Below are 57,671 nucleotides of genomic sequence, written 5' to 3' on the forward strand. Positions count from 1 at the left end.
TATTACCCAGAGGTACGGCATATTCCGTAGTTCCTACCATGAATGAAGCAGCACCTTCGGTTTTAGTATCTACCACATCAATTGCCGAGAGATTACACATCTTCATGATAACCGGATTGAATTCTGCAATCGGATTTTCGCCTACAACCTGCAATTCCAACGTTTCCTTTTGAGCTATGTTTTTCTGCAAACGGATAGAACGAACATTACTGATCACTTCTTTCACTACTTCGAATTGCCGAACTGTCTCGCCGTCCACATAGGTATTTATTGTCAAAGGACATACCATAAGACTTTCACCTTCTTCGCGCTCATACATCTGTTGCCAAAGTTCTTCGGTAATGAACGGCATGAACGGATGAAGTAAATGAAGCAGATTATCGAAGTAACCAATTGTAGCAGCATGAATTGAACTGTTGATACCTTGTCCGTAAGCCGGCTTAATAATTTCGAGATACCAGGAAGAGAATTCATCCCAGAACAATTTATAAACAGCCATAAGAGCTTCGCTCAAACGGTATTTACTAAACAAGTCAGCTACTTCGGCAGCAACCTCATTCTGCTTGGATTCAAACCAGAAGGATGCCAGTCTTGCAGCTTCCGGTACAGGCTGACTGTCATCAATTGTCCAGCCACTTACCAAGCGGTAAGCATTCCATATCTTGTTACAGAAGTTACGTCCCTGTTCGCAAAGAGCATCATCGAACAAGATGTCATTTCCGGCAGGAGCTGCAAGCATCATACCCATACGCACACCGTCGGCACCAAACTTCTCAATCAGTTCCAACGGGTCGGGAGAATTACCGAGGGACTTGGACATCTTACGTCCCAACTTATCGCGAACGATACCCGTAAAGTACACATTCTTGAACGGCATCTTTCCTTCATATTCATAACCTGCCATAATCATGCGGGCTACCCAGAAGAAAATGATATCAGGACCGGTTACCAGGTCACTTGTCGGATAGTAATAATCGATTTCCTCATTACCCGGATTGTTGATACCATCAAACAAAGAGATGGGCCACAACCAAGAAGAGAACCAAGTATCCAGACAGTCTTCATCCTGACGAAGATCTTCCATAGTCAGGGCAGGATTGCCGGTCTTCTCTTTTGCCAGCTTCAGAGCTTCTTCTTCAGTAGCGGCTACCACATATCCACCTTCCGGTAGGAAGTATGCCGGAATGCGATGTCCCCACCACAACTGACGGCTGATACACCAGTCCTTGATGTTCTCCATCCAGTGACGATACGTATTTTTATACTTGGCAGGATAGAATTTCAGATCGTCATTCATTACAGGAGGCAATGCCATATCTGCAAAATGCTGCATCTTGAGGAACCACTGCATAGAAAGCTTCGGCTCTATAACTACATTGGTACGCTCGGAATAACCTACCTTATTGGTATAGGCTTCCACCTTATCCAACAGGCCGGCAGCATCCAGATCTTTCTCAATCTGCTTACGAACATCAAAGCGATCCATACCGATATAAAGACCGGCAGCCTCGCTCAATGTACCATTATCGTTGAAGATATCGATGCTTGGCAAGTTATACTTTTCACCCAGCATATAGTCGTTCACATCATGTGCGGGAGTTACTTTCAGGCACCCTGTACCGAACTCAATATCCACATAATCATCTTCGATTACCGGAATAACGCGATTTACCAAAGGAACGATCACTTTCTTACCTTTCAGCCATTCGTTCTTCGGGTCGTTCGGATTGATACACATAGCGGTATCACCCATGATCGTTTCAGGACGGGTGGTAGCTACCACAGCATAGCGTCCTTCCGCATCACCTTCCACTTTATAGCGCAGATAATACAGTTTGCCATGCTCTTCCTTGTAGATAACTTCTTCATCAGAAAGGGCGGTCAAAGCCTTCGGGTCCCAGTTTACCATACGTACACCACGGTAAATCAAGCCCTTATTGTAGAGGTCTACAAATACTTTCAATACACTTTCGCTACGCTTTTCGTCCATAGTGAAAGCGGTGCGGTCCCAATCACAGGAAGCACCGAGTTTACGCAGCTGCTTCAGGATGATGCCACCATGTTCATCTGTCCACTCCCAAGCATGCTTCAGGAATTCGTCACGGGTAAGATCCGTCTTCTTGATGCCTTGTGCAGCCAGCTTATTTACAACTTTCGCTTCCGTAGCGATAGAAGCGTGGTCAGTACCCGGTACCCAGCAGGCATTTTTGCCTTCCATACGGGCACGGCGTACCAGAATATCTTGAATGGTATTATTAAGCATGTGTCCCATGTGGAGCACGCCGGTGACGTTAGGGGGCGGGATGACGATGGTGTAAGGCTCACGACCATCGGGTTTTGAACTGAATAATTTGTGGTCCAACCAATACTGGTACCACTTTCCCTCTACGTCAGCAGGGTTGTACTTACTTGCTAATTCCATATCTTTTAAATCTGTATATAATTTATTTTATCGCGAATAACGGGCGCAAAATTACTAAATTTAATTCAAATCTTGCCACCCTCCGGCGCTTTCTGTGCAGAGAACGACAATTTATAACCTTCATAAAGAGCAATTCCATAAAATACGATTGTCATGGAAGCCATATTTTCTATTACCACAGACATCACTTCACTATAACTGGTATCGAAAAGAACGTCCATAAAAGAGACTTCATATTCTTTGGCCACCAGACCTACGATAGAGAAGAAATCTCCCATCACACAGCTTATCAACGCCAAAGCAGCACCAATAATGCCGAATATCGGGCGTATTCCTTTCCCTTGGCGCATCGCAAATCCTACCAGGAAACCGACACCAATAGCCATATATCCTATCTGATATCCGGTAGAAATAGAGATCAAAGCCCAAGCCACAGCACCTACGATGCATGCCAACACTCCGAATAATACAGCTTTCGGTAAATTCTCCTCAGCCAACAGCTTTTCCCTGTCCACATATCCCGAATAATCTTCAGGTTTAGGAGTAGGAGCCATTTTCTCCAGTTCTTCATCCTTTTGGTAGCTTTCACATTCACCTACAAATGCAGGGATAGCCCCGGTACGCTTGCAAACCAGTCCTCTGCCATTCACGAAATCGCGTGAAACGCAATTGCGGCAATAGCGTTCAATGTCATTTTGATCAGTCATAATTACAGTGTCTAATGTCGTTACTTAAATTGCTTATTAATAGTTTTTTTGCAAATATAAAGCTAATTTCCTACGTGACATTTAATAAATGTATATTTTTGCCTTTCAAATAAATTTGCGATGAAATATAAGCTGAAGATTCGTTATATCGTGCTATGTACGCTCTTGTTAGTAGTCTGGGCCACACAGTTCATTCCGGCTATGGGAAAAATTTATGCACACAGCGTATATCCTGTCATAGCCTATATTCTTTCGTCTTTCTCCCGCCTCATTCCCTTTGCCATAGGCGACTTATTCATAGCCCTCAGCATTGCGGGCGTGCTCCTCTACCCTGTCTATGCCCGCCGCTTTCAGAAGAAAAAGTGGAAACGCATCTTGCTGAATGATATTGAATATCTGTTATGGATATACGTCTGGTTTTACCTGGCTTGGGGACTTAATTATTCACAGCCCAACTTCTACCAGCGAACAGGGATTCCTTACACTGCATACACTCCCGAAAACTTCCGGAACTTTGTTAATGATTACGTTGACAAACTGAATGGTTCGTATGTAGATGTAACCACTATCAATAAGGACCTCATCCGCCGGGAAACGGTTTGCGGGTACAATCAGATCAGTGATACGCTGGGCGTACATCATCCTTTCCATAAATCACCACGGGTAAAGACTATGCTTTTCACTCCGCTGATTTCCATGGTGGGCGTCACCGGCAGCATGGGACCTTTCTTCTGTGAATTCACCTTGAATGGAGATCTGCTCCCTTCACAGTACCCTGCCACGTATGCTCACGAACTGGCACATTTATTGGGCATCTCCAGCGAAGCGGAAGCCAACTTCTACGCTTATCAGGTCTGTACCCGTTCGCAAGCGCGAGGTATCCGTTTCTGCGGCTACTTTTCAGTGCTGGGACACGTACTTGTCAATGCCCGCCGACTGATGGATGAAGAAGAGTACAAAGAGCTCTTCAACCGGATACGCCCCGAAATCATTGAACTGGCTAAAAGTAATCAGGAATACTGGACAGAGAAATACAGTCCGCTCATCGGTGATATACAAGACTGGATATACGACCTGTACCTGAAAGGAAACAAGATCCAAAGTGGCCGCAAGAACTACTCCGAAGTAGTCGGGCTGCTTATATCCTATTATACACATTGCAATAAATAACCCTATAAAGATATGTTACATACAAGAAAAGAACAGATGGAAGCCTTCGGACGCTTCCTGGACATACTTGACGAACTCCGCGAGAAATGTCCCTGGGACCGCAAGCAGACTAACGAAAGTCTGCGCCCCAACACCATTGAAGAAACTTATGAACTTTGTGATGCCCTGATACGTGACGATAAAAACGATATCTGCAAAGAGCTGGGAGACGTCTTGCTGCACGTAGCTTTCTACGCTAAGATAGGTTCCGAGAAAGGCGATTTTGACATGAAAGATGTATGCGACCACCTTTGCGAGAAATTAATCTTCCGCCATCCCCATGTGTTCGGTGACGTAAAAGCCGATACTGCCGGACAGGTTTCCGAAAACTGGGAACAACTGAAGTTGAGAGAGAAAGGTGGAAACAAGAGCGTATTGAGTGGTGTCCCTGCCGCCCTTCCTTCACTCATCAAAGCTTACCGTATTCAGGACAAAGCCCGCAACGTCGGCTTCGACTGGGAAGAACGGGAACAAGTGTGGGATAAAGTAAAAGAAGAAATCCAAGAGTTTCAGGCAGAAGTGGCCAATATGGATAAGGACAAGGCAGAAGCCGAATTCGGGGATGTGCTATTCAGCCTCATCAATGCCGCACGCCTCTACAAGATCAATCCGGATAATGCATTAGAGCGCACCAACCAGAAGTTTATCAACCGCTTTAATTATCTGGAAGCACATACCATCAAGGAAGGCAAAAACCTGCATGATATGACTCTGGAAGAGATGGACGCCATCTGGAACGAAGCTAAAAAGCTGGAAAAATAAAAACTCAAATGCATGCGGCTGCGAAGATTCACACTTGCGGCTGCGAAGGCCATCACTTATACAAGTGAAGGCTTACACTCCCGCAAGTGTAAGCCTTCGCAGCCGCATGTATCGGCTATAGACGAAAAAAGGAGCCGAAGCTCCTAATATTCTGTTATTTTTTCTTTCCTTGCGGTTTCTGAGGTTCTCCACCTTTATGATGCATCCCCTTCAGCAACTCACGGTTAAAACGCATTTCGGCACGCTGTACCAGATATATCTTTTTGTTCGAAAGTATCTTCTTAAACTTCTCATAGTAAGTTTTCTCCAGACGGTTGGTAGCAATACGGGCATCATATACGCCTTCTAAAATCTCATTATATTGCGCTTCGGTCGTCTTTTCATCCTTTCCCTTCCGAAGTAAGTTCCATGCCTCATCATTCAGTTGCTTTTTGCGATCCTGCAATTCAAAATAAACAGGAAAGAATTTAGCGGCTTCTTCCTTAGTCAATCCGGCTTTTTCAGTGATATACGCTTTCTGCTTGGCACGGAATTCGTCAGGAGACAAATGTTGATTACATCCGTCCATAGCCCACGACAAGGGGATGAAACTGCACATCACAATAAACAAAACAATTAGCTTTTTCATTTTCTTCTCATACGGTTAAGTTGTTACTCACATCACTCTGCGCCGGCATCTGTGAGATAGACATACAGCGAATAATCATCCAGCATGGAATTATCCAGCACCGTACTGATATATTCATCAGAAACAACTTCTGTTTCAGGTTCGTCCATCGCCATCCGGTCGTTAACAGGTGTACGTTCAGTAGAAGCAACGCGGATAATCAATGCTGCGCCGACAAACATGGCAGTCATATATACCCATGGCTTGATTCTCTCCCACTTCGTAGGCTCTCTCTTAATAATTGCAGGTGTTTCCTTTTCGGGAAGCCGGCTCATCACCTCTGAAGTAAGATTCTCAAAGTATCCGTCAGGAACACGGAAAACATTTTCCTTCCCTACCTTCTTCAATATGTTATCTTCTTCTTTCATAAGCTTTTTTCCTCTCTGTTAGGTTAGACTATGTTTTGGGGTAAAGGTTTAAACCTCTCCCTCCAAAAACTTTTCTATTTTTTTCACGGCATGATGATAAGAGGCTTTCAGAGCACCAACAGATGTGCCGAAGATGTCGGACATCTCCTCGTATTTCATTTCCTGGTAATACTTTAAGTTGAATACCATACGTTGTTTTTCCGGCAGTGTAAGCAATGCTTTTTGTAGAGACTTCTGTGCCCGGTCGCCGGAGAAATAGGGATCACTTTCCAACTTCTGAAGTACAGAAGCATCTTCATCATCGATAGAAACAGTAGTTACAGCGCGTTGTTTATTTAGGAAAGTCAAACATTCATTCAAAGCGATGCGATAGAGCCAGGTAGAAAGCTTCGCATCCCCACGGAAATAATCGATATTGGTCCATGCCTTAATGAAGGTGTTCTGAAGTAAATCATTGGCATCTTCATGCAAAAGCACCATACGACGGATCTGCCAGTATAACTGTTCGCTATATTGCGCAACAATCAACTCAAACCCTCGCTTTTGTGTACTTTCATCTTGTAGAAGCTCCAGCACTTCGCGTTCATTATAGGAAGGATTCATAAGTCTCTATTCCGTTTCGTTTATTTGATTACCACTTTCCGCACTACATTCCCAATCTTAAAGATGTAATAACCTTTAGGCAAATTCACCTGAACGGTGACATCCGTAGAGTCAATGCGTATCGTGGTAAGTTTCACGCCTACAATATTGTAGACTTCCATCTGGGAGCCGGGTTCTGCATTCTGCACACGCACCCGGTTATCTGCCGAAACAGTCAGCACAATAGTAGAAGACGGCTGCTCTTTCTGAGCCGTTTCCTGCTTCCGACCGTCCTGTGCCCATGCCACGGACTGCGACGAAAAAGTCAACAAAAAGAAAAAACAGTAGAGTAACTTTCTCATCTATAAGCCTATGTTTTCAGATTATTCCGTACAAATATACGGCATTCGGTTCGATAAAACAAAAAACAGACGGTTAAATGATAATTTGTTAGTGATTATCATTTATACCTCCAAACACAGCGTTTCCTTAGCCAGCACCGTCTCGGGGAAAACAGCCGAAGCTTCTTTAAGCAAAACATTCTCATCTTCATAGCGGGCAGAAAAATGCCCGATCACCAACTTCTTTGCTCCTGCCGCCTTGGCTATCTCTCCCGCCTGAGCAGCAGTAGTATGAAAAGTTTCTTTGGCACGAGGCAAGTCTGCATTTGCAAAAGTGGCCTCATGGAATAGCAGATCTACTCCTTTTATCTGTTCTGCAATCTCAGGCATGTAGATGGTATCTGAACAGTAGGCATAACTACGCGGTGGATCAGACGGACGTGTCAGTAAGGAATTGGAAATGATTTTGCCTTCCGGAGTCACATAGTCTTCCCCATTCTTTATCCTATTCAACTCGTATACCGGCACTTCATAGAAGTCGACCATCTCCCGAATGATATGATTGGGCCGCTGCTTCTCTGCAAACAGAAAACCGCAACAAGGCATACGATGACGCAATGGAATGGTAGTCACTGTCAGAGAACGGTCCTCATAGATCATTCCGGGTTCTTTCGTCTCAAACTCATGGAAAAGAACCTTATACGTCATTTGCCGGCAAAAGAAACTTAGCATCGGAGCCAATAGGGTTTCCAATCCTTTCGGTGAATGGATATGCAACTCGGCCGTGCGCCCCAGCAGATTGAGCGTGGATATCAATCCCAGCAAACCAAAACAATGATCTCCATGCAGATGGGAAATAAAAATATGATTCAAGCGGGAAAACTTCAGTCGGGACTTGCGGAACTGTAATTGAGATCCTTCTCCACAGTCTATCATATAAAGTTTGTCACGCACATTCACCACTTGCGAAGTGGCAAAATGACGGGTAGTAGGCAGCGCAGAACCGCAGCCCAGTATATGTAGTTCAAATTTCTCCATAATGTTGCAAAGATAATGCAAATCGAATGCAGAACTTTCATGCTTGCATGAAAAAGTTTTGCTGAGATGCGGCTTATCTTCTGATACGAAAAAAAGGAAGGGCGCCTGTAATAACAAGCACCCTTCACCTTATTTATATATAGAAGTGATTACTTCTTTCCAGCTTCCATTTGCTCTTTCAAAGCAGCCAGAGCGTCGATGTCGCCCAAAGTAGTAGAAGCAGCCTGGTTTTGAATAGCCGGAGCGTCTTCTCTCTTATTGCCAGCCGGCTTCTTACCAGCAGCCTTCTTTTCAGCTCTTTCTTCTGCCTTTGCAGCATCTTCGAAGATACGGCTGTGAGAAAGGATGATACGCTTAGCATCTTTGTTGAACTCGATAACCTTGAATGACAGTTTCTCATCCATCTGAGCCTGAGAACCATCTTCCTTAACGAGGTGTTTCGGAGTAGCGAAACCTTCTACGCCATAAGGCAGAGCAACAACAGCACCCTTATCCAGCATTTCGATGATAGTACCTTCGTGTACAGAACCTACAGTGAATACAGTTTCGAATACATCCCAGGGGTTTTCTTCGAGTTGCTTGTGGCCAAGGCTCAAGCGACGGTTTTCCTTGTCGATTTCCAGTACCTGAACTTCGATGTCCGCACCGATCTGAGTGAATTCAGAAGGATGTTTAACCTTCTTAGTCCAAGACAGGTCAGAGATGTGGATCAAGCCGTCAACACCTTCTTCGATTTCAACGAATACACCGAAGTTAGTGAAGTTACGAACTTTAGCAGTGTGCTTAGAACCAACAGGGTACTTCTCTTCGATAGTTTCCCACGGATCTTGCTTCAGTTGCTTGATACCCAAAGACATCTTACGTTCTTCGCGGTCCAGAGTCAGAACTACTGCTTCCACTTCGTCACCTACCTTCATGAAGTCTTGTGCAGAACGCAAGTGTTGTGACCAAGACATTTCAGATACGTGGATCAGACCTTCAACGCCCGGAGCGATTTCGATGAATGCACCGTAGTCAGCCATAACCACTACTTTACCCTTCACCTTGTCACCCACTTTCAGTTCAGCGCTAAGAGCATCCCAAGGATGCGGAGTGAGTTGCTTCAGACCGAGAGCGATACGCTTCTTCTCATCGTCGAAATCGAGGATAACAACGTTGAGCTTCTGGTCGAGTTCAACCACTTCCTTCGGATCGCTTACGCGGCCCCAAGACAGGTCAGTGATGTGAATCAAACCGTCTACGCCACCCAGGTCGATGAATACACCATAAGATGTGATATTCTTAACGGTACCCTCAAGAACTTGTCCTTTTTCGAGCTTACCGATAATTTCTTTCTTCTGTTGTTCCAGTTCAGCTTCGATAAGAGCCTTGTGAGAAACAACCACGTTCTTGAATTCCTGGTTGATCTTAACAACCTTGAATTCCATAGTTTTGCCAACGAATACATCGTAGTCGCGGATAGGTTTCACGTCGATCTGAGAACCCGGCAAGAAAGCTTCGATACCGAATACGTCTACGATCATACCACCCTTTGTGCGGCACTTGATGTAACCCTTGATAATTTCTTCGTTTTCCAAAGCAGCGTTCACACGATCCCAAGAGCGAGTAGCGCGAGCTTTACGGTGAGACAGAACCAACTGTCCTTTTTTGTCTTCCTGGTTTTCGATGTATACTTCTACAGTATCACCGATCTTCAAGTCAGGATTGTAGCGGAATTCATTCAGAGGAATGATACCGTCTGATTTGTAACCGATGTTCACAACAACCTCACGTTTGTTCATCGCGATTACAGTTCCGTCAACTACCTCACGGTCGTTAACTTTGTTAAGCGTACTGTCGTAAGCCTTTTCCAACTCTTCGTGGCTGGCACCACCGAAGGTTTCGCCATTTTCATAAGCATCCCAGTTGAAGTCTTCAACAGGCGCTACATTTTTTAAGTTTTCCATTAAATAAAATAAGTTGTTTAATAATTAATTGAGTGAGACATTATATTAGCTCATAAATTCGGGCGCAAAGATAGGAGTATTTTCTTGAAGAACAAAAAGTTCGATCTGTTATTTCTCGGTATTTTTACATCCGGTCCGTATAAAAGTAGTGGGAACTTCGACCGAATTGTTTTGTATATAGAGAACGAAAACAAGGCAAAAACGTCCTGTATACAAAACTAAAGTACTCTATTTAAAAGCAATAATTGAGAAGTAGAGAACTTTGTGAATTAAAGACGGATTCTTGTCAAGAGCCGATTTACATATTATTAACTCCTTCCGGTGATTTGCGATAGTCGATAGCATCACTGGTATGCTTCTGAAACAGATGGTCTAAATCCCACACGTCAATGAAATAAATGCTACACGTCAATCCTCAAATGCCACATGTTTCACCTGCTGAGCTATGGCATTTCACTTATTGAGCTGTGGCATTCGGAAAGCTAAGGTGTGGCATTTCAAATGGTATGAGAAGGGAGGAGACAAATAGAGGAGAGACAATGCCTCTCCTCTTATGCTAATTTTAAGTTGAATCTGAGTTAAGATTACGAATACAAATAAACGACATTGAAAAGCCGAAGTCAAGTGCTCAGATATTTTTCTTACTTCTTCAAATTCTCCAATTCAGACTCTAAAGTTGCAATTTTCTTCTCCTGCTTAATCACATACAACGTAAGTTCCTCTATTTTCTGCAACAAAGCCTTATTCATATCATGCTGTGAATACCCCTCATCAGCCACTTGTTTAGCAGAAGGCACATCCGGGAGGTGATTATTTTCACTAATAAACTCTTCAACTTCATTAAGTCCACGAAGATTATAATCTTTATTAAAAACATAATCGGCCCACGTGGATTTCGGTGCTATGGCAAAATCTTCTGATAAAATTCCCTTTGTAACGAACAAACGATATTTATTCCTCAAATCCTGTTTTATTTTATTAGCTTCCTGCTTGGACATTCCAATATATACATTTTGAATATTATCAATAAAAAACTGTGAAGTACTATTCGTACCCAAACAAAGTCCATTATTCGTTGATGTGCCAAGCCAGCCCGCACTATTCATTTCATCCGTTGAAAAAACCATAGTAACATTGTTTCTCATCATTTTTATAGGAACATAAGAGTAGACTTCAGTACCTAATATTTTAAAATGAGGAGAATCGTCATTATCAGCATTTTCGTTTCCCCAAAAAGCAACTCCACTTTTACTGCCAATGCGCAGCCATTTAGCTGCCGGATTTATAATAGCAGCATCCTGATTCCTCCCACTCTTAACATTTAAATAGTTCAAATTTTCATTATAAAAGTTGAGAGCAACATTTGAACGGGTCTCCCCCCGATCAAACATAATAGTCGCCGTAGGAATCTGCCTTGGATAAATGCCAATAGCCCTATATCCAACAAGATTCAAATTTTCACCCTTTGCATTTATAGATCCCAAAAAATATTTATTCGATGTATAAAAGTTGAATGTAGGATAACTATTATATTCTCCCAGAAGCGCCAGTGTACCATTCCTACAAACCCTCAATCGTTCTTCTCCAGCTATCTTTATAGACCACATAGCCCTATCTTTAGGAAGAGTACCTCCATAATCAACTTCAAAAACTTGGCCATTTGCAGCCCTATCATAATCATACGGTTGCCCCAAAGATGGTAAATTTCCTGTATATTGGGCATACAATGGCATATACAGTAAGCATAACAATAAGAGTGTAATACTTTTTTTCAATCCATTGTCCTTTTGTCCTCTTTCTTCATTACCCAATGAAAGAATTAGCAAATTGCATTGATTTTCACTTTTCATAATATTGATTTTTTATGATTAAATTGCTATATAAAAACTCTCTCTATAAGTACATTTTTTCCCCTATAAGTTCAGCAAACAACTCTGCGTACTTATAGACTATTGCACCACTGAAGTTTTTCCCTTTTTCACTAGTTGCCAACTTCGGATTTCCAATGCCAGTATCATCTGACACCTTCTGCCAATTACGAGGCGTCCAAGCAACCTTTTCCCTTAAAGATTTCATCGCAAAAGGTTTATATTTTCCTTCCCCAGCCTCATCCAAATTCACCAATTCAGGATGATAATACATCATAACCGATGTTTCTACTTCATCTGCATGGTCTCCGGGATCATCAAAATAATCTTTCGCAGGAAGCACAGTAAACCACTCACTGGAAGCTATCAGAAAATCAGGATACTCAAACGCCAGATCACGAATCATATTTTTAAAACAATTCCCCCCGTGACCATTGATTATAACCATCTTACGAAATCCCTGTACATAGAGAGACGCTACAATATCCGTCAATATAGCTTTCTGAGTTTCATAACGGGTATGCACACAGAAATTCAGTTCACGCTGCCCCGGATTTTGTGCCCCCATTGTCACAGGTGGCATCACCATGCATTGTACACCATAACGTTCTTTTGCGCGAAGAGCAGCATCAACCGCTATATCATGAGCCAAGATACAATCAGTCAGATAAGGCAAATGGAGATTATGAGGTTCTGTAGCTCCCCAAGGCAATATCACCAAATCATACTTCAGGTCTTTTACTTTTCCATAAGACAATATGGATAAATCAACATTTTCCATCATATATAAAATGTGTGTTTAGATTACATTATTCTTACTTTTGCAATTAACTTACGTATTTTCCCCTCTGCAATAGCGGGAGCATGAGGATCTTCAGGATAAACAATGACAAACTCACCCGGATAAATATCCACATAGGCAGTCGGCATATCCGAATAAAGAGCGCAATCCGAATCTCGTTCATAAGCAATAACTTCATTTTCCAGTTTTTCCAATGGCTTCCATCCAATCGTTTCTTTTCCGGATAGTGGTATATGCACATCAATATACTTACGATGAAGTTCTAATACTTGCTTCTCTTTCTTTACTCCATCCAAGTCTACATTATTGATAAAAAGATTATCCCCATCCAGAGTAATGCGCCCCAATTCCGTCTTCAGCAAATTATGTTGCTTTACATAATCAAACAACTGTTTAAACAAAGGATGAAGCAGCTCAATGCGACTGCTGTTCTTCAAATCAGATACAATCATAATAATCCATTTTTAAGGTTTAACACTATTCCATATTATCAGTCTTCGGACGCAGAAAGTATAGTTGCAATGCCACTGCCAAAAGCACCACAATACCCAGCATAGCAAAGCCAAGCCCCAGTTCTCCGCCATCACTCCATTTACCAAGCAAACCTGTGACAGCTGCCCCGGCAAATACTCCGGTCATATTCATAATGCCATAAGCTGTAGCACGATATTTGGCAGAGACAAACTGGCAAAGAATAGGCATATTATTGGCATCAAAAATTCCAAATCCAACACCAAATAGCAATCCTGCCCCCACAATACCCACCATATTATGTGCAAAGCCCAACAAGGCTAAAGCCGGAATTGTGAGTCCCAATCCAATAGCACCGGTATAAACACGTCCACGAATATTCTTCAGCACCCACCTGTCAGACAAGACACCACCTATCAGCACACCAAAGAAAGAAGAGACGGCAATCGTTATTGTAGATATCGGCCCTGCCTCAGACATTGGCATATTCAGGTTTTCAGAGAATAAAGTCGGCAACCAGTTTTTCGTAGCCCATCCCGGAAGGCTTGGAACAGCAAAATAAAACAGAATTACCCAAAATGCTATATTGCTGAATAACAAAGAAAGTCCTTTAAATAAAGATGACTTTTCCTTGGGTTCTTCACGTCGTAAACGTTCAATTTCAACATGCTCTTTATTTTCATGCAAAAACAGCATCAAGACCACTGCATAGATAATACCAATTATACCAAACCAGTGAAACGTAGTATGCCATGAATAAGCGGCAGCAACCGTAGCACCAAAGCCACCGATAGCCTGACCTGTATACAATCCTGTCATATGAACGCCAATGGCTAATGAACGCGACTTATCCTGATGCCAGTCAGCAATTAATGACAAGCCGGCCGGAATATACAATGCCTCACTGACTCCCATTAATGCACGCAACCAATAAATTTGCTCAAATGTATCTGCATACCCCATTCCATAAGTAACAGCCGACCATACAAATAAACTTCCCACAATAAGCCATTTTCGATTCAGACGATCGGCAATCATACCAGCTACCGGACTCATAAAGCCATAAATCCAAAGAAATACAGCCATTAAACGCCCGAAGTTAGTAGCCGACTGAAGTTCAGAAATATCAATCTCCATAGCATCTTTCATGGTACTCAACATTTGGCGATCCATATAATTGAGAAGGGCTACTCCCCAAAGAAGAGCTACTACTATCCAAGGATAAATTTTAATTTTATTCATTATGTTATCTATATTCAATTGTTAATTCCAAGTACATTTGTCGATGTTATAACACTACTGGAACACCTAATTTGTAACTATAATCTTATGGGTGGATATCAAATTTCCTCGAACGATTTTCATTAGATAAATACCAGCAGATAATCCCGATAAATCACAATCGATTTCACAATTCCCATACGAAACTGGGCAATCAAACTGTTTTACAAGTTTTCCCATAGAAGTATACAACATTATCAATGCTGTTGGCTCTTGTTCAGACAAAATCTTTACCGTAACAATTCCATTTCGCCTCACTGGATTAGGATAAACATATACATTTGTTTTTCCTCCCTTATTGCTATTCATATCAGAATTTGAACTTAGTATACTTCGAGTTGCTGTATTATCCCAAAAATCATTATTTCCTGTTGGAAGTTTCTCAGCAACTTCCATTTGATAAATAGGCCCAGTAAATTTATTAGCACAAGATTCAGTACTTCCCCCAATAACTATTTTATTCATATTTCCAACAAAAGCTGTAAACGGCAGATAAGCATATCCACGCGCATAGCAGCTATCTTTGGCTGTAGGCACATTACTTTTTATATTCCATATAATAGCTTGCGATATTGTTTTTTCAAAATTTATACTGGCACATTTGACTCTAAAGATTGTTGTTTCTTCATTATTAGATTTATCATATTTACGGTCACCCTGCTTAACATCTTCAAGTGTAATGATAACATCATTGCCTTGAAATATCTTACCGGAAGGAGGAGCAATCCGCATATTGAGATAATCCGTACCTTCTTTGACTAACCTATATCTAAAAGCTCCATCAGTAGTAAAATCCAAGGTAATATAGTTTTCATTGTCTCCAAACATTTTAAAAATAGTTTGATCTGTTGTACTATTCCCGGGATTCACTTTAATGGCAAACGACCCTGACTCTAGTTGTGTCGGTTTTGCCTCGTTCGGGAATCTTAAATCAGTACTAAAATCTTTCGTAAAACAATCTGTCAAAATCGGTTGATTCGGTTTAAACTCCCATAAATTATGATCAGATTTATATTCATTAGCACTTTCTATATTCATGGTAGAACTATTATTGGCTGCACCTTTAAACATAATACCATAAAGAGTCGCATTTTTCACTCTTGTTTCCACCACAACAGGGATATCAGGTAAATCCTTTATAGAAAAGATTTTTGTAGGAACTGCCTCCGACCAGCTTTTTATTAATTTTAAAATTTTAGCTTTACTAGTTCCGTTGACTCCCCCCGAAACAAAAGGTACAGCAATGTATTCATCTGAAACATATTGAGTTCCTGTTTTAGAGCTTCCCAATGTCCCTCCCAATTCCGCTCCCAAGCCATGAGGATTTGCAGAGTTGTAGGTAAATAAGCGTACGGAAACATAACTATTTAATTGTGTGAGTGTTTTCCCTCTCGGATCACTTGTAATATCCCCCAATATGTAAGGATAAAACTCCGCATCAATAGCAAATGCATTACTTATAGAAAATAACGGCATATCATTCGCCTTAATTTTAGGATTCGTTACCGGATTCATCGAATAAAATATTTTTTCATTCGTTGCTTTTAAACCCGCAATCTTGCCGTATTTAGACGTAGCTAACGATATTCCTGAATTACGCGCTTCAACATGCCCGATTCTTGAAGAAGCATAAAAGAAATACGGATCATTCGCATTCCTTCCCGCATGAAACTTTGTATTATATACAGGAGTAGCAATATTGATACAACCATGATCGTCCGCCTGAGGATCGGTTCCATTATCAAGAAATGGAGTACCGGGTTTCAGATAATACCAATCCTTTCCATTATTTGAAACAGCCAGTTCTGTTCGCTGTTTTGTTTCAATTTCCGGATATCCTTCAACACCATACATGGTAACCAACCCAAACCACATATCTTTTTCAAATCCGGGAAGCCTAAAAGGCTGCATACTATAAGGTTCCCATTGTTTCGTAGAATATTCTAGAATCGTACTAAACGTTGTATTCTTAGAAACAATCTGTTCCCCCACCTCTGTTATTGTGCTTCTTCTAAATCTTTTACGGGGGTCTGGATTAAAAGGAGGTACTTCTCCCGGTTTTAAAGCAGAGCGGCGAGAGTTAACCCGCGAAGTAAAATAATATTTCCCATCCTGCATCAACCAATTCATATGAGTATCAGCATTAATATTACGAAAAGTAAAAACCTTTTGAGCAGTTAATCTATCCGCCTTCATGTTTGTAAACCCTGCTAAGACCCCATTACTATCAACGTTACGAGACATTTCATAAGCTGTTAGATATTTATAAACAAACTCTCTTTGAGCTACATATATTAGTTTCAATGGTTTAGCAGCAGTTGTTCCGTCATTAAAAATCCCTAAACTCTCTATATCAACTGCAACCAAGTTGGTCGGTATTGAACCTGCAACATGAGTTGGTAATATTTTTTCATCTGCAGTCGTTCCACTTGCCTTGTACCAATATAAATTTGCGTTTGGGCGAGTCCAAGAATTCAGATTGTTCGTGTTATTAGTATAAACCATTACTCCAACCTTCGAGGGTGGAGTGGGTGAATACACTATGAAACTCGAAAGATAAATAGATAAATTGCCATTAGGGTCTACAAGTGCATTAGGCATTCCATTTTCCAGTTTGGCTTCCCATGGATACAATTGAGGATTAGGAGAAATTAACTGCTTTCCATTGTTATACTTCTGAGGCTGTTGAATATAAACATCATCAGTACTATAAGAAAATAATGCTGGATTCACTGCTGAGAAATGCCTGTCTTGTGCCTGTAATAAAACAGGCACAAGACAGATCATTAAAAGTAAAATCTTTCTCATGGCATTAGAATTAGAATTAAAATTAAAATCAACAAATAATGATATCAGATTGAGATATACATCACTCGATATCTATTCCCTTTGGATCAAGTCCCGGACCACCTCCAGCGGTATAACCGCGGCTTGCTCCCGATAACCAAGGTGAAATCCAGAAAGAATACAAATCTCCATCCGACAAATAAAATTTCAAACGTATATTTTTACCAAATAGAGTAGACAAATCTTTTCGATTTTTCCATACGATAAGTTCTTTAGTCGAATTTGCTTTTTTCATCACAATACAATCTTTTTTTGTAAATCCTTCAATTGGAAGACCTTGCTCGTCAAGTACCTCCACCAGCAATTTACCCTTACGAACATCAGCATTCACAAAAAGATATTTTCCATCAAAAGAAAGTTTCTCTGAGAGCACATATCCTTCTTCTTTATCCGCATGCATAGATACAAAGCCATCACGACGAAGTGTTGCCAAGCCAGTAGAAGTATGGCTATCCCACATTATTTTACTTAAACGCCGACCACTTGAATAAAAATAAAGCGAATCACCAACAATAAGAGGCACACCAGCAACAGATTGCATATTTCCCCAATTCCATGCACCTTCCGTTTCGTTCACATTCATAAAAGGCTGATGAGTAGGACGTGAAAAATGAAAACCATCACGACTATAACCTAATGAAATTACATTTCTTTTTTGAATTCCATCCTTCTCACATACACGATTTTCAGGACCTGCCCATGCACTATAAAAGCCTAACATAACACTCTCATAAGCGATCGCATCAAAGTTATAAATACCCGGTTCTACCTCCGGATATTTCTCATGCCGAAGCTCTTTGTCATCCGGGCTAAACCAAAATTTAACAAATTTATCATCTGCATCTTTTCGAGTACGGTGAGCTACACTTACTAATACTTCTGGGTCAGCATGTTCGGCATAGGTACGTGAACGGCTTGATGCCAATGCACTTGCTCTAAGACTTAACACCCATTTTTTTGTAAAAGGATTATAAAAAGCCGTCGAACGATCTCCTATATCTCCTGATTGAGCAACTCCTTTTGACCAATGAATACCATCTGCCGAATATTTCAATACATATTGCCACCTACGGTCTTCTTTTCTACGTTCCACATTAAAAAACTTCCACCGTTTGGCTGGATCTGTTGCTTCCCGGTCCAGCCAAATAACAGCTGCATCACGATTGCAGGTATCTACAATATTTGTTCCCGGAACTATATCTTGATTTACCTTTTCCCATATTTTCCCATCATTGGATTCAGCATAACAAGTATAGAAAGTTTGTCTTTCATCTTTATGAATAGTACCTGCACCTGCCAAATACCACATTCTATATTTTCCATATTTCTCATCATACCATATTCCATCGCTAAACGGAGCAGCATACAATGCCCCTTCAACAGTTTTTTCCCAATCTTTATCGGGTTCTAATACAGGATTACCTTCATAATACTTCGGAGTATGATAAACCGGACTCAGATTGGTTTCTGAAATCAAAAAATCATCAACAAACAGCTGCCGCCCGGTATTTATGGGAATAACCAGAGGCTTATTTTTTAAATAAGGTAAAGGCATCTCATGACGCACCGTTGATTCTTCATAATGAGGTGGCCATTGTTGCGGAAGTGTAATACCATTATGTAGTGTTTGCGCTGATATAAATGGAGTAAAAATGGTTAAAGCTACAAAAATTCCTAATATCTTCATATTTCTTAATTTTAGATTTTTATTTGTTCTATTTACAATTGAATTGAAGAGATGATTATCTCTTCAATTCAGAGAGTGGTTAATTCCACCCCGGATTATTTTCTGTGATATAAGGATTTCCTTCTACTTCATCAATCGGAATAGGTAACCATTCGTTTTTGTTGGGAGTAAATCCTAAATAGACAGAACTTGAGTACTTTTTGAAGTTTGGATCGGACTGCTCCAATTCTTTAAATCTTTCAGCTACTTTGCCCCATCTCAAAAGATCAAAAAAGCGATGTCCTTCCTGAGTCAGTTCCAATATACGCTCGTTTTCAATCACTTTCATATCTACAGAGGATAATCTCGGCAAATTTACACTCTTACGAGACCGAACCTTATTCACTGCTTCAACCGGGGTTAACACACCTTGCTTACCACCACTAATAACAGCTTCGGCATACATCAGCAGAACATCCGCATATCGTATGTATGGATAATTCAGTCCATTGGCACGTAGATTCCACATATACATGTTATTGCCGGGATTTTGAGTTGGCAATGTCCAATCAATTCCTTTTCGGGAAGCAGATTTATAATTTCCCGCTTGTGCATTAACAGAAGCAAAACCTGTCGGGCCATAATAATCAACAAAGGTTTGCCCATCATAAATAATTACCTTATCACCGGATTTAGCAGATACCGCAGGATCAGAATCATCAAAAATCAATGTACCAAACATGCGCGAGTCAGTATTTCCATCAGCATCTTTCGATGCCAGAAAAGTATCATATACCCATTGGTGAATAACATGGTCTGCCGTAGTTTTCTTTGAAGGTGGATTATAACCACGCGGGTCTCTCCACACACCGCTATCCGTCAATCCCGGATTAAAAACCGTATTAACCACATCTCCAAAAAACTGGAGTTCAAAGATTGATTCATCATTATTTTCTGTTTTAACGCTAAAGTTGTCGCTATAGTTATCCATTAAAATATAATTCCCATGCGTCCCATTAATAATTTCATCAAAACAAGCAGCAGCTTCATTATAATATGTCGTAGTCGAATTACCATAATATTTTTCTATTCCACTTCTATATAGATAAGCTTTCCCCAATAGAGCGGTAGCTGAACCACTAGTCACACGTCCCAGATTATCACCAGTCCAATAACCCTTTTTAGGTAGTAATTCTTTTGCTTTCATTAAATCGCTGATGATAAAATCCCATGTTTTTTCAGGAGAAGACTGAGGTTTATAATCTTTTGCTGTTAATGGCAATTTTTCCATCAATGGAATATTTCTAAAATGCAAGAACAGAAAAAAATGAGAAAAGGCACGCAAGAAATAAGCTTCGCCCAGATAAGCATCTCTTTGTTCCGTATTTGCAAAATCAATCGTTGGAATTACCTCAATCATTTGGCAAGCCTGTGACGCAGCAGTGTAGAACAATTGATAGGGTTCCACAATAGTATAATAAGAAGGCGTCAGCATAGCAGTATATTGACCGGGAGAGCCATAATCAGATCTATCACTACTTTCATCACCTCGATTAGCCATCAATCTACCTCCCGAAGCTCCCATTGCACGAGGAGTAGTGATATAAGAATAAATGCCTAATACTCCTTTATTTGCGGATTCGGGATTTGTATAGAACCCCTGCACGTCCAAGTGATTTGGATTAACAGACAAATCCTCAAAAATGTCGTTACATGAGGTAAATAATCCCCCCATAATGGCAACGATTACCAAGTTGAACCAATTATTATATTTTTTCATTGTCTTTCTGTTTTAAAAAGTTAAATTGAAGCCAATATTGTACACTCTGGCATTGATAGAAGGTGCCCTGTTTTCGATGCCGTCACATCCTCTGTCGAACAATGTATTATCACTAACTTCTGGATCGTAAAGTGAATACTTTGTAATAGTAAACAAATTCTGAACTCCCGCATAAATACGGGCTGATGATATAAAACCTGTTTTCCTCAATAACTTGTCACTAAAACTATACCCTATCTGCAGGTTCTTGCACCGGAAATAAGAACCATCTTCTACATAGAAAGAACTTGGAAGTGAATTGCCGCCTACAGAGTTATCTGTCTTTGCGATTGGCACTGTAGTATTAGTATTAGTAGGAGTCCAAGAATTCAATGCATCAGTTAAATTGTTATTAGTATAATTAAAATAGTATTGATACTTAGCTGCAGCAAAAAGATCATTGCCTTGCGTACCTTGGAAGAATGCCGTGAGATCCCAATTCTTGTATCCCAAATTAATATTCAGTCCATAAGTAAAATCAGGTGTAGGATTTCCAATCACCCGTTTATCTGTTTCATTTGCCTTAGCTATAGATTTATCTGTTCCATCTGCTCCTTTTATTAAGAAATTACCTTCTCCATCCATTCCAGTCACCTCATAGCCCCAGAATGTACCAATTGGCAAACCTTCTTTAGTAATAGTAGCCCGATCACCGAACTTAGAACTTAATTGAATACCTCGGATAGGTTGTACTCCCTCTCCCAAAGCACGTACTTTATTCTTCAGGAAAGTTATATTACCCTGCATATCCAGTGTAAAATCTCCCCAACCTTTACGATATCCTAAAACAAACTCCCAACCTTTATTTTCGACAGATGCAGTATTATAATAAGGAACGTCACCTTGATTGATGACAATAGTCTGTCCTGATGATGGTAATGGTTCCAGAGGGGCAAGTAAATCATTATTACGTTTCAAGAACCAGTCAACACCAAACGTCAGTTCATTATTAAAAAATCCCAACTCCACGCCTGCATTGGAAGATATCGCCTTTTCCCAAGTTAAATTAGACTGTGCAAAACGTGTGACATAGCCAAAAGTACGTTTACCACCTAAAATCAATGGAACTGGTCCATGAGCTGTCGAAAGGAAAGAATACGGTTCAATAAAATTAGCACCTAATTCGCCATAACTTCCTCTGATTTTCAATTTAGACATCCAAGGAATTTTAAAGAATTCTTCTTCATGTATATTCCAACCGGCAGAAACAGATGGAAAATAACCGACTCTATGGCCTTTAGCAAATTTAGAGGACTCATCACTACGAATACTTAATGATAATAAATATCTATTTTTATAATCATAATTGACACGACCGAAAAACGATAAAAGAGCTGAGTTCTTTTCATCAGAACCGATAATTCCTGCTCCATTATAAGTAGTAATAGTCGGACCACCTAAATCATTATTACCTGAGTTTATGGACATATCACGGAAGTATTCCCTCATCCAGCTTGTTCCTAACAATACATCAAATGTATGTCCTTTGAATGTACCATTATACGTAAGCAAATTATCGATAGTATAATTAAAAGATTCACCTCGGGATTCATCCAATGAAGTAAATGGCTGAACGAATCTTGAATCCGGATTTCCCTGTTCGTCCCAATAAGTAGCAAAGGCAGGAGAATGTGAATAGCCATGTGTATTTACATAGTTTCCAGCTAAATTCAATTTATATTTTATTCCTTTCCAAATATCCAGCCCAATACTCAAGCTACCTATAATATCCGTTTTTCTTGTATATGAATCTCCATTATATATACCAGCCAAAGGATTACTGATATCGGAGTTAGTAGTAGAATATCCTGCCTCTGCCGGAGTAGATATATACCTTCCCAGTTCATCCTTCACAGGAATGGTAGGAATAAGGATATGGCGCGTTGTAGGGGGCGTTTTTTTGCTTATATGGGCTATAGCCAAATTTTCTTGAATGGTGAATCTACCTTTTTTATAGGTTCCGTTCACGCGCGCGTTATATTTCTCATAATCCGACTGAATAATAATGCCTTCTTGTTTAAGATATCCAATACTGCTACTGAAAGTGCTATTCTCTCCGCCACCGGATATACCGGCATTCAAATTCCACATCGGAGCATTCTGATAATATAAATCCTGCCAATCCTGACTATAATCCGGATTGGTTGGATTGACGTTTTGAGGTGCTTTATCATATGCCGGACTATTGTCGGCCACCATATTGGCAAATCCTCTCCATTGTTCGGCATTCATAAAATCCAGCATTTTCGATGGTGTTTGATATGAAAATGATCCAGATAAATCAACTACCGTTTTTCCGGCTCTACCCTGCTTTGTTGTAATAAGGACCACACCATTGGCAGCGCGAGAACCATAAATAGCTGCTGCTGATGCATCTTTCAAAATTTCAATTGATTGAACGTCATTTGAACTTAAAGAATTGAGTCCATTTCCACTAACGGCGCCATCTATAATATATAATGGTTCGGTAGAACCAAAAGAACCTGCTCCACGAACAAGTATCTTAACATCAGCCCCAGCTTCACCGCCCTTTTGAAGAATTTCCACGCCGGGGGCACGTCCTTGCAATGCAGAGGCAACATTTCCAGTGACTTGCTTTTGCAGTTCTTTTGCAGATACAGAAGCTACTGCCGCTGTCATACTCGATTTTTTTTGTACTCCATAACCAACTACGACTACTTCATCCAAGACTTCATTATCTTCATGAAGCACTACTGAAATATTAGTCTTATCTCCTAAAAGAATTTCCTGAGCTTCATAGCCTATATAACTAATCACCAAAGTTATATTAGGTTCCACTTTTAATAAGAATTTTCCATCAACATCCGTAATAGTTCCATTCGATGTGCCTTTTTCTACAATAGAAGCACCAATGACAGGTTCATTTTTTGCATCAACAACTACTCCTGTTATTGATCTTTGCTGTGCCATCATCTGTAATGACAAGCAAAACATAAACAATAAGATCAAGTGTTTTTTCATAAAATCAAGTATTAAATTATGTATTTTAAAGAGTTAACATTTCATTACATAGCATATATGCCTTTATCATCATTCTCGGAATATGGAACGGTCCTTTAAACAAATTACCTTTAGCTGCTTGTGCAACAGTTCCGTCCCGATGAAGATAACCGTACCATTCGCCATATTCCCTGTCTGGAAAATGAGCATAAGTCCAATTATTTATTTGTTTGTGCATTTCAAGATACTTCTCATCATGTGTTGCTTGATAGGCATAAAGTGTAGCTATAATGGCCTCAGTCTGTGGCCACCAGAATTTCATATCCTGCGAATAATCCTGAGGTGGAAGATTACGGCAATCACGGAAATTGATAATTCCACCGTATTCTTTATCCCAACCCCACTCCCACGACCAATCGAGAATGGATAAAGCCATTTGAAGATCTTTTCTATCCCAATTGCGATATTTAGCTTCTTCCAGCAGGAACCAGGACGTTTCAATGCAATGTCCAGGATTTATTGTACGCCCATTACAAGTATCTATAAATTCACCATTAGGACCTACAACTTCCAAAAGAGCCTTAAATTCAGGATGAACGAAATACTTCTGCAACATATAAATAGAATCATCAATCTGCCGGGTCAATGCAGCATCGTCAATGGCTGCCCGAATACGGGATGCTGTATTAATCAGAATCATGGTAATAGAGTGACCGCACATTTGCACCGATTCACAATATTTAGGTTCAAGGACACCGGGCGTAGTAAGGAAGAACTGGATTTTTTTGAAGAGTTCCAATGCTTTCAGTGCATAAGACCGATCACCTGAAGCGATTGAATATTCAGACATAGCTATTGCCGCAAAACATTCGGAAAATACATATCTGCGTTTACGCATGGGGATTCCATCCTCCGTTACTTCAAAGAACATACGTCCGTCCACGTCAATGCAATATTTCTCAATAAAATCAATACAACTTTTTGAAGCTGCCAGCCACTCGAGATTTTGTTCCACATTATTATATGCAAAAGCAGCAACAAAGCCAAACCGTCCCTGAAACCATACAGATTTTGTGGCATCCATAAGCGAGCCATCACGATTAAGGCAAGTATAAACCCCACCGTGTTTGCGGTCCAATCCATACTTCAACCAAAAAGGCATGATATTACCTACCAAATCATTCCTATAGGAAGCAGCACAATTTTGAAGATATTCAACAGTATTCATAACTTCAAATTAAAGTTTATTACAGCGGTCGAAGAAATGAATCGCATTTAACTCCGCCTTCATACGAATTTCTTCCTCATCTGTCATATTCTGAAATGGAATGCGATTGTCGCCCAAATCCAATCCTATCAATTTCATGATACGCTTTCCACCAACAATATTTCCACGGAAGTGGCAAATCACATTAATAACCTCCTGAGAGAAATTCTGAAGTTCACGCGCTTTCTCCAAATCCCCGGCATTCCAGGCGTCGATAATACCAACCAAATTACAGCCATTATAGTTAGTAGTACCACCTATACCACCTTGTGCCCCACCCATAGCCAAACAAGGCAGAATAGTTTCATCCTGTCCATGCAGCATATCAAACTTACCATTCTTATACAAACGGCATTGATTATACTCATACAAGCTTTCATACGTATACTTGATACCCGCAAAATTAGGAATGCGCCCATCTACGGCTTCAAGAAATGCAACCATTGAAAGATAAGCACCGTTGAAAGCCGGAATATGATAAAAATAAAAAGGCAGTTCAGGAGCTGCACAAGCTATCTTTTCACAATACTTCGCCAACTCTTCAACGCGGTTCACTTTAGGGAAAGGAGGTGCCATCGCGCCAATTCCCCACGCACCAATCTTCTGGGCATGTTCTGCCAAACGACTACTTGACCTCACACAAGTACTTCCTACATGAACAATCACTTTAAAATTCTCCGGTGCTACTTCCATCCAACGCTCAGCCAGCATCATACGTTCTTCTTCCGTCAGCATATAGCCTTCACCGGAAGAACCATTAATAAAGACACCTTTCAGACCATTTTTCACCAGCATATCAGCATAAGCCGCTATGGGTTCGTAATTCACTTCTCCATCTTTATAGAAAGGAGTAAAGGGGGCATTAATCAAGCCAATTAGTTTTTCCATACTATTGTATTAATATTAAAAATAAAGATAACATTTTATTATCGAGCAACAAAGATATTTATTATTTTATCTAAAACAAACTATTTAATAAAATTATTCCAATTAAATTCAATATATAAATTAAATTATAATCTAAATAAACATATATAATTAATTATTTTATTATATATAACTTAATTAATAAAATTAACGACAGCAAACATTATATAATTATTATAGTATTTTAAAAAGATTGCAGCGTTTTAGCTATATATATTAGTATATTTGTAAATCAAATTCAGACAAAACGAGATAATATGAAAATAAACCAGCAAAAGAAAACAGAATCTGATTCTAAATATTCTACTATTAAGAAACAGATTATCAAGCATTACATACATAATGGCGATTCTACAATTCCTGCTCTCGCTAATGAGTTGCAATTGAGTATTCCAACAGTCACTAAAGTAATTGACGAGATGGTTACTGATGGCTACATCAATAACTATGGAAAAATAGAAACGGGTACAGGAAGACAGCCCTACGCATACGGACTTAACTCTGACTCAGGCTACTTTATTGGGGTTGAAATAAAGAGGAATAGTATTACTATTGGAGTTATTAATTTTAAGGGAGATATGATAGAACTTAAAAGAAATATTCCTTATAAATCTGAAAATTCCATAGAAGCGTTAAATGAATTATGCAAGCAGATATGTAATTACATCAAAAAATCAACAATAGAAAAGGAGAAAATAATAAATATAAATATTAATATCCCTGGTCGGGTAAATTCAGAATTAGGATATAGTTTCAGCCAATTCAATTTTGAAGAGCGACCTTTAACAGAAATCCTAACTGAAAGAATAGGGTATAAAGTTACCATTGACAACGATACACGGGCGATGGCATTTGGAGAATATTTGCAGGGATGTATCAATAAAGAAAAAGACATTATTTTCGTTAATATCAGTTGGGGATTAGGAATAGGGCTGATTTTGAATGGAAAGCTATATTATGGCAAATCGGGATTTTCCGGTGAATTCGGACACGTAACAGCCTACGACAGTGAAATACTTTGCCACTGTGGCAAAAAAGGATGTATTGAAACAGAAGCATCCGGTTCCGCCCTACACCGTATTATATTAGAACGTAGTCAGAAAGGAGAAAGTTCAATACTTTCCAATCGAATAGATGCAGATAAACCACTCACATTGGACAATATCATATCAGCAGTCAACAACGAAGATATGCTATGTATAGAGGTTATAGAAGAAATAGGTCAAAAGTTAGGAAAACAAATTGCCGGACTCATCAATATCTTCAATCCAGAATTAGTAATAATCGGAGGAAGCTTATCACAGACAGGAGACTATATTCTTCAACCCATAAAAACAGCGGTCCGTAAATTTTCTCTAAATTTAGTGAATAGGGATACCATAATTACTCTTTCAAAATTAAAAGATAAAGCAGGAGTAATAGGAGCTTGCATGCTTGCACGAAGCAAAATGTTTGAGAATGAATAATCAGAAGTTCCTCAGTGACATGTTACTTATCTGTTTATCTCTCTGGTATATGCCAGCGCCGCCCCTATCGCCGTCCTATACTCCGCATAGGGTGGAATATGGAAGCGCACCCCATATATCTTTTCCATATTCGGAAAAATTTCATGGCACTGCGGAAATTTAGTAAGATTACCGATCAAGACAAAATCTTTGATAGGACCATTCAGCCCAGACAGCACCGCTGCACCACCTATCGTTTGCAGCACCATATAAATAATACCTTTTGCAATATCTTCCTGCGAAGCGTTGCTATCCGCTTTTCCGAACAGCGAAGCAGTGGCATGCACCGGAAGATCCGGCAAAGGACGATTGCAGATATCTCCGATCTGCAAGTTTACACGGGTAACGTCACCTTTCTCGGCAATTGCTGCAATCTGCCTGAAATCATGCGTCTTCAGCAACAAGCGGGAAAGTCCCTGCAAAGTACCTCCGCCAATTGCCATACCACCAATATGCTCTATCTTTTCTCCGTTGATTCTTACGAAAGAAGTGCCCGTTCCCATGCTTACCACAATCAGCCGGTCAATATCCGTGGCATGACGTGCCCCCAACCCATTGGCTATAAACTCATCGACCTTGTCCGTGGGTAAACCATACAACGGACTATCTACAAATGCACTACCCACACCTGTCAGCATCACTTGCTCTATATCCGAAAGCTGAATACCGTTATCATAAATATACTTCCCGAAAGCCCCGAACAAAGAAGTAACCGGATCAGTCGCAGTGATAAACATCGGTGACTGTATCTGTTCTCCGTTGATTCCTACAATTTTTGTAGTACTTCCACCAACGTCTATTCCTATTACAATTCCCATAGTTTCAATATTGCATTCGGCCACAAAGGTACAAATTGTTTTATTGCAGATGTGTATTCAAATATGTTTTGTTGCATACATAAACAAGAGAAACGCATACCAATAAGACTAATTCCGTATTCACATAAAACTAATTCTTTTTATGCATCTAATTATTCTTACTACAGTTATACAATTTTCTTACAACAATTATACTTCTTTCTTACAACAACTATTGTAAGATAATTATATAACTGTAGTAAGATTATATTTTAGCACTTTTATCAATAGTTTCTTGTAACTTGAAAATTAATTTGTAGCAGCTGAGAAATTAGTACCCATCAGAAACAAACAGTTCCCCTTTTGCAATCAACATTACAAAAGGGGAACCGCTATAGAACCAAAGTTATCAGCATCAATGGCTGCAAACCTTCGTCATATCCACCGTAAATCCATCATCAGCAGGCATAAACTTACCTTTCGCTTTCAGAAACTCTATCAATTTATCCGCATCCATATCTTCTGCCGAGCAAGTATAGAAATGTTGATGCTCGCCGAATTTCCGGATGATTGCCTCTTTTAATGATGATTCCGAATAACTGTTGCCTTCCATCATGTGAAGGACTTCATGAGCATGTAATTGTTCCATAATCTATTTTTTCTGCAAAGATAGCATGAAGCACGGATTGGAGTTGTAACATATGTGACACGAACCTATAAAAAATAAAGAAGCAAAGTTAAAAGCTCTTTTTTACCTCCTGATATACGTTTCGGGAAGTTTCTCCGTTATAGAAAAGGTATGAGACATTTTTGGTTACTGACAGTTCTTATAATACTATTCTCCACTCCCGCCCTTGCCCAGAAAACAGTCAAGATAGGCGGAACGATTACGGATGAAAATGGTAATCCGATTGAATTGGCAACAATACGATTGGAAGGGACGGCTATAGGCACAGTCAGCAACCTGAAAGGGAGATATTCGCTGAAATTCGAAAGCCGGGACAATGTAACGGTCATCTTCTCCATGCTGGGATGCCAAACCCGCAAACGAAAATTAGTACGTCCGCAGGGAAATATCAGTCTGAACATAACCTTACCCCCGATAAACTTTGAATTGGGCGAAGTGAGCGTAACAGAGCGCCGCCGACAAACCGGAACCATCCAACAGATAGAAACCAAACAAAACCGCCTGGCCCCCGACGCTTCGGGCGGAAGCATAGAAGCCGTGATAGCCACACAGGCCGGAGTGAGTAGCAACAACGAACTCAGCTCGCAATACAACGTACGCGGCGGTAGTTTCGACGAGAACATGGTGTACGTCAACGGCATTGAAATATACCGTCCCTTGCTGATCCGTTCGGGGCAACAGGAAGGATTGAGTTTCATCAATCCCGATATGGTGCAATCCGTCGGCTTCTCCACGGGAGGCTATGAGGCCAAGTACGGGGACAAGATGTCATCCGTGCTGGACATCACTTACAAGAAACCCGAACGGCTGGAAGGAAGTGCCTCCGTCAGCCTGTTGGGAGCCTCGGCATACGTAGGAATCGCCACCAAAAGGCTAACCTGGACAAACGGCATCCGCTATAAAACCAACCAATATCTGCTCGGCACGCTAGATACAAAAGGGGAATACGACCCGCGTTATATCGACTATCAGACTTATCTGAACTGGACACCTTCGAAGCGTTGGGAGGTAGGTGTCATCGGCAATATTTCAGAAAACCGCTATAACTTCCAGCCGGAAGACCGCTACACCCGCTTCGGCACTCTCAGCAATGTACGTGAGTTTAAAGTCTATTTTGAAGGACAGGAGAAAGATTTATTCCGCACCCTGTTCGGAACCGCCTACGCCACCTACCGGCTGAACGAACAGAACAGCCTGACCCTGCAAGCCTCCGCCTTCCACACGAAAGAACAGGAAACGTACGACATCACCGGGCAATACTGGCTGAACTCCCTGGACAGCGGAACGCAAGTAGACGGCACTACCAACGAAGAGGAAACTTCCGAAACTATCGGCGTGGGAACTTACATGGAACATGCCCGCAATTATCTCACCGCAGAGGTGCAAAGTTATTCCATCACAGGCCGTCACCGACTGAAAAGCCACTCCTTGCAATGGGGTGCGGAGCTCAAACGGGAGCGCATCAAAGACCGGATGCGCGAATGGGAAATGCGCGACTCTGCCGGCTACTCCATGCCACAAACTTCCGAAGGGCCGGAACTATTCTACACCCTCCGTTCGCGCAACGAAACGGACAGCAAACGATACGGATTTTACCTGCAAGATACATACCGCTTCCGCTCCACCGCCGGACTATTCACCCTGACTGCCGGCATACGGGGCAGTTACTGGGACTGGAACAAAGAATTCATTTTCAGCCCGCGTGCTTCCCTGGCTCTGATTCCGGCATTTAATGAGAAATTCACCCTGAGAGTAGCCGCCGGAGTATATTACCAGGCACCGTTCTATAAAGAATTCCGTGATACCACCCAGATTGACGGAATAGCTACCGTATCTCTGAACCATGACATCCGTTCGCAGCGCTCCCTGCACTTCGTGGCAGGCGGCGACTATAATTTCCGTGCCATGGACCGCCCGTTCCGTTTCTCCATGGAAGTGTATTACAAAGCGTTGAGCAATCTCATACCTTATAACATAGATAATGTACGGATCAGTTATTACGGACGCAACCTTTCCAAAGGTTACGCCACCGGTATCGACATGAAACTGTTCGGTGAGTTTGTTCCCGGAACAGACTCCTGGCTGAGCTTCTCACTGATGAAAACCGAAGAGAAAATAAACGGACAATGGCTCCCCCGGCCCACCGATCAGCGCTACCGTCTTTCGCTCTATTTCACGGACTATTTTCCCGGTAGCCGCAAGTGGAAAATGAACCTGAAAGGTACACTTGCCGGAGGTCTTCCCTTCGGCCCTCCACATAGCGGACGCGAGGCTGCCGTGTTTCGTACATCCCCTTACCGACGTGTAGATATAGGTATGTCCCGCTGTCTTATCGACCGTAGCGAACGCGAAAATCAGCGCGGCATCCGCAGCCTTTGGTTAGGCGTTGATATTTTCAATTTGCTAAATATCAGCAACGTCAACTCCTATTATTGGGTGACAGACACCCGAAATAATCAGTTTGCAGTACCCAATTACCTGACATCTCGTCAGATTAACGTCCGACTGCTGCTCGACTTCTGAACCGAAGTCTAAAAAAAACTTTCTAAACTTCAAATATCCAATAATTAATTGACGAAAAATTTCTCTATTAAGGAAGAAATCTCTTTCTTTGTGCTGTTTTATGCCTTTGATTAAGACATTATACCAACATTAATAAATATAGTTATGAAGATTTCACACATTGAGCATCTGGGTATTGCTGTTAAAAGCATTGAAGAAGCCCTGCCGTATTACGAGAACGTATTAGGTCTGAAGTGCTACAACATCGAAACTGTAGAAGACCAGAAAGTTAAAACCGCTTTCCTGAAAGTTGGTGACACTAAAATCGAACTTCTCGAACCGACCTCTCCCGAAAGTACCATTGCTAAGTTCATCGAAAACAAAGGTGCAGGCGTTCATCACGTGGCATTCGCTATCGAGGATGGTGTAGCAAACGCATTAGCTGAAGTGGAAGCTGCAGGCGTTCGCTTAATCGACAAGGCTCCGCGCAAAGGTGCTGAAGGTCTGAACATTGCTTTCTTACACCCGAAATCAACACTGGGTGTATTGACAGAACTTTGCGAAAAACCGGAATAATAATTACGAATTATTCATAGATGGAGTAATTTATAATTAAAGAAGAATTGGTAATAAAAAAAACAGTATTAACCCATTATATTTAATAAAATGAGTAATCAACTTGAAAAGATTAAAGAGCTTATAGATCGCCGCACAGCTGCACGTCTGGGTGGTGGTGAAAAAGCGATTGCCAAACAGCATGAGAAAGGTAAATATACAGCTCGTGAGCGCATAGCCATGCTTCTCGACGAAGGAAGTTTCGAAGAAATGGATATGTTTGTAGAGCACAGATGTACCAACTTCGGTATGGAAAAGAAACACTATCCCGGCGATGGTGTTGTTACCGGTTGTGGTACTATCGACGGTCGTTTGGTTTATCTGTTCGCACAGGACTTTACAGTTTCTGCCGGTTCTTTGTCTGAAACGATGTCTCTGAAGATCTGTAAGATTATGGATCAGGCTATGAAAATGGGTGCTCCTTGTATCGGTATCAACGACTCGGGTGGTGCACGTATCCAGGAAGGTATCAACGCTTTGGCAGGTTATGCTGAAATCTTCCAGCGCAATATTCTGGCATCAGGCGTTATCCCGCAGATTTCAGGTATCTTCGGTCCTTGTGCCGGTGGCGCCGTTTACTCTCCTGCACTGACTGACTTCACGTTGATGATGGAAGGTACTTCTTATATGTTCCTCACCGGCCCGAAGGTGGTGAAGACTGTAACGGGTGAAGACGTAACTCAGGAAAACCTGGGTGGCGCAAGTGTTCACTCTACCAAATCAGGTGTAACCCACTTCACTGCCAAGACTGAAGAAGAAGGGTTGGCTTTGTTGCGTAAACTGTTGAGCTACATTCCTCAGAACAATCTGGAAGAAGCTCCTTACGTAGACTGTACCGATCCTATCGACCGTCTGGAAGATTCTCTGAATGAAATCATCCCCGACAGCCCGAACAAGCCTTACGACATGTACGAAGTAATTGCTGCTATCGTTGACAACGGTGAGTTCCTCGAAGTTCAGAAAGATTACTCAAAGAATATCATTATCGGTTTCGCACGTTTCAACGGACAGTCCGTAGGTATCGTTGCCAACCAGCCGAAGTATCTGGCAGGTGTGCTCGACAGCAACGCATCTCGTAAGGGTGGCCGCTTCGTTCGTTTCTGCGATGCTTTCAATATTCCTATCGTTTCATTGGTAGACGTTCCGGGATTCCTTCCGGGAACAGGCCAGGAATACAATGGTGTAATTCTGCATGGTGCTAAGTTGCTGTATGCTTACGGTGAAGCTACTGTACCTAAAGTAACAGTTACATTACGTAAGTCTTACGGTGGTTCGCACATCGTAATGAGCTGTAAGCAACTCCGCGGTGACATGAACTACGCATGGCCTACTGCTGAAATCGCCGTAATGGGTGGTGCCGGTGCCGTTGAGGTATTGTATGCCCGCGAAGCCAAGGAACAGGAAAATCCTGCCCAATTCCTGGCAGAGAAAGAAGCCGAATATACCAAGCTGTTTGCTAATCCTTACAATGCAGCTAAGTATGGTTACATCGACGATGTGATTGAACCGCGTAACACACGTTTCCGCATTATCCGCGCTTTGCAACAGTTGCAGACTAAGAAATTGACTAACCCGGCTAAGAAGCATGGTAATATTCCTTTGTAATCAGGCTTTTAACACTAAAAACAAGAACGATTATGAATAAAACAAAAATCGGAATATTCTTTACCTTGCTGCTGGTGTTAGGTGTATGCTCTTCCTGCGGAGAGAAGAAATCGAACAACAAGCTGGTGCTGAATGAAGTGCTGATTACCAATGAAGGCAACTTTCAGGATGACTACGGCATGCACAGCGCATGGATTGAAATATTCAACAGATCATACGGCAGCGCCGACCTCGCAGGTTGCTATCTGAAATGCAGCAGCCAGCCGGGTGATACTGCCAGCTACTTTATCCCTAAAGGTGATGTCCTGACTTTGGTGAAACCTCGTCAGCATTCATTATTCTGGGCCGATGGAGAAGCAAGACGTGGTACATTCCACACGAACTTCACACTGAATCCGGAAACACAGAACTGGATTGGCTTATATGATTCAGGACGCAATTTATTGGATCAGATAACCATACCGGCAGGCGCATTACAAGCTAACCAGTCTTATGCCCGTATAAGTGATGCAGCCGAAAAATGGGAAGTTAAAGACGGTAGTGCTGAAAAATACGTAACTCCGAGCACTAACAACAAGACCATCGACAGCAATGCTAAGATGGAGAAATTCGAAGAGCATGATAGCGATGGCATCGGTATGTCTATTTCTGCCATGAGTGTAGTATTCTGCGGTTTGATTCTGCTTTTCATTGCTTTCAAGATTGTTGGCAGAGTATCTGTAAGCCTCAGCAAGCGTAACGCCATGAAGGCTAAAGGTATTACTGACAAACAGGAAGCCAAAGAGAAGAAACTGGGCGAAGCTCCGGGAGAAATTTTCGCTGCTATTGCCATGGCTATGCACGAGATGCAAAGCGATGTACACGACGTGGAAGACACCGTTCTCACCATCAACCGTGTAAAACGCAGCTATTCACCATGGAGTTCGAAGATTTACACATTGCGTGAAACTCCTCTGAAAAAGTAATCACCTATAAATTGATAAAACGATGAAAGAATATAAATATAAAATCAACGGTAATACATACAAAGTTACCATTGGAGATATCGACGAAAATATCGCTCACGTCGAGGTGAACGGTACCCCCTACAAAGTAGAAATGGAAAAGGCACCGAAAGTGGTTGTTAAACCGGTAGTACGTCCTACTACTCCCGCTCCCGCCCCCGCTCCGGTAGTGAAACCGGCTGCTCCTTCTACTGGCAAATCAGGTGTTAAATCGCCGCTGCCGGGTGTTATCCTCGACATCAAAGTCAATGTAGGTGATACAGTGAAGAGAGGACAAACCATCATTATCCTCGAAGCTATGAAGATGGAGAACAATATCAATGCCGACAAAGACGGTAAAATCACTGCGATCAACGTAAGTAAAGGAGATTCCGTTCTCGAAGGTAATGACCTTGTAATTATTGAATAATATGGGAGAATTTATCACATTTATAGGAAACAACCTTGCCGACTTCTGGACGTACACGGGTTTTGCCAATGCAACGGTAGGCCACGTCGTTATGATCCTGGTAGGTTTGTTCTTCATATACTTGGCGGTAGCCAAGGAATTTGAACCGATGCTGCTGATTCCTATCGGATTCGGTATGCTGATCGGTAATATTCCTTTCAACATGGAAGCCGGATTGAAAGTCGGTATCTATGAAGAAGGTTCTGTGCTCAACATCCTGTATCAGGGAGTAACCTCCGGATGGTATCCGCCGCTCATCTTCTTGGGCATTGGTGCTATGACGGACTTCTCGTCTCTGATATCCAATCCTAAGTTGTTACTGATCGGTGCTGCTGCTCAGTTTGGTATCTTCGGTGCTTATATGATTGCTTTGGAAATAGGTTTCGATCCTATGCAAGCCGGTGCAATCGGTATCATCGGTGGAGCTGACGGCCCGACGGCTATCTTCCTTTCATCCAAGTTGGCCCCTAACCTGATGGGTGCAATTGCGGTATCAGCCTATTCGTACATGGCGTTGGTACCGGTAATCCAGCCGCCTATCATGCGCCTGTTGACCAACAAGCACGAACGTCTGATCCGTATGAAACCGCCGCGCGTAGTTTCTCACACGGAGAAAGTAATCTTCCCGATTATCGGTTTGTTGCTGACTTGCTTCCTTGTTCCGTCCGGTCTGCCTTTGTTGGGTATGCTGTTCTTCGGTAACCTGTTGAAAGAAAGTGGTGTAACCCGTCGTTTGGCTGAAACGGCACGTGGTCCGCTGATTGACACAATTACTATCCTGTTAGGTTTGACAGTAGGTGCTTCTACTCAGGCTTCTGAGTTCCTGACGCTCGACTCTATCAAGATCTTCGGTCTGGGTGCATTGTCATTCGTAATTGCTACTGCTTCAGGTGTGATCTTCGTGAAGATATTCAACCTCTTCCTGAAGAAAGATAATAAGATCAATCCGTTGATCGGTAATGCAGGTGTATCTGCCGTACCTGATTCGGCACGTATCTCTCAGGTAGTAGGTCTGGAATATGATTCTACAAACTACCTGCTGATGCACGCCATGGGTCCGAACGTTGCAGGTGTAATCGGTTCAGCAGTAGCTGCCGGTATCTTGCTGGGATTCTTGATGTAAAAGACATGTGCGTTGAGTGGTATCTTTACCATTCAAAACATCCGGTATATTTTAGCGCTCCTTCGGTTGAAGGGGCGCTATTTTTATTCGTTAATCTATCTAAAAGAGGCTACGAACATTTCGTAAAGCAAATCTTTTTAGTAACTTGCAGCCAATTAAGCAATACTTTAAAGATAAAAAGACTATGCGGAAACTCTTTATTCTACTCTTTTTCAGTGCCTCTTCATTGCTGATGGCACAAAATACCAATCCTATTCAGGAAGCAATGGCAAACTATGATTATGAGACGGCATTGACGCTAATTGATCAAGAGACGCCGACTATTCCCCTACTCTATCAGAAAGGGAAAGCTCTGAAAAGTCTTGGCAACAACCGGGAAGCGCTTCAGGTATATGAAGAAGTCGTGATGCAAGATTCTCTGAATCCACGAGCTTATATTGAAGCAGCAGAGTGCTGCAAGTCATTATTAAAAAACAAACAGGCATTAAAATATTATCAAAAGGCAGTGGACCTGAATCCGGATAATAAATATGCCCGTATTCAATACATTACTCTATTACTGAATCAGCGGAAATTCGATGAAGCATTGGGAGAGAGCAGTCTACTTACAGAAACAGATAGCTCGGCTGTCGCATTACATCTACAAGCTCAAAGTTTTGAAGGGGTAGATGACATTTTAGCAGCATTGGGATGCTATGAAAACATACAGGAAAAATATCCCAACGATTTTCTGGCTGCTGCCAAAGCAGCAAGACTACACATCGAAGGAGCATTTTATAATTATGCTATAGAAGCTACTGAAAAATACCGCCAAATAGACAGTACAAATGTTGTTGTGAACCAACAAAATGCATTGGCATACTGCCTGATGAAAGATTATCAGACTGCAATACAGAGATACGAACAGTTACTAAGCCTTGGGGACAGTACATTTACCACCTGTTATTATTTAGGAGTCAGTTATTACGCAGTAGAAAAGTTTTATGAAGCACATGATATACTGGAAGTAGCTCGCCAATATGATAAGCGTAATGTGAATCTGCTATATTATTTAGGACGTTCCTGTTCCAAAACGTCATGGAAGGATCAAGGAGTTGCATATCTGGAAGAAGCTGTGGCATATGCTACCCCACCCGATAGCGCTATGATACGCCTCTATGTCGGCCTCACAGACTGCTATAAAATGGCACTAATGCCTAAAGAGCAAATCAAAACGATGCAAGACAGATATGATAAATATGATATAGAAAATCATAAGCTCTTGTATGACATGGCATATGTTTACCAATATCAGTTGAAAGATAAAAAGAATACAGAACGTTGTCTGGAGGCTTTCCTTAAAACGCGTCCCAAAAACAGCAGTGAGCAACCCGAAACAGATGATAAAGGAAATGTAATATTAGGATTAAGTACTTATTATGGCGCAGCCGAAACTTGGCTGAAAGATCTTCGTGAGAAAAAGAAAGTGGATGACTTCTTTCAGGGGAAAGTGATTGCAGTGCCGACAGATACGAAAAAGACAGAAACTTCCAGAGACACAGTCAAGAAGTGAAAACGTTTGCATAACATTATAAAGTATATAATAGCGGAGTAGCGGCAGCTTTCTCCGCTATTTGCTTATATTAGCACCAAAATACGGATATAATAACAAAAAGCTAATATCATGAAAAAATTATTCCTTATCCTGGGAACGTTTTTACTTTCCCTTAGTACGTATGCAGCTATGAACGTAAACAAAATCGACCCTCCGTTTTGGTACGCCGGAATGCAAAATCCCGAACTCCAACTTATGGTCTACGGTGAAGACATCGGTAACTCTTCCGTTACTGTCAACTATCCCGGCGTTTCTTTGAGCAGCACTGTCAAGCTGGAAAGCCCGAACTACCTGATTGTCTACCTGAGACTGGAGAAAGATGTGAAACCCGGTAAAGTAGCTCTCACTTTTGCACAAGGCAAAAAGAAAATCGTCAAAGAGTATGAACTGAAAGCACGCGGCAAGAAAAGCTGTGAACACAAAGGTTTTGATGCTTCCGACGCCCTCTACCTGTTGATGCCCGACCGTTTCGCAAACGGCAATCCGGACAATGACCAAATCCCCGGCATGGCCGAATACAAAGTAGACCGCAATGATCCGAACGCCCGCCATGGTGGTGACCTTGCAGGTATCGAGCAAAATCTGGATTACTTCTCCGACCTGGGTGTAACTGCCCTTTGGTTCACTCCGGTACTGGAAAACAACATGACCGGCGGTTCGTACCACGGCTATGCTACTACCGATTACTATAAAGTTGATCCGCGTTTCGGCACCAACGAAGAGTATCAGCAACTGATATCCAAATGCCACGACCGCGGCATCAAGATTGTAATGGATATGATCTTCAACCACTGCGGCGTAGAACATCCATGGATTAAAGATATGCCGTCTAAAGACTGGTTCAACAATCCCGATCACGAAAAGAACTTCGTGCAGACCTCTTTCAAACTGACTCCGCACGTTGATCCTTATACTTCACAATACGACTTCGACCAGATGAACGACGGTTGGTTTGTTACCGCTATGCCGGACCTTAACCAAAAGAACCCGCACGTATATCGCTACCTGGTACAGAACAGCTTCTGGTGGATTGAGTACGCCAATATCGACGGCATCCGTATGGACACTTATCCGTATGCCGACTATGACGCCATGAGCAACTGGATGAAAGAGCTGAACGAAGAATACCCCAACTACAACACCGTAGGCGAAACCTGGGTTACCGAACCGGCTTATACAGCCTGGTGGCAAATGGATTCCAAACTCTCTGCCCCGAAGAACAGTAACCTGAAAACCGTCATGGACTTCAGCTTCTTCGATAAAATCAACACTGCCAAGAACGAGCAGACCGAAACATGGTTCAAAGGTCTGGATCGCGTGTACAATAGCTTCGTATACGACTTCCTCTACCCCAACCCGGCTTCCGTACTGGCATTTATCGAAAACCATGATACCGACCGCTTCCTGGGTGAAGGCGACAATCTGCCAATGCTGAAACAAGCTTCTACCTTGCTACTTACCACCCGCCGTATTCCGCAACTCTACTATGGTACGGAAATCATGATGAACGGTGTGAAGAGCAAGAGTGACGGATACGTTCGTAAGGACTTCCCCGGTGGATGGACTGGCGATACAGAAACTGCACTGACAGCCGCAGGACGCAGCAAGATACAGAACGAATGTTATAACTTCTACAAGACCTTATTGAACTGGCGTAAAGGAAACGATGTTATCGCCAAAGGTAGCATGGTGCAATTCATGGTTCAGAATGGTGTTTATGCCTATGCCCGCCAGCACGAAGGTAAAACCGTATTCGTAATGTTGAATGGTACAGATGCCGAAACTACTGTTCCTTTGAAATTCTACAAAGAAATATTGAAAGATTCCAAGCAAGGAAAAGACATTCTTAGCGGAAAGACAGTTGCATTCGGTGAATCGCTGACAATGGGACCGAGAGAATCATTGGTGATTGAGTTATAAATCGCATTTCAATTATAACAGAAGGGCATAGAAATTAGCTTTCTATGCCCTTTCTTTATTCATAAAAGTATATTCTCTAATCTTTCTTCCAAACCTCCCCTCACAAATATTAGTCAAACATTTGACTAATTCCAATAAAAAGCTCTACCTTTGCGCCCGAAAGATAAAAAGCAACGTAGCAATGGAGAATTACAATTCATCCCGCGGGCTTATCCAGCAAATGTTAAGAACCCGCATGGCATTCCGCCAAGCTCTGCAACGCGTTTTGAAACGCAATAACATAGATATCACCTTTGAAATGTTACAAGTACTGAGTTCTCTGTGGCAGGAACAAGGAATCAGCCAGCAGGCATTAGCCGAAAAGACAGCCAAAGACAAAGCCTGCATGACTAATCTGATGGCCAACCTCGAAAAGAAAGGCTGGATCATGCGCCAGGAAGACCCTAACGACCGCCGTAACCGACTCGTGTACCTCACTCCCGCAGGAGAAGAGATATCCGACCGTGTACGCCCGCTCATCAAGGATTTTTATACCCAGACGGGCCAACTGATGGGAATAGAGAGCCTAAACGCATGTTCCAATCAACTAGAGACACTCTATGAGATATTCAACCAGTTTTAATTTTCTTCGCCTCTTGCTCATTCACATACTTGCTGTAGCTCCGCTGTGGCTAACCGCTCAGGAGAATACTCATCTATTATCCGTAGACGAACTTTTCCGTCTGGGCACAGAAAACAGTCTGCAACTTAAAAAGAGCAAACTACAAGAGGTTATTCATAACGACCAAAAGAAGTCTGCATACACAGACCGATTGCCAGATATCCAAGTAGGTGCCAGCGCCGGAATCATAGGCCAGCCCGTCATCTTTCAGCGGGGACTTTCACATCCCGTGCGCCCCGAAACGCCGGACTGGTCACAAAACTATAACATCAACCTGACGCAACCCCTCTACCAGGGAGGAAGGATACAAGCCCAAATACATCAGGCCGAACTTAAAGAGCAAATAGCCGCCCTGACGAGTGCCGACAACGAAGCCGAAATCAAGCTGGTACTGCTGCAACAGTACATGACACTTTTCAGTTACTACAAGCAGCGGGAAGTGCTGGCACGCAACATCGAAGAGTCCGAACACCGACTGAAAGATATCCGCCGGATGAAAAAAGAAGGCATAGTCACCCGCAATGATGAAATCCGCAGTGAACTGCAACTGACCAACGACCGCCTGGCCTATCAGGAAGCCGACAACAGCATCGCCATAACTTCGCAACAACTCGATATTCTGCTGGGACTGGACGAATCACAGCTGATAGCACCGGACACCACTTTACTGTATACCGCCGTCAGTGTGTCCGATTATGATACGTATGTACAATTAGCCTACAACAACTATCCGGGCATGCAGATTGTCCGCCAACAAACCCTGCTGGCAGAAAACGATATCCGGCTGACTAAAGCAAACTACCTTCCCAGCCTGTCACTGCACGCGGGCAACACCCTTGCACGCCCACTCAGCACTACACTGGCTGACATGTACAACAACAACTGGAACATCGGCCTCAGCCTCTCATACAACCTGTCGTCTCTTTATCAGAATAAGCACAAGATGCACGAAGCCCGGCAAACCGTACAACTTCAAAAGTATACCGAAGAACTCCTGATGCAGGACATCCGTATTCAGATACGAACTGCCTACACCCGCCATAAAGAGGCCCTGAACCGCATAGAAGCCCTGAAGCTCTCTGTCAGCCAGGCAGAAGAAAACTACCGGATTGTGCAAAACCGCTACCTGAACCAGCTTTCCATCCTCACCGACCTGCTGGATGCAAGCAGCGTGCGGCTGGATGCTGAACTGCAACTGACCGTTGCCCGTACGCAAGCCATTTACACTTACTATGAATTACAGCGAACCTGCGGCATGCTTTAATTCTTTAATTATTAATTATTAATTTACAATTGTAGTCTATGTCCGAATTACAAAAGAAACATAAGCAACTGAAGAGATTAAGAATAAGGAATATCACCCTCAATACGGTATGTATTCTCCTTGCACTGGCGGGAATTTCATGGACAATCAATTACTTCTGGAAATACGTCCATTACGAAATCACCAATGATGCCGTAGTAGACCAGTATATAGCTCCACTCAATATCCGAGCTTCGGGTTATATCAAGGAAGTCCGCTTCACGGAGCACCAGCCTGTACATGCCGGAGACACCCTTCTCATTCTTGACAACCGGGAATACCTCATCAAAGTAAAGGATGCGGAAGCTGCCCTGATGGACGCGAAAGGTGCAAAAGACGTATTAAGTTCCGGCATTCAGACCTCGCAAGTAAATGTAGCCATTCAGGAAGCCAACATTGCAGAAACCAAGGCCAAGCTCTGGCAGCAGGAACAGGACTATCGGCGCTATGCCAACCTGCTTGCCGAAGAATCCGTCAGCCAGCAACAATATGAACAGGTAAAAACCGCCTACGAGGCAACCCAAGCACGCTATCAGGCCCTGCTGCAACAAAAGGAAGCGGCAAAATCACAATACTCCGAAACGAGCAAGAAATCCACCGGCATCGAAGCGAATATCCTCCGCAAAGAAGCGGATCTGGATATGGCAAAATTGAATCTCTCTTATACGATAGTCACCGCTCCTTACGACGGATATATGGGGCGCCGTACCCTCGAACCGGGACAATTCGTACAAGCCGGACAGACCATCTCCTATCTTGTACGGGGCAACGACAAATGGATCACCGCCAACTACAAAGAAACGCAGATCTCCCACATCTACATCGGGCAGAAAGTACGCATCAAGGTCGATGCTTTCCACGGGCATATCTTTCACGGCACCGTCACCGCCATATCCGAAGCAACCGGTTCTAAGTACGCCTTGGTTCCGACTGATAACTCCGCCGGCAACTTCGTCAAAGTGCAGCAACGCATTCCCGTTCGCATCGAGCTGGACGATGCCACCCCCGAAGAAATGAAAAGCCTCCGTGCAGGCATGATGGTAGAAACCGAAGCACTGAGAAAATAAGAAAATCCACTGATGGTAAAACTAAATCTTCCACTCCGCCCCTGGGTACCGCAATGGCTGGGTATCGTCACTATGTTCGTGGTGATGTTCCCTATCATTATGCTCAACGGAACCTATACGGGAAGCATGCTGGAAGTCAGCAGTACCCTCGGAATACTCAGCGAAGACATCACAATGGGGTATTATGCTGCGGCAGCAGGTATGGCGGTAGCTTATCCCATCATTCCTAAAATCCGTGCGATCGCCACTCCAAAGACGATGCTGCTTACCGACCTGCTCCTGCAAATCATTCTCAGCTACATCTGCGCCCAGGTTGGCAATATGGACATCACCATTATATGCAGCTTCTTCATCGGCTTCCTGAAAGCCTTCATTATGTTGGAGTTTATTATTCAGGTACGCCCGTTCTTCAGTCCGAAGAATGTGCGTAGCGAGTTCTACGCCTACTTCTACCCCATCGTATTCTCCGGCGGACAAATATCCATGGCGCTGACGGCACAATTGGCCTATTACTATCAGTGGCAGTACATGTATTACTTTACAATCCTGCTGATGCTGATTGCCATTATCTTTATCCTGTTGTTTTTCCGGTATGCCAAGCGCCCCATGCGCATCCCTTACAAAGAAATCGACGGAAGAAGCATGTTTATCATAGCCGCTGCATTGCTTTTCAGCATCTACATATTTACCTACGGAAAGACATTAGATTGGTTCTCCTCTCCCAAAATACGGATTTATACGATTGCCATCCCCATACTGATTTACCTTTTCGTCCACCGGCAACGGACACAGGAGAAGCCATACGTCAGCCTGAAACCACTCCATCACCATAAATCCATCATCGGGTACACATTCATGGTACTGGTCATGTTTTTCAGTGCCAGCAGTTCCCTGATTACCAATTACCTGAACAGCATTATCCGTGTAGACAGCGTACATGTCAATTCGCTCAGCCTGATGCTTATACCGGGATTCATTGTGGGAGCCATCATCTGTTTCTGGTGGTTCAGGTGGCAGCGATGGCGGTTCCGCTATCTCATTTCCGGAGGGATGTTCTGCTACGTCATCTATCTGGTCATCCTCTACTTCGGCATCACGCCCTACTCCACTTACGAGATGCTTTACTTTCCGGTTTTCCTCCGCGGACTGGGGATGATGACTCTTTTCATAGCCTTCGGTGTATATGTAGTAGAAGATTTGGACCCTAAACTCATGCTGTCTAACGCTTTCTTTCTGATATCCCTCCGCTCTGTGCTGGCTCCGTCAATATCCGCTTCTTTTTTCAGTAACCTGCTCTATTACTTACAAATTAAGGGGATGAATACCCTTTCTGAACACATGACGCTCACCAATCCACTGGCTTCCTCCCGCTATGCGCAAGCCATGAACAGTGCCTTGGCGCAGGGACACGGCTACGATGAAGCCAGCCAGTTAGCCGCCAATAACTTTTATTCCACGCTTCAGCAACAGAGCCTGCTACTGGGCATCAAGACTGTAATCGGCTATCTGCTGATTGCCGCATTGGTTATCGCAGTGGTTTCCGCTTTCATCCCTTTCCATAAGACTCTGAAAGTGGCTGTGGTGAAGACGGGAGACGATATGGTATAAAGCAATACTCTATTATTTTGCACCTGAATTGAAAAACAACAAAAATTTCTATACCTTTGTGTCTGTCAAGTGTAGAATAGAGATAAAATGAAGGCAACAATAACAATTCCATACGCAGTAGCTGACTTTGCAGAAATGCACGAGCGCGGCTTTTATTATGTCGATAAGACAAAGTATATCTCACGGTTGGAAAGTTATAAGGCTCCTGTCTTCCTGAGACCCCGTCGCTTCGGCAAGAGTCTCTGGGTGTCTACCTTGGCACACTATTACGACCGCACTCTGACGCATCGCTTTGAAGAACTCTTCGGTGGCACCTACATAGGTAGCCAGCCCACGCCCGAACATAACCAATATATGGTGATACGCTACGATTTTTCAAAGATGGTGTCCTGAGACAGAGACCTATCTACGCTATGTGCTGGATAAATATACAGGAAGCCAGAAACGCTTCGATGAAATCTGGCAACTCATCATCAACAATTACGATGGTTACCGCTTCAGTACCCGCGGTGAAAAGTTATTCAATGCTACTATATTAACTTACTTCCTGAAGAAATTTGCCGTGAACAAGGGAGAAGTACCCGATGAAATGATCGACGAGAACCTTCGAACCGATGTCAGCTGGCTCCGGCGTCTCACACTTTCGCTGGCAAATTCAAAAGCTATGCTTGACGCATTGATAATAGACAACGGATTAGCCTACAACATGGCCGATCTTTCCAGCAAGTTCAACAAACAGAAGTTCTTCGACAAGAACTTCTACCCCATCAGCCTTTTCTACCTGGGCATGACTACCTTGCAGAGCAATTACCGCATGGCGCTGCCCAACCTGACCATGCGCAGCATCTACATGGATTATTATAACGTACTGAACCGCATAGACGGTGGCGCCAACCGCTATGTACCCACTTACGAACGTTTTGTCAACGACCGTTGTCTGGAACCATTGATACAGAATTATTTTGAAGAGTATCTGGGACAGTTCCCCGCACAGGTGTTCGATAAAATTAATGAGAATTTCATCCGTTGTTCTTTCTTCGAACTGGTATCGCGCTACCTGAGCAGTTGCTACACCTTCGCTATTGAGCAAAACAATTCAGAAGGTCGTGCAGACTTTGAAATGACAGGTATTCCCGGCACTGACTATTACACTGATGACCGTCTGGTAGAATTCAAATACTACAAAGCACGGGAAGCCGAGAAGATGTTGGCATTGGATGCTCCCCTGCCCGAACACGTCGAACAGGTGCACCGCTATGCCAATGATACACAGAAACATTTCCCCAACTATCATGTACGCACGTATGTAGCTTATATTTGCTCAAACAAGGGGTGGCGTTGTTGGGAAGTATAACTATAGAATTTTACGTACTGTCATTAGCCGGCTATGCAATCCAACAGCTACTGTACAATCCCCGTCTCCTTATCCACATTATTCATCGTCTTTTTCCCTGCTTTATGCTGACGTCCGCTATTGAAATCCCATGAACAGGTAAACACAAACATATTGCCATTGTCTTTAATGTAAGTCCATTCTTCTTTTCTTACAAGATTATTCATCAGCTTTGAACCTGCACTCCATCCCTCGGACATAAACGGATAGAGTATACCAACGCCAAAATTCAGTGTCTTCCATTTATACGAACACTGTAACGAACAGCTTTTCTCTCCGTAATTCACAGCCTCCCCCCAAAGAGATTCATAACGGTTGCTGATATCGCCATAGAAAGAGAAGTTCTTATAATTCAGTGAAACATCACCACCTGCATACCAAGCAGTGTAAGTATGCGAGTACAGATGCCCTTTACTTTCAAATCTATTCACACCTCCATAGCCACTTACCGAAAGAATATCCGGAATTACACTTACCTCTACATACAATTGCCCGTTTAGTTTCGAGTAGCTTTTCTGATTGGCAATACCATATTGGAACTCATAATTTCCATCCTCAAAATCCACCCTTTCTATCTGCTGCATAATAGGATTTTTGCTGTACAGATAACTCCCGGTGAGTTGCGTACTTACTATCTTATTCCCCCACGAGAATTGCAGACGATTATTATAAGAGCGATAAGGAGCAAGCTCACGATTGCCGCGATTCACCTCTATATCCGTCACCTGCTGCCGTATATCGCTCAGTGACGAAAGCGAAGGCAACGACGGATAACTATTGAAGGTGTAGCGCAATGAAGCTCCCTTAAACACCGGATAAGAAAGTTGCACTACGGGACGAAAAGTATAAAATGTAAAACCTTCGCCCGACTCGTCAAATGTCTGTCGTGACACACCCACTCCTACTCCATAATTCAACTTCATCCATTGCCCCTGCACCTGTGTATAAGCATAAAGATTTGAGTTATGCATATCCGCAGTTTCATCTACCGACCCTGTATAGCGGTTGCGCGTATATGCCTGCTGATACTTCAAGCCAGCAGACAAACGCACTTTCTCAAAAGATTTTTTGTAAGCGCCCTCACCTATCAGTGAGTAGCGGGCACCATCCGTACTATAATCGTACACAGACAACGGATTTTCAGGAGTATCGACATACTCCCTGTAACCACGTTCATAGTCCGAACTGATATACGTTCCTACCACATTGAACATCAGTTCCTGCTTTCCCGATAAAGACCGCTTATAATACAAGTCCAGAGAGGGTGAAGATGATTTGTTTATAGCACGCGTGTAGCTGTACAAATCCTCTTTGCTGCTTTCGTGTATCCGTTGTCCGAAGTCAGCGTGTGGCGAATCGAATATACTGGTAGCAAACATGGCGTTGAATACATACTTATCCGGCTTTGTCAGGTTATAGGTGGCCTCTATGCTATGATCCACATAATTGAAGGGAGTGGAAATACCATCTAATATACGATTTCTCTTTTCGTTGCCGGGTATCTCAAAAATCTGGTCTTCATTTACATAGCGGTCATCATAATCACGATAGCTGACGTAATAACTCAATCCGAATTCAGACAGCTTGTGGTTGGCACGCAGATAAACCTGATCGTTCCCGAAGCCGGTTGTCACAGCATTCATCATACTTACGCCTCCCGATATGCCCGACTGTGCCCTTTTCACCACATAGTTGATGACTGCCTCTGCACCGCTGTCAGCATAGCGCACGCCCGGATTATCAATATACTCCACCCTTAGCACCTCATTCGGCCTCAACGACTGCACTTGCACTTCGGTAGCCTCCATATCATTGATACGCAACTGCACACTTCCTCCGCTTATAGTATTTACCGTCCTTTGGAAAGCATTCACTTTCAGCCCCGGCAACTGCATGTGCGTCAGCAATTCATATCCGGAGGAAGAAGCTTTCACCTGCTTCTGAGATGGCATTATAATCTGCCTGTCCAGTTTCTTCACCACATTCGAAGCTGTCACCGTCACTCCCTCCAGCATTACTGCATCTTCCATCAGAATAATATCTCCGATATCCAACGGGCGATTCAGATTATCGAGTCTGAACACTTGGGGCACATAACCTACAAATGAAACCTGTAGCAGATAATTGTCTACGGTTAAGCCTTGCATTTTGAAACTCCCTTTATCGTCGGAAGTACATCCGGTTACAAATGACGAATCCATACGTTGCAGCGCGATATTGGCAAAAGCAACCGGTTCGCCCCTCCCGTCAGTAACCCTACCGGATATACTCACATTTTGTGCATAAATGCCTGACAATATACAGAAGGTAAAAAGTAAATAAATGATGTGTGTTTTCATACTTACAATATGTTTGGTTTTATAATTCGGGAGGATAATTCTACAAAGCTATTCAATATATTCTATTTTAACCATATTTTACTAATTTCTTTTTATGTGAATCATAATATTCTCGAACAAATGTAGATAAATCGGTATCTGCTTCGATCATTTCATACCTTTTTACTATAAAAATAGCCTCACATTAAAAATCCGGAGGCTATTACTGTTTGAAATGATTGCAATTGACTAAATCAAGTTCTTTAATCAATACTGTAACCTTATTGATAAATCTCACATTGTAAATGTAAGTTCGTCTCAAGAATTACATACGTTGTCTTTCTTCCTCAGAAGCCGACTTCCCTTTATACTTGCTCTTTGATGCATTAAATTTATATCGCACGGAGAACTGCCATGAACGAGTATCCAAGTTCTTATCTATCAATGAAACTATTGGATTAACCTCCATCAACCTCTTCTGTTTGTACGTACCCAGTATATCATATCCCCTTAAGTTCAGAATAAGATTACCTTTCATGAAAGTTTTCGTCACCCGTACATCCATCCGGAACTGGTCATACAAGTAAGTCAGGTTCGAGTGCCCCTTTGATGTGCCCTGAAAATCCAGCATCACCACAAACCCAGCAGGCAGGCGGAACGTGTTCTGCAAACTATAACGTAAAAAGGGCTTTTCATACTTCTGTCCTGTATCTCCATATTTGAAGTAGTCTTTCGATACGCCTAACCCTGCAACCGGCTCCCAAAAACCTAAACGGGGAGAATAGTAAACCATAGCCATCAGATTTTGTGTATGATCCATATTCTCCGGAATATACATAACGATATCTTGTTTTTCACCATAAGGATGTGGTATCAATAGTGACATATTATCATACATCTTATACGAAACCATCAACTTAATTTTCTTCCACAGCAACGAATATGAGATATCATCTATTCGGGTAGGTTTCAGATACGGATTACCGGTTTCATAAGTGTAAGGGTCATCATATTGAATGCTGTTCCGAAGTTGATAATAACTTGGCCGCTGAATCGTAGCACGATATCCCAACATCATCTGTACCTTATCAGACCGGTAACTCACCGAAGCCTGTGGAAAGAAATCTTTATATGTACGGCTTTGTTTATCCACTTTATTGCCATTCTCAAAATAATCGAAACCGATATTTTCAAAACGCAGTCCTAAATTAAACATCCACTTGTCTATACTTTTTGAATAACTGAGAAAAGCCGCAAACAACTTCTGTTTCGACATATTCTCATTAGACGCAAGCGAAGGAACTCCCTCATTTTCATCTACCCAATAAGTCTGTTCATTGGTCGTATGGCTATATTCCATACCATAATTAAAATTACTTCCCAATAGAGGGGTAGATAAAGTAAGTTTGCCTGCATATAAATCATAGTCCTGTAAAGAGCGCGTACCCACTTCCACTTCATCTTCTCTTTCGGAAACAGAAAAATCATGGCTTTCACTGCTGCCTTTAGCATAGTCCATATCCAACTGTACTTTAAGCCAAGAGGCTACATTACCAGTATAATAAGCATTCAAAAGGTGAGATTTATCATTCATATCCATTCTGGTGTTCGTTGGGAACTCCTCTATTGACACACGATCCTTCGTTACAGCCGATACTATATCCACTCCACCTTTATAATAAGGAGTACGCGTATAAACATACTTGGCACCTATAGAATGTCGTTCGTCTAATTCATAGTTGAGTCCTCCCTCCAGATAATGAAACTTATTATGGACCTTTTGCATAGCAATCTGTTGTACAGCCGTTATGTTTTCTTCCGCTTCCAAAGTCTGTATCGAATTAATATCAATTTCACGTTGTTTCTCACTATACCCGTAATAAGCAAACAGGTCCAATTTATTCTTACGGTAATTCAGATCCACCGCTCCATCGGCAGAAACTTTGCTCCTGATATCCATTCTTCCGAAAACCTCACCGCCTATCCCTTCTCCGGGTGGACGTATGGCTTCAATCAGAACTACTGCGCTAACAGAAGCATCATACTCCGGTCCGGGGTTAGTAATCACAGTAACTTTCTTAATATGTGTAGAGCTTAGCCTCTCCAATTCATTATCATTCCTTACCAGACGATTATTAATATAAATCAGTGGAGTACCTTTACCCAATACACTGATAGCATCTCCATTTTTCACGATAAAAGGTTGTTTTTCCAGAACATCGTTGGCTGTCCCCACATTCTTCAGCGGGCTATTTGCCACATCCATGGCAATGCCACCATTTTCCATCTTAAAATGCTGACGAGTCCCCCTAACAACTACTTCACCCAACAAGTTGGTATCTTCTTCAAGTTTTATTGTATTCAGAACATTCTGCTTTACCGCCACAGATGTAGTCACATATCCCAGATAGCTGACCTTAACAACCAGATTTTCTTTTGTAGTTTCGAGCATAAAGTTTCCTTCCATATCTGTAACCGTTCCGACAAATGTCGTAGAGTCCTTATCCTGTACGATAACGATATTTGCAAATGCTAAAGGTTCAGAATTACTTTTATCAACAACTTTACCCTTAATCTGAGCATAAGAAGAAAAGATTGTAGAAATAGAAAATAGAAAATATAGTATCGCTATTTTTTTCATAATATCCAGTTATTAGTTAACAATTAATATATTAATTCAAAGCGGCTTCGAGCAATTACACTGATTCAACGTATCACCACTGATCATAAAAAAGAATCATAATAACTTTCCAAATATTTATCCAACATACCAGGAGCCTTCTGTGTACAAGTACATAAATCATATTTACCATTTTCATATTTATTCCGTAAAGTATACCATGCACATGCACCACTACATATCGGTAGGAAAAAACATTTTTTGCAAACAGGATCATTATACCATTTAGTGCCCACAATATATCTATTCAACAATGTCTTATTGGTCATTTTATTAGTGAATATATTTCCTACAATTTTTTTTGGATCACTCACATCATTCCAACATTTATAAACTTCTCCTTCAGGACCTACAATATATGCACATTGACGATTAGCAGCACAACTTTTTGAACAAAAGCTTTGGGGATATAACGGAATTTCCAACAAGTTTCTTTGTCTTGCATCCCATAGTAACTCCTCTATTTCTTTATGGTTTAAAGTTTCAGAAGCATATTCTGTTTTCTGTTCATTATCAATTCGCAGAAATCCAGGATATACTCTCACATTTTTTTGTTTCCATTTTTCTTGTAGCTCTTCTGCAACCTGGTAATAATCATTCTTATTATTTCTTTCTATATTTACGCGAATATCCACCAAAGTATTAGGAAACTCTTCAATAAAACGACTCGTATTTTCTATAATCTTATCATAAGTATATAAATCAGTCTTTGTCTTTCGAATAGAGTTATGCCGCTCTCTGCTACCATCCAATGTTACTTGCATCTTAGTCAACGGATATCGCTTAAATAGAGCTAACACTCTATTATTAATAAAATACCCATTAGTAATAAGAGAATGCTTAGTCATTTCGAGAGTTGTTTTTTGAGAGATCTTATCCAATAAACGTTCTATTGTATTAATAGCCATCAATGGCTCTCCTCCATACCAATTAAGAGCTAATTGACGGGATTCATGATGTGAATTTATAAATGCAATCACAGCATCTTCAGTCTCTTCATTCATTGTTACCATCCGTTTATGTTCTTCAAAGCAATAATAACAAGAAAAATTACATCCAAGTGTTGGCACAAGAGTCAAACCCAGTACATATTTTGAATAACTGCGACGATCTGTTTCATATTGATGCTCCAATAAAAAATCATCATCTTCCATAGCCTCCACTATAATTTTTCTTTTTAAGAGAGAGGATAAAACATCTATATCAATTTTCCTGATATTGCGTTTATCATCTTTACATTTCAATAGCTCTTTATACAAATCGTCACTGACTTCAAGAAAAGTATTAGTCCGCGAATTGTATACCAAATTCTTCTTTTTCGAAGACACAAATAAATAAGTATATCTTGATATGCTTAAATTTTCAGCCATAGAATCACAAGTTGATTTATTATTAATAACATAGAATGCTTAGTTAGTAATAGCTAAGCATTCTAAATCTGTTTTCTATAGAAAACTACAGTACTTTGTCGTCGGATGTACTAGGTTTAAGCGTCTCCTGCTTATCTTTGTCACTGTTAGTATTTCTATTCCAACAATCACAAACACATTCTGTTCCACCACCTTCAACGTTTTCCAGTTGATCATTTCCTAAAGTTTCATCTTGATCCTTGATTACTTTGATCTGTTCTTTACTTTTTTTGTCATTCTCTTCCATAAGTAATTATTTCTTAAGTTAGTAATTGGGGTAATTATCTCACATTGCAAAACTAACCGATATCAGTCCATTCTAACAGGACTGGATAAAATATTAAGAAAATAAATATATTTTCGCATTAATCCTATTATCAGACTCCTTGTGAGGCATCTGCATCCCCTGCTTGGAGGCTCTAGTGAAGAATTACCTTGGTCATACTGAAGTTAAAGAACAGATCAAGTCCGCACGATTTCCTATATATAAGGTAAGCCCTATAAATCAGAATAAAGGTTTTAAGAGATAATTGGAGTTGTTTCTCAAAGATTTAGTATTTTTGGCAGCTATAATAAGCTGTTAAGCTATCAAAGCCTACATGTTTTAATATCGTAGAAAATGGTAGCTGCGCTACATACAGTAATTGTTGAGGCAAAATTAAATTGCGAAATGCGTCATTACCACGAAAGTAAAGCAGTAAAATGATTAGTTTGAATAACTTGCTATGACTACAGAAAATAAAATAAAGTATTTTGAGAATCGAGAAGATTGGAGAAAGTGGTTAATGGACAACTTTGAAACCTCCAGTGAAATATGGTTTGTATTTCCCTATAAGTCGTCCGGTAAAAAAAGCATTTTATACAATGATGCCGTTGAAGAAGCCCTTTGCTTCGATTGGATTGACAGTACAACCAAACCACTTGACAAAGATCATAAAATTCAGCGTTTCACACCCAGAAACCCTAAAAGCACTTACTCGCAAGCCAACAAAGAAAGGCTTAAATGGCTATTGGAAAATAAAATGATACACCCGAAATTTGAGGAGAAAACGCGAAGTATTTTATCTGAGCCTTTCATTTTTCCCAATGATATAATTGATAAATTGAAAGAAGATGAAACAGTATGGAAAAACTATCAACCATTTTCCGAAGCATATAAGCGAATCCGAATAGCGTACATCGAAGCTGCGAGAAAACGTCCTGAAGAATTTGAGAAGCGGTTAAACAACTTCATCAGCAAAACAAAAGAAAACAAAACAATAGTAGGATTTGGCGGAATTGAAAAATACTATTAATCAAAAGATTAGCATCATAAATAGAAAAACGTTTTAAAATGAGGACTGAAATACTTGACTTCACCTTTCTGATGTAGTATCTTTGTAGAAGTTTAAGAACAGAACTCTAATATAAACCTAAAACTTTAGCAAATGGAAAAATCCAAAGAACACCGTAATATTCTTACAGCAAAGCATCATAAAGCGAATAAATCTGACAATATTTCATAAAAAACAGATATCAAATATATAATTACTGATAACTTACTCCCAAGCTATTCAGTCTGATTATAACTAATCCGAGTGAATTTCACCCTAAATAGTAACGAGTATAAAAGAAGTAAAGGCAGTATTTCCTCACAAGGATTACTGCCTTTTTTGTTGAAATATATCTAAATCAGGTGTAATTACCATCTTTTATGCTGTTAATAAACACGGAGAATATTCTTAAAAAACGTAGCTATTATTCTTTAAAAACGCTGATTACGGTTATTAATAGGGTACTTGTTATTGACCTGAATTATTACTTATCTATTTATACCTAAAATTCTCTATACTTCTCTTCACTATAAATGAAATCAGTACATTGATTATCTCGTCATTTTTTCCGTCCGAAAGTACTCGAAGCAAATATTTTCAAGATTCCCAGTTTATCACCATCGAACCGATATATTGACATTAGTCCATCAAGTAGATAAAAGCTATCCGTTCTAATACTTAAAGTAATTAAAACCACAATCATAGTAGTAATATATAGATATTTATAGCCATATTTACACTATAATATAGTAATTTATTAGCTCATGAATGGTGGTAGTTATAAAAGAAATCACATCGCGAATAGAAAATCTTTCGCATGAATGGATTTATATTTTTCCTTCTTGTAGCCGTCATAATCTATTCTTCTTGTGTATTAAACAAACGGGTTAAATCTCCGACAATTGGAATTGCTCCATACTTTCCGGATAGGTAATCTTTTTCAAACGAGGCATCATTGCGTACTTTATATTCTGCCAACGAATAAAGTTCGGTTGCTCCATAACGGTCTTTTTGTGTAAACCAAATCTGATCCCGTCGGAATATATTAGCACTCAGCAAGTTTGTATCGTGAGTAGTGAATATTAATTGAGCATTTTTCGGATTGGTTTCTTTTGAATTAAACAGGGCAATAATTCTACATGTAAGAAGTGGATGTATCTTAGAGTCAAATTCATCTATAATAAGACGCTTTCCATTATCCAAAGCATCAATGATAGGGTACGCCAAAGAGAAATACTTTATCGTGCCTTCCGATTCGTTTTTCTTGAATGGAAAAGTAATAGCTTTCACCTCATGGCCTTCATCATCATATTGCGTATGCGTACTAACAATCGTATTGTCTATTTTTTCAATATTTTCAATACCTAAATCAGCATAACGGGAAAACTCTACAATTCTCTGTTTCATCCTGATGTCATCCAGTTGGGTGGTTGCAGTACTCCATATTTTTTCATCATTGGAACCTAAAATAATAGTGGTATCGTTCAACCACTTCATGATCTCTACTGCTATCGGATCATTGAATTGCGCTGCAACAGAAAGCAATAATGCATTTGCTCTCACCATTCGTTTACCTGCCAGTTCTTTACCAACGACAAACTTAGTATGAATGTCGAAGCCATCTTTTTCCCGGTAGAATAACTCCACCTCTTTAGCCCTCTTTTTATTAGCTTTTTGATAGAGCCATTCCGAATGTACCAATGAGTTATCGGCTTCAAACCCATAACGATATTGATTATCTTCATCACAGAATATTGCTTCAAAATAACTCGGTTCACCCGCAGTAAGCGAGTTTAACCGAAAACTTTCTATATTAATACGTTCTCCTGCTTGAATATCCTTCGATGAGTTTATCACATACCACTTAAAGAATTCAAATGCCTTAATGAAATTGGATTTGCCGGATGCATTAGCACCGTAAACAACTGCACTCTTCATCAATGATAATCCGGTGACGCCTACGCTAAAGATTATATCTTCAGCCGGAACCTGTATTTCTTTCAAAGCTGATGCTGCTAATGACAATGTAGATTGTTCTTTGAAAGACAGGAAGTTCCCTATTGTAAATTGAATAATCATATCTTAACCGATTTATTTGAGAAATTATCACAAATATACCCTTTAATTTTCAAAATAAGGATTTTTATTAGATGAATTATATTATTTTATGTCTAATAACATGTATTGGAATAAAAGAGAGGATTAGTAATTCACTAAACTTCGTAGCTCCAACGTTACCCCGTGGTAAACGATTCATTATACATATCAAAAAAAATGAAGTGACGGATGAAAGAATGTAGTACAACATTTTGCTTTTTTAAAGAAATAATTTATTTTTGCTTTCAAATAGATTACTACTATGCTTTTATCTAATAAATATATTGTTTGTATCTGGGGAATTTTACTTGTACTATCATGCACAAACACCCGCACGGAATCTTCACCAACTCTACTTCCTGAACTGGCGCAAGCAGAAAATTGTATGTATGCATATCCCGACAGCGCACTACATATTCTTGAAAAAATGACACCACCCAAGGTTACTGATAAATATCAATATGCAACGCGGTGTCTGCTACTATCGCAAGCGAAAATAAAGAATTATGTGAAATTGGAATCTGACAGCTTAATATCAATTGGCTATAAGTATTTTCAACAAAAAGAAAATCCACAGAGAAAAGCACTTGCAGGATATTTGGAAGGTATATATCATAATGATGAAAAACACGACGCTGAAACTGCTCTGAAATATTATTTAGAAGCTGCTACAGAGATAGAAAAGACGGAAGATTATCAATTGGCATATTTTATATATGCCGGAATAGGAGAAATATATGTGTTTCGCTCCTTACCCGATTATGCAATTGATGCCTTTCAGAAAGCACAAAATTTTGCCCAGTTATCTAAAAATAAAGCATACATATCTCTATCTTTATCATATTTAGGTAGAGCATATTCTATAAAACCAGATGCAGACAAATCCATCAGTTATTATAAAAAAGCATTAGAAGTCGCAAGAGAAATAGATGATAAAACGTCTATAACTATTGCATTGAATGAGCTTGCAGTTGTTTATAGAGTTTTTTTAAAAAATTATAAAGAAGCTCTTATATACGCCTTGGAAGCACTACGAATAAACGAAAAGAAAGAATCTCTACAAAACTACTTAACAGTGGGAGATATCTATCGGCAACTAAACATGAACGACTCCGCTCAATACTATCTTAACAGAGCTGCCACATCAAACAATATATATACAGTATGTGGCGCATATCAATCACTATATTATTTAAATCGTACTATACCCCAGAATTATGCTAAAGCAATGACATATTGTGATAAGTTCTACACATGTATAGATTCAATTACCCAAATAAAACATGGCAAAGAAATCATAGCAATGAAAGAAAAGTATGATCATGAAAAGCTACTGAACGAAAAAAAAACATTGCAAATAGAAAACGAGCAGATTATACGAAACAACTTATATATTCTATTATTTATAGTAATAGTCATAGCATGCCTCATTTTCCTCTATCAGCGTAAGTTGATACAAAAAGAACGTACTATCCAGATGCAGGAAGAACAGCTTCGTATCTACAGCCTGCAAATACATGAAAATGAAATGCAAATGGCGCAGAATAGAGTACATATAATGCAACTCTCTGAGCAGTTGGCTGCAAACGAAGGATTGCATGAAACAATGATGGAGCAACAAAACGGATTGAATGAACTCAAAAAAAGGAATGAGAATCTACAAAAAGAAACTATTCTACTACAACAGAACATGGCTGAATATTCACAAAACATGCAAGGAAAACTCAAAACGCAATTAATGTCTTTCGATGTTATGGCAGAAGAAAATACACGCTTGCGTAACCGCGAAGAATTCCTGTGCAAATTACTAATTCCATATATAAAACCGTTGGATTCTCTCATAAAATCACCCAAACAACTCACAATCGTTCAATGGGCAGAAGTGGAAGAAAATATAAATAAGCTATACAACAACTTCACTCTCCGCCTAAAAGAACAATTCCCATCGTTTACCAATAATGACCTGCAAGTATGTTGCCTTATAAAGTTGCGCATTACTGTATCTGACATAGCAAAGATACTGAATATTTCTCCGGCCTCTGTCTCTAAACGGAAACAACGGATAAAAGA

The 57,671-nt window shown here is 41.1% G+C and carries 42 protein-coding genes and 1 pseudogene (2 of these 43 cut by a window edge); 18 read left to right on the forward strand and 25 right to left on the reverse strand.

Annotated features, from left to right (window positions below; translation table 11 throughout):
• Window positions 1-2,422 carry the 5' portion of a valine--tRNA ligase gene (locus DW036_RS03505; protein ID WP_118461327.1) on the reverse strand. 209 nt of this gene lie to the left of the window's left edge, so the window shows 2,422 of its 2,631 coding nt (coding positions 1-2,422); the start codon lies at window positions 2,420-2,422; the stop codon falls past the left edge of the window.
• A gap of 65 nt (window positions 2,423-2,487) precedes the next feature.
• Window positions 2,488-3,129 carry a hypothetical protein gene (locus tag DW036_RS03510; RefSeq protein ID WP_118461329.1) on the reverse strand — a complete coding sequence of 214 codons (642 nt, stop codon included), beginning with the start codon at window positions 3,127-3,129 and terminating at the stop codon, window positions 2,488-2,490.
• A 120-nt stretch (window positions 3,130-3,249) separates the two neighbouring features.
• On the opposite strand from DW036_RS03510, the gene DW036_RS03515 reads away from it, so the two are divergent.
• Entirely contained in the window at window positions 3,250-4,299 is a 1,050-nt protein-coding gene (locus DW036_RS03515) for a DUF3810 domain-containing protein (protein WP_118461331.1), read from the forward strand.
• 12 nt (window positions 4,300-4,311) lie between these two features.
• The gene (gene mazG, locus DW036_RS03520) at window positions 4,312-5,100 is read left to right on the forward strand and encodes a nucleoside triphosphate pyrophosphohydrolase (RefSeq protein WP_022393291.1); all 789 of its coding nucleotides are present in this window, start codon (window positions 4,312-4,314) and stop codon (window positions 5,098-5,100) included.
• Window positions 5,101-5,254: 154 nt separating this feature from the next.
• Here mazG and DW036_RS03525 read toward each other — a convergent pair whose 3' ends face one another.
• The 16 genes from DW036_RS03525 to DW036_RS03605 all read right to left on the reverse strand — a co-directional run bounded on the left by DW036_RS03525 (window position 5,255) and on the right by DW036_RS03605 (window position 25,912).
• Complete coding sequence (locus tag DW036_RS03525) at window positions 5,255-5,728, reverse strand: hypothetical protein (RefSeq protein WP_118295104.1); 474 nt, start codon at window positions 5,726-5,728, stop codon at window positions 5,255-5,257.
• A 32-nt stretch (window positions 5,729-5,760) separates the two neighbouring features.
• Window positions 5,761-6,135: a hypothetical protein gene (locus DW036_RS03530; protein WP_118461333.1), complete on the reverse strand. Its 375-nt coding sequence runs from the start codon at window positions 6,133-6,135 to the stop codon at window positions 5,761-5,763.
• Window positions 6,136-6,183: 48 nt separating this feature from the next.
• A complete protein-coding gene (locus DW036_RS03535) occupies window positions 6,184-6,738 on the reverse strand; it encodes an RNA polymerase sigma factor (RefSeq protein WP_007212919.1) in 555 nt (184 codons plus the stop codon).
• A 20-nt stretch (window positions 6,739-6,758) separates the two neighbouring features.
• On the reverse strand, window positions 6,759-7,079 hold the full coding sequence (locus DW036_RS03540) for a T9SS type A sorting domain-containing protein (protein ID WP_115502465.1): 321 nt from the start codon (window positions 7,077-7,079) through the stop codon (window positions 6,759-6,761).
• A 102-nt stretch (window positions 7,080-7,181) separates the two neighbouring features.
• Window positions 7,182-8,096: a ribonuclease Z gene (locus DW036_RS03545; RefSeq protein WP_118461335.1), complete on the reverse strand. Its 915-nt coding sequence runs from the start codon at window positions 8,094-8,096 to the stop codon at window positions 7,182-7,184.
• A 149-nt stretch (window positions 8,097-8,245) separates the two neighbouring features.
• On the reverse strand, window positions 8,246-10,042 hold the full coding sequence (rpsA, locus tag DW036_RS03555) for a 30S ribosomal protein S1 (protein ID WP_007212914.1): 1,797 nt from the start codon (window positions 10,040-10,042) through the stop codon (window positions 8,246-8,248).
• A 641-nt stretch (window positions 10,043-10,683) separates the two neighbouring features.
• Window positions 10,684-11,892 carry a hypothetical protein gene (locus DW036_RS03560; protein ID WP_118461339.1) on the reverse strand — a complete coding sequence of 403 codons (1,209 nt, stop codon included), beginning with the start codon at window positions 11,890-11,892 and terminating at the stop codon, window positions 10,684-10,686.
• A 43-nt stretch (window positions 11,893-11,935) separates the two neighbouring features.
• Window positions 11,936-12,694: a creatininase family protein gene (locus DW036_RS03565; RefSeq protein WP_118461341.1), complete on the reverse strand. Its 759-nt coding sequence runs from the start codon at window positions 12,692-12,694 to the stop codon at window positions 11,936-11,938.
• A 20-nt stretch (window positions 12,695-12,714) separates the two neighbouring features.
• Window positions 12,715-13,164 (reverse strand): YhcH/YjgK/YiaL family protein, encoded by a 450-nt coding sequence (locus DW036_RS03570; RefSeq protein ID WP_118461342.1) that lies wholly within the window; start codon window positions 13,162-13,164, stop codon window positions 12,715-12,717.
• 25 nt (window positions 13,165-13,189) lie between these two features.
• Window positions 13,190-14,425 carry an MFS transporter gene (locus DW036_RS03575; protein WP_118461344.1) on the reverse strand — a complete coding sequence of 412 codons (1,236 nt, stop codon included), beginning with the start codon at window positions 14,423-14,425 and terminating at the stop codon, window positions 13,190-13,192.
• A gap of 66 nt (window positions 14,426-14,491) precedes the next feature.
• Window positions 14,492-17,272, reverse strand: a complete 2,781-nt coding sequence (locus tag DW036_RS03580; protein ID WP_118461346.1) for a T9SS type A sorting domain-containing protein — start codon at window positions 17,270-17,272, stop codon at window positions 14,492-14,494.
• 61 nt (window positions 17,273-17,333) lie between these two features.
• Window positions 17,334-18,998, reverse strand: coding sequence for a hypothetical protein (locus tag DW036_RS03585; RefSeq protein ID WP_118461348.1), 1,665 nt, complete (start codon window positions 18,996-18,998; stop codon window positions 17,334-17,336).
• 79 nt (window positions 18,999-19,077) lie between these two features.
• On the reverse strand, window positions 19,078-20,757 hold the full coding sequence (locus tag DW036_RS03590) for a RagB/SusD family nutrient uptake outer membrane protein (protein ID WP_118461350.1): 1,680 nt from the start codon (window positions 20,755-20,757) through the stop codon (window positions 19,078-19,080).
• A gap of 12 nt (window positions 20,758-20,769) precedes the next feature.
• Window positions 20,770-23,778, reverse strand: a complete 3,009-nt coding sequence (locus DW036_RS03595) for a TonB-dependent receptor (protein ID WP_118461352.1) — start codon at window positions 23,776-23,778, stop codon at window positions 20,770-20,772.
• Window positions 23,779-23,803: 25 nt separating this feature from the next.
• Window positions 23,804-24,985, reverse strand: coding sequence for an AGE family epimerase/isomerase (locus DW036_RS03600; protein WP_118461354.1), 1,182 nt, complete (start codon window positions 24,983-24,985; stop codon window positions 23,804-23,806).
• Window positions 24,986-24,994: 9 nt separating this feature from the next.
• Window positions 24,995-25,912 (reverse strand): dihydrodipicolinate synthase family protein, encoded by a 918-nt coding sequence (locus DW036_RS03605; RefSeq protein WP_118461356.1) that lies wholly within the window; start codon window positions 25,910-25,912, stop codon window positions 24,995-24,997.
• 296 nt (window positions 25,913-26,208) lie between these two features.
• Here DW036_RS03605 and DW036_RS03610 point away from each other — a divergent pair, with 296 nt between their 5' ends.
• A complete protein-coding gene (locus DW036_RS03610) occupies window positions 26,209-27,417 on the forward strand; it encodes an ROK family transcriptional regulator (protein WP_118461358.1) in 1,209 nt (402 codons plus the stop codon).
• A gap of 26 nt (window positions 27,418-27,443) precedes the next feature.
• Here the strand turns inward: DW036_RS03610 and coaW are convergent, their stop codons facing one another.
• Both coaW and DW036_RS03620 read right to left on the reverse strand, forming a co-directional pair.
• The gene (coaW, locus tag DW036_RS03615; RefSeq protein WP_118461360.1) at window positions 27,444-28,274 is read right to left on the reverse strand and encodes a type II pantothenate kinase; all 831 of its coding nucleotides are present in this window, start codon (window positions 28,272-28,274) and stop codon (window positions 27,444-27,446) included.
• A 394-nt stretch (window positions 28,275-28,668) separates the two neighbouring features.
• Entirely contained in the window at window positions 28,669-28,902 is a 234-nt protein-coding gene (locus tag DW036_RS03620) for a YecH family metal-binding protein (RefSeq protein WP_118461362.1), read from the reverse strand.
• Between the two features lie 150 nt (window positions 28,903-29,052).
• On the opposite strand from DW036_RS03620, the gene DW036_RS03625 reads away from it, so the two are divergent.
• From DW036_RS03625 to DW036_RS03685, 13 genes and pseudogenes are all read left to right on the forward strand, one after another.
• Window positions 29,053-31,464 (forward strand): TonB-dependent receptor, encoded by a 2,412-nt coding sequence (locus DW036_RS03625; protein ID WP_118461364.1) that lies wholly within the window; start codon window positions 29,053-29,055, stop codon window positions 31,462-31,464.
• A 144-nt stretch (window positions 31,465-31,608) separates the two neighbouring features.
• On the forward strand, window positions 31,609-32,019 hold the full coding sequence (gene mce / locus DW036_RS03630) for a methylmalonyl-CoA epimerase (RefSeq protein ID WP_007212904.1): 411 nt from the start codon (window positions 31,609-31,611) through the stop codon (window positions 32,017-32,019).
• 90 nt (window positions 32,020-32,109) lie between these two features.
• A complete protein-coding gene (locus DW036_RS03635) occupies window positions 32,110-33,663 on the forward strand; it encodes an acyl-CoA carboxylase subunit beta (RefSeq protein ID WP_009128927.1) in 1,554 nt (517 codons plus the stop codon).
• 32 nt (window positions 33,664-33,695) lie between these two features.
• On the forward strand, window positions 33,696-34,628 hold the full coding sequence (locus tag DW036_RS03640; protein WP_118461365.1) for an OadG family transporter subunit: 933 nt from the start codon (window positions 33,696-33,698) through the stop codon (window positions 34,626-34,628).
• A gap of 22 nt (window positions 34,629-34,650) precedes the next feature.
• Window positions 34,651-35,076: a biotin/lipoyl-containing protein gene (locus DW036_RS03645; protein WP_118461367.1), complete on the forward strand. Its 426-nt coding sequence runs from the start codon at window positions 34,651-34,653 to the stop codon at window positions 35,074-35,076.
• 1 nt (window position 35,077) lies between these two features.
• Window positions 35,078-36,238, forward strand: a complete 1,161-nt coding sequence (locus tag DW036_RS03650) for a sodium ion-translocating decarboxylase subunit beta (RefSeq protein WP_118461369.1) — start codon at window positions 35,078-35,080, stop codon at window positions 36,236-36,238.
• 184 nt (window positions 36,239-36,422) lie between these two features.
• On the forward strand, window positions 36,423-37,790 hold the full coding sequence (locus DW036_RS03655; RefSeq protein WP_118461371.1) for a tetratricopeptide repeat protein: 1,368 nt from the start codon (window positions 36,423-36,425) through the stop codon (window positions 37,788-37,790).
• Window positions 37,791-37,901: 111 nt separating this feature from the next.
• Entirely contained in the window at window positions 37,902-39,752 is a 1,851-nt protein-coding gene (locus tag DW036_RS03660) for a glycoside hydrolase family 13 protein (RefSeq protein ID WP_118461372.1), read from the forward strand.
• Between the two features lie 181 nt (window positions 39,753-39,933).
• Window positions 39,934-40,374, forward strand: a complete 441-nt coding sequence (locus DW036_RS03665; RefSeq protein WP_118461374.1) for a MarR family winged helix-turn-helix transcriptional regulator — start codon at window positions 39,934-39,936, stop codon at window positions 40,372-40,374.
• Complete coding sequence (locus DW036_RS03670) at window positions 40,352-41,677, forward strand: TolC family protein (RefSeq protein ID WP_118461376.1); 1,326 nt, start codon at window positions 40,352-40,354, stop codon at window positions 41,675-41,677. Before DW036_RS03665 ends, DW036_RS03670 begins: the two co-directional genes overlap by 23 nt.
• A 38-nt stretch (window positions 41,678-41,715) precedes the next feature.
• Window positions 41,716-42,783: an HlyD family secretion protein gene (locus tag DW036_RS03675; protein WP_118461378.1), complete on the forward strand. Its 1,068-nt coding sequence runs from the start codon at window positions 41,716-41,718 to the stop codon at window positions 42,781-42,783.
• 12 nt (window positions 42,784-42,795) lie between these two features.
• Window positions 42,796-44,391, forward strand: coding sequence for an MFS transporter (locus DW036_RS03680; RefSeq protein WP_118461380.1), 1,596 nt, complete (start codon window positions 42,796-42,798; stop codon window positions 44,389-44,391).
• An 87-nt stretch (window positions 44,392-44,478) separates the two neighbouring features.
• A pseudogene (locus tag DW036_RS03685) lies at window positions 44,479-45,745 on the forward strand (AAA family ATPase).
• A gap of 47 nt (window positions 45,746-45,792) precedes the next feature.
• Here DW036_RS03685 and DW036_RS03690 read toward each other — a convergent pair.
• From DW036_RS03690 to DW036_RS03705, 4 genes are all read right to left on the reverse strand, one after another.
• Window positions 45,793-48,123, reverse strand: coding sequence for a carboxypeptidase-like regulatory domain-containing protein (locus DW036_RS03690; RefSeq protein ID WP_118461382.1), 2,331 nt, complete (start codon window positions 48,121-48,123; stop codon window positions 45,793-45,795).
• A gap of 304 nt (window positions 48,124-48,427) precedes the next feature.
• On the reverse strand, window positions 48,428-50,743 hold the full coding sequence (locus tag DW036_RS03695; RefSeq protein WP_233560281.1) for a TonB-dependent receptor domain-containing protein: 2,316 nt from the start codon (window positions 50,741-50,743) through the stop codon (window positions 48,428-48,430).
• Window positions 50,744-50,826: 83 nt separating this feature from the next.
• Window positions 50,827-52,152, reverse strand: coding sequence for a radical SAM protein (locus DW036_RS03700; RefSeq protein ID WP_118461384.1), 1,326 nt, complete (start codon window positions 52,150-52,152; stop codon window positions 50,827-50,829).
• 85 nt (window positions 52,153-52,237) lie between these two features.
• Entirely contained in the window at window positions 52,238-52,438 is a 201-nt protein-coding gene (locus DW036_RS03705; RefSeq protein ID WP_029327743.1) for a hypothetical protein, read from the reverse strand.
• Between the two features lie 478 nt (window positions 52,439-52,916).
• Between DW036_RS03705 and DW036_RS03710 the strand changes: the two genes are divergently transcribed.
• Window positions 52,917-53,486, forward strand: coding sequence for a YdeI family protein (locus DW036_RS03710; RefSeq protein WP_029327742.1), 570 nt, complete (start codon window positions 52,917-52,919; stop codon window positions 53,484-53,486).
• An 876-nt stretch (window positions 53,487-54,362) separates the two neighbouring features.
• Here DW036_RS03710 and DW036_RS03715 read toward each other — a convergent pair.
• Complete coding sequence (locus DW036_RS03715; RefSeq protein ID WP_118461386.1) at window positions 54,363-55,583, reverse strand: ATP/GTP-binding protein; 1,221 nt, start codon at window positions 55,581-55,583, stop codon at window positions 54,363-54,365.
• A 280-nt stretch (window positions 55,584-55,863) separates the two neighbouring features.
• Here DW036_RS03715 and DW036_RS03720 point away from each other — a divergent pair, with 280 nt between their 5' ends.
• A protein-coding gene (locus DW036_RS03720; RefSeq protein WP_187374544.1) for a tetratricopeptide repeat protein crosses the window boundary here: on the forward strand, window positions 55,864-57,671 show its 5' portion. 73 nt of this gene lie beyond the right edge of the window; the window shows 1,808 of its 1,881 coding nt (coding positions 1-1,808); it begins with the start codon at window positions 55,864-55,866; its stop codon lies off the right edge, out of view.

The organism is Bacteroides sp. AF39-11AC (assembly GCF_003474285.1).
Classification (GTDB): Bacteria; Bacteroidota; Bacteroidia; order Bacteroidales; family Bacteroidaceae; genus Bacteroides.

Excerpts from the sequence above, each read along its gene's own strand:
- DW036_RS03535 (WP_007212919.1), bottom strand. The coding sequence starts at position 6,738 with ATGAATCCTTCCTATAATGAACGCGAAGTGCTGGAGCTTCTACAAGAT.
- DW036_RS03695 (WP_233560281.1), bottom strand. The coding sequence starts at position 50,743 with ATGAAAAAAATAGCGATACTATATTTTCTATTTTCTATTTCTACAATC.
- rpsA (WP_007212914.1), bottom strand. The coding sequence starts at position 10,042 with ATGGAAAACTTAAAAAATGTAGCGCCTGTTGAAGACTTCAACTGGGAT.
- DW036_RS03525 (WP_118295104.1), bottom strand. The coding sequence starts at position 5,728 with ATGAAAAAGCTAATTGTTTTGTTTATTGTGATGTGCAGTTTCATCCCC.
- DW036_RS03635 (WP_009128927.1), top strand. The coding sequence starts at position 32,110 with ATGAGTAATCAACTTGAAAAGATTAAAGAGCTTATAGATCGCCGCACA.
- mce (WP_007212904.1), top strand. The coding sequence starts at position 31,609 with ATGAAGATTTCACACATTGAGCATCTGGGTATTGCTGTTAAAAGCATT.
- DW036_RS03540 (WP_115502465.1), bottom strand. The coding sequence starts at position 7,079 with ATGAGAAAGTTACTCTACTGTTTTTTCTTTTTGTTGACTTTTTCGTCG.
- DW036_RS03650 (WP_118461369.1), top strand. The coding sequence starts at position 35,078 with ATGGGAGAATTTATCACATTTATAGGAAACAACCTTGCCGACTTCTGG.
- DW036_RS03595 (WP_118461352.1), bottom strand. The coding sequence starts at position 23,778 with ATGAAAAAACACTTGATCTTATTGTTTATGTTTTGCTTGTCATTACAG.
- DW036_RS03625 (WP_118461364.1), top strand. The coding sequence starts at position 29,053 with ATGAGACATTTTTGGTTACTGACAGTTCTTATAATACTATTCTCCACT.
- DW036_RS03575 (WP_118461344.1), bottom strand. The coding sequence starts at position 14,425 with ATGAATAAAATTAAAATTTATCCTTGGATAGTAGTAGCTCTTCTTTGG.
- DW036_RS03710 (WP_029327742.1), top strand. The coding sequence starts at position 52,917 with ATGACTACAGAAAATAAAATAAAGTATTTTGAGAATCGAGAAGATTGG.
- DW036_RS03620 (WP_118461362.1), bottom strand. The coding sequence starts at position 28,902 with ATGGAACAATTACATGCTCATGAAGTCCTTCACATGATGGAAGGCAAC.
- DW036_RS03640 (WP_118461365.1), top strand. The coding sequence starts at position 33,696 with ATGAATAAAACAAAAATCGGAATATTCTTTACCTTGCTGCTGGTGTTA.
- DW036_RS03705 (WP_029327743.1), bottom strand. The coding sequence starts at position 52,438 with ATGGAAGAGAATGACAAAAAAAGTAAAGAACAGATCAAAGTAATCAAG.
- DW036_RS03670 (WP_118461376.1), top strand. The coding sequence starts at position 40,352 with ATGAGATATTCAACCAGTTTTAATTTTCTTCGCCTCTTGCTCATTCAC.
- DW036_RS03515 (WP_118461331.1), top strand. The coding sequence starts at position 3,250 with ATGAAATATAAGCTGAAGATTCGTTATATCGTGCTATGTACGCTCTTG.
- DW036_RS03655 (WP_118461371.1), top strand. The coding sequence starts at position 36,423 with ATGCGGAAACTCTTTATTCTACTCTTTTTCAGTGCCTCTTCATTGCTG.
- DW036_RS03580 (WP_118461346.1), bottom strand. The coding sequence starts at position 17,272 with ATGAGAAAGATTTTACTTTTAATGATCTGTCTTGTGCCTGTTTTATTA.
- DW036_RS03700 (WP_118461384.1), bottom strand. The coding sequence starts at position 52,152 with ATGGCTGAAAATTTAAGCATATCAAGATATACTTATTTATTTGTGTCT.
- DW036_RS03600 (WP_118461354.1), bottom strand. The coding sequence starts at position 24,985 with ATGAATACTGTTGAATATCTTCAAAATTGTGCTGCTTCCTATAGGAAT.
- DW036_RS03660 (WP_118461372.1), top strand. The coding sequence starts at position 37,902 with ATGAAAAAATTATTCCTTATCCTGGGAACGTTTTTACTTTCCCTTAGT.
- DW036_RS03605 (WP_118461356.1), bottom strand. The coding sequence starts at position 25,912 with ATGGAAAAACTAATTGGCTTGATTAATGCCCCCTTTACTCCTTTCTAT.
- DW036_RS03565 (WP_118461341.1), bottom strand. The coding sequence starts at position 12,694 with ATGATGGAAAATGTTGATTTATCCATATTGTCTTATGGAAAAGTAAAA.
- DW036_RS03510 (WP_118461329.1), bottom strand. The coding sequence starts at position 3,129 with ATGACTGATCAAAATGACATTGAACGCTATTGCCGCAATTGCGTTTCA.
- DW036_RS03545 (WP_118461335.1), bottom strand. The coding sequence starts at position 8,096 with ATGGAGAAATTTGAACTACATATACTGGGCTGCGGTTCTGCGCTGCCT.
- coaW (WP_118461360.1), bottom strand. The coding sequence starts at position 28,274 with ATGGGAATTGTAATAGGAATAGACGTTGGTGGAAGTACTACAAAAATT.
- DW036_RS03665 (WP_118461374.1), top strand. The coding sequence starts at position 39,934 with ATGGAGAATTACAATTCATCCCGCGGGCTTATCCAGCAAATGTTAAGA.
- DW036_RS03570 (WP_118461342.1), bottom strand. The coding sequence starts at position 13,164 with ATGATTGTATCTGATTTGAAGAACAGCAGTCGCATTGAGCTGCTTCAT.
- DW036_RS03715 (WP_118461386.1), bottom strand. The coding sequence starts at position 55,583 with ATGATTATTCAATTTACAATAGGGAACTTCCTGTCTTTCAAAGAACAA.
- DW036_RS03560 (WP_118461339.1), bottom strand. The coding sequence starts at position 11,892 with ATGAAAAGTGAAAATCAATGCAATTTGCTAATTCTTTCATTGGGTAAT.
- DW036_RS03530 (WP_118461333.1), bottom strand. The coding sequence starts at position 6,135 with ATGAAAGAAGAAGATAACATATTGAAGAAGGTAGGGAAGGAAAATGTT.
- DW036_RS03645 (WP_118461367.1), top strand. The coding sequence starts at position 34,651 with ATGAAAGAATATAAATATAAAATCAACGGTAATACATACAAAGTTACC.
- DW036_RS03680 (WP_118461380.1), top strand. The coding sequence starts at position 42,796 with ATGGTAAAACTAAATCTTCCACTCCGCCCCTGGGTACCGCAATGGCTG.
- DW036_RS03610 (WP_118461358.1), top strand. The coding sequence starts at position 26,209 with ATGAAAATAAACCAGCAAAAGAAAACAGAATCTGATTCTAAATATTCT.
- DW036_RS03590 (WP_118461350.1), bottom strand. The coding sequence starts at position 20,757 with ATGAAAAAATATAATAATTGGTTCAACTTGGTAATCGTTGCCATTATG.
- DW036_RS03585 (WP_118461348.1), bottom strand. The coding sequence starts at position 18,998 with ATGAAGATATTAGGAATTTTTGTAGCTTTAACCATTTTTACTCCATTT.
- DW036_RS03675 (WP_118461378.1), top strand. The coding sequence starts at position 41,716 with ATGTCCGAATTACAAAAGAAACATAAGCAACTGAAGAGATTAAGAATA.
- mazG (WP_022393291.1), top strand. The coding sequence starts at position 4,312 with ATGTTACATACAAGAAAAGAACAGATGGAAGCCTTCGGACGCTTCCTG.
- DW036_RS03690 (WP_118461382.1), bottom strand. The coding sequence starts at position 48,123 with ATGAAAACACACATCATTTATTTACTTTTTACCTTCTGTATATTGTCA.